At 59.4% G+C, this 56783-nt stretch carries 54 protein-coding genes and 3 pseudogenes; 38 read left to right on the top strand and 19 right to left on the bottom strand.

All coding sequences use genetic code 11. The features are described 5' to 3' along the window. Positions 1–47: 47 nt before the first annotated feature. Positions 48–851, bottom strand: a complete 804-nt coding sequence (locus tag E4U03_RS05585) for an exodeoxyribonuclease III (RefSeq protein ID WP_135012275.1) — start codon at positions 849–851, stop codon at positions 48–50. Between the two features lie 187 nt (positions 852–1038). On the opposite strand from E4U03_RS05585, the pseudogene E4U03_RS05580 reads away from it, so the two are divergent. From E4U03_RS05580 to E4U03_RS05565, 4 genes and pseudogenes are all read left to right on the top strand, one after another. Beyond that, positions 1039–2168, top strand: a pseudogene (locus tag E4U03_RS05580) (ABC transporter ATP-binding protein). Next, positions 2165–2839, top strand: a complete 675-nt coding sequence (locus E4U03_RS05575) for an ABC transporter permease (RefSeq protein WP_135012273.1) — start codon at positions 2165–2167, stop codon at positions 2837–2839. Before E4U03_RS05580 ends, E4U03_RS05575 begins: the two are co-directional and overlap by 4 nt. After that, positions 2836–3492: an ABC transporter permease gene (locus tag E4U03_RS05570; protein WP_135012271.1), complete on the top strand. Its 657-nt coding sequence runs from the start codon at positions 2836–2838 to the stop codon at positions 3490–3492. The genes E4U03_RS05575 and E4U03_RS05570 overlap by 4 nt, the downstream gene beginning before the upstream one ends. Positions 3493–3498: 6 nt before the next feature. Continuing rightward, positions 3499–4425 carry an ABC transporter substrate-binding protein gene (locus E4U03_RS05565; RefSeq protein ID WP_135012269.1) on the top strand — a complete coding sequence of 309 codons (927 nt, stop codon included), beginning with the start codon at positions 3499–3501 and terminating at the stop codon, positions 4423–4425. Positions 4426–4531: 106 nt separating this feature from the next. On the opposite strand, the gene E4U03_RS05560 is transcribed toward E4U03_RS05565, so the two are convergent. Continuing rightward, a complete protein-coding gene (locus tag E4U03_RS05560; RefSeq protein ID WP_135012268.1) occupies positions 4532–5977 on the bottom strand; it encodes a glyceraldehyde-3-phosphate dehydrogenase in 1446 nt (481 codons plus the stop codon). A 221-nt stretch (positions 5978–6198) separates the two neighbouring features. Here E4U03_RS05560 and E4U03_RS05555 point away from each other — a divergent pair, with 221 nt between their 5' ends. From E4U03_RS05555 to E4U03_RS05540, 4 genes are all read left to right on the top strand, one after another. Beyond that, positions 6199–7143 carry a carbohydrate kinase family protein gene (locus tag E4U03_RS05555; RefSeq protein WP_135012267.1) on the top strand — a complete coding sequence of 315 codons (945 nt, stop codon included), beginning with the start codon at positions 6199–6201 and terminating at the stop codon, positions 7141–7143. Between the two features lie 156 nt (positions 7144–7299). Continuing rightward, complete coding sequence (locus E4U03_RS05550) at positions 7300–7824, top strand: YbhB/YbcL family Raf kinase inhibitor-like protein (RefSeq protein WP_135012265.1); 525 nt, start codon at positions 7300–7302, stop codon at positions 7822–7824. 224 nt (positions 7825–8048) lie between these two features. Beyond that, entirely contained in the window at positions 8049–8882 is an 834-nt protein-coding gene (locus tag E4U03_RS05545) for a Cof-type HAD-IIB family hydrolase (RefSeq protein ID WP_135012263.1), read from the top strand. A gap of 28 nt (positions 8883–8910) precedes the next feature. Next, the gene (locus E4U03_RS05540; protein ID WP_135012261.1) at positions 8911–9711 is read left to right on the top strand and encodes a glycerophosphodiester phosphodiesterase family protein; all 801 of its coding nucleotides are present in this window, start codon (positions 8911–8913) and stop codon (positions 9709–9711) included. A 100-nt stretch (positions 9712–9811) separates the two neighbouring features. Here the strand turns inward: E4U03_RS05540 and E4U03_RS05535 are convergent, their stop codons facing one another. From E4U03_RS05535 to E4U03_RS05525, 4 genes are all read right to left on the bottom strand, one after another. After that, positions 9812–11158 (bottom strand): uracil-xanthine permease family protein, encoded by a 1347-nt coding sequence (locus E4U03_RS05535; RefSeq protein ID WP_135012259.1) that lies wholly within the window; start codon positions 11156–11158, stop codon positions 9812–9814. A gap of 159 nt (positions 11159–11317) precedes the next feature. After that, the gene (locus E4U03_RS13545) at positions 11318–11833 is read right to left on the bottom strand and encodes a nucleotidyl transferase AbiEii/AbiGii toxin family protein (protein WP_209304127.1); all 516 of its coding nucleotides are present in this window, start codon (positions 11831–11833) and stop codon (positions 11318–11320) included. Beyond that, on the bottom strand, positions 11830–12219 hold the full coding sequence (locus E4U03_RS13540; protein WP_209304126.1) for a nucleotidyl transferase AbiEii/AbiGii toxin family protein: 390 nt from the start codon (positions 12217–12219) through the stop codon (positions 11830–11832). Before E4U03_RS13540 ends, E4U03_RS13545 begins: the two co-directional genes overlap by 4 nt. A gap of 21 nt (positions 12220–12240) precedes the next feature. Further along, on the bottom strand, positions 12241–13023 hold the full coding sequence (locus E4U03_RS05525; protein ID WP_135012257.1) for a type IV toxin-antitoxin system AbiEi family antitoxin domain-containing protein: 783 nt from the start codon (positions 13021–13023) through the stop codon (positions 12241–12243). 279 nt (positions 13024–13302) lie between these two features. On the opposite strand from E4U03_RS05525, the gene E4U03_RS05520 reads away from it, so the two are divergent. The 6 genes from E4U03_RS05520 to mnhG are packed head-to-tail and all read left to right on the top strand — an operon-like array spanning position 13303 to position 19921. After that, a complete protein-coding gene (locus tag E4U03_RS05520) occupies positions 13303–16422 on the top strand; it encodes a Na+/H+ antiporter subunit A (protein ID WP_135012255.1) in 3120 nt (1039 codons plus the stop codon). Between the two features lie 3 nt (positions 16423–16425). Beyond that, on the top strand, positions 16426–16938 hold the full coding sequence (locus E4U03_RS05515; RefSeq protein ID WP_135012253.1) for a Na(+)/H(+) antiporter subunit C: 513 nt from the start codon (positions 16426–16428) through the stop codon (positions 16936–16938). Positions 16939–16947: 9 nt separating this feature from the next. Further along, positions 16948–18564 carry a Na+/H+ antiporter subunit D gene (locus tag E4U03_RS05510; RefSeq protein ID WP_135012284.1) on the top strand — a complete coding sequence of 539 codons (1617 nt, stop codon included), beginning with the start codon at positions 16948–16950 and terminating at the stop codon, positions 18562–18564. Next, on the top strand, positions 18561–19145 hold the full coding sequence (locus E4U03_RS05505; RefSeq protein WP_135012251.1) for a Na+/H+ antiporter subunit E: 585 nt from the start codon (positions 18561–18563) through the stop codon (positions 19143–19145). The genes E4U03_RS05510 and E4U03_RS05505 overlap by 4 nt, the downstream gene beginning before the upstream one ends. Next, positions 19142–19561, top strand: coding sequence for a monovalent cation/H+ antiporter complex subunit F (locus E4U03_RS13640; protein WP_135012249.1), 420 nt, complete (start codon positions 19142–19144; stop codon positions 19559–19561). Before E4U03_RS05505 ends, E4U03_RS13640 begins: the two co-directional genes overlap by 4 nt. A 3-nt stretch (positions 19562–19564) precedes the next feature. After that, positions 19565–19921, top strand: a complete 357-nt coding sequence (gene mnhG, locus E4U03_RS05495) for a monovalent cation/H(+) antiporter subunit G (RefSeq protein ID WP_135012247.1) — start codon at positions 19565–19567, stop codon at positions 19919–19921. Here mnhG and E4U03_RS05490 read toward each other — a convergent pair. From E4U03_RS05490 to E4U03_RS05470, 5 genes and pseudogenes are all read right to left on the bottom strand, one after another. Beyond that, complete coding sequence (locus E4U03_RS05490; RefSeq protein ID WP_135012245.1) at positions 19918–20472, bottom strand: NifU family protein; 555 nt, start codon at positions 20470–20472, stop codon at positions 19918–19920. The two genes, mnhG and E4U03_RS05490, sit on opposite strands and share 4 nt — an antisense overlap. 2 nt (positions 20473–20474) lie before the next feature. Continuing rightward, entirely contained in the window at positions 20475–22397 is a 1923-nt protein-coding gene (gene feoB, locus E4U03_RS05485) for a ferrous iron transporter B (RefSeq protein WP_135012243.1), read from the bottom strand. A 3-nt stretch (positions 22398–22400) separates the two neighbouring features. Next, on the bottom strand, positions 22401–22673 hold the full coding sequence (locus E4U03_RS05480) for a FeoA family protein (protein ID WP_135012241.1): 273 nt from the start codon (positions 22671–22673) through the stop codon (positions 22401–22403). 291 nt (positions 22674–22964) lie between these two features. After that, positions 22965–24947, bottom strand: a complete 1983-nt coding sequence (locus E4U03_RS05475) for an OPT family oligopeptide transporter (protein ID WP_135012238.1) — start codon at positions 24945–24947, stop codon at positions 22965–22967. A 189-nt stretch (positions 24948–25136) separates the two neighbouring features. Beyond that, a pseudogene (locus E4U03_RS05470) lies at positions 25137–26145 on the bottom strand (peptide MFS transporter). Positions 26146–26324: 179 nt separating this feature from the next. On the opposite strand from E4U03_RS05470, the gene E4U03_RS05465 reads away from it, so the two are divergent. The 7 genes from E4U03_RS05465 to fbaA all read left to right on the top strand — a co-directional run bounded on the left by E4U03_RS05465 (position 26325) and on the right by fbaA (position 34280). Next, a complete protein-coding gene (locus tag E4U03_RS05465; protein WP_135012236.1) occupies positions 26325–26654 on the top strand; it encodes a rhodanese-like domain-containing protein in 330 nt (109 codons plus the stop codon). Positions 26655–26781: 127 nt separating this feature from the next. After that, positions 26782–28203 (top strand): anthranilate synthase component I family protein, encoded by a 1422-nt coding sequence (locus E4U03_RS05460; protein WP_135012234.1) that lies wholly within the window; start codon positions 26782–26784, stop codon positions 28201–28203. A gap of 83 nt (positions 28204–28286) precedes the next feature. Then, on the top strand, positions 28287–28868 hold the full coding sequence (pyrE, locus tag E4U03_RS05455) for an orotate phosphoribosyltransferase (protein ID WP_135012232.1): 582 nt from the start codon (positions 28287–28289) through the stop codon (positions 28866–28868). Beyond that, entirely contained in the window at positions 28869–29525 is a 657-nt protein-coding gene (locus E4U03_RS05450) for a TrmH family RNA methyltransferase (RefSeq protein ID WP_135012230.1), read from the top strand. A 242-nt stretch (positions 29526–29767) separates the two neighbouring features. Next, on the top strand, positions 29768–31228 hold the full coding sequence (locus E4U03_RS05445; protein ID WP_135012228.1) for an MFS transporter: 1461 nt from the start codon (positions 29768–29770) through the stop codon (positions 31226–31228). Between the two features lie 140 nt (positions 31229–31368). After that, the gene (locus tag E4U03_RS05440; protein WP_135012226.1) at positions 31369–32979 is read left to right on the top strand and encodes an SLC13 family permease; all 1611 of its coding nucleotides are present in this window, start codon (positions 31369–31371) and stop codon (positions 32977–32979) included. Positions 32980–33254: 275 nt separating this feature from the next. Then, complete coding sequence (fbaA, locus tag E4U03_RS05435) at positions 33255–34280, top strand: class II fructose-bisphosphate aldolase (protein WP_135012224.1); 1026 nt, start codon at positions 33255–33257, stop codon at positions 34278–34280. A 181-nt stretch (positions 34281–34461) separates the two neighbouring features. Here fbaA and E4U03_RS13130 read toward each other — a convergent pair whose 3' ends face one another. Further along, positions 34462–34644, bottom strand: coding sequence for a sodium/glutamate symporter (locus E4U03_RS13130; RefSeq protein WP_209304125.1), 183 nt, complete (start codon positions 34642–34644; stop codon positions 34462–34464). 13 nt (positions 34645–34657) lie between these two features. Beyond that, complete coding sequence (locus E4U03_RS13125; protein ID WP_209304124.1) at positions 34658–35050, bottom strand: sodium/glutamate symporter; 393 nt, start codon at positions 35048–35050, stop codon at positions 34658–34660. Positions 35051–35130: 80 nt separating this feature from the next. On the opposite strand from E4U03_RS13125, the gene E4U03_RS05425 reads away from it, so the two are divergent. The 3 genes from E4U03_RS05425 (at position 35131) to ald (ending at position 38018) form a co-directional block, all read left to right on the top strand. Then, positions 35131–36342 (top strand): Fic family protein, encoded by a 1212-nt coding sequence (locus E4U03_RS05425; RefSeq protein ID WP_135012222.1) that lies wholly within the window; start codon positions 35131–35133, stop codon positions 36340–36342. Between the two features lie 41 nt (positions 36343–36383). Further along, complete coding sequence (locus E4U03_RS05420) at positions 36384–36800, top strand: DUF3151 domain-containing protein (protein ID WP_135012220.1); 417 nt, start codon at positions 36384–36386, stop codon at positions 36798–36800. Positions 36801–36929: 129 nt separating this feature from the next. Further along, a complete protein-coding gene (gene ald, locus E4U03_RS05415; protein WP_135012218.1) occupies positions 36930–38018 on the top strand; it encodes an alanine dehydrogenase in 1089 nt (362 codons plus the stop codon). A gap of 98 nt (positions 38019–38116) precedes the next feature. On the opposite strand, the gene E4U03_RS13120 is transcribed toward ald, so the two are convergent. The 4 genes from E4U03_RS13120 to E4U03_RS05395 form a co-directional block, all read right to left on the bottom strand. After that, on the bottom strand, positions 38117–38527 hold the full coding sequence (locus E4U03_RS13120) for a hypothetical protein (RefSeq protein WP_135012216.1): 411 nt from the start codon (positions 38525–38527) through the stop codon (positions 38117–38119). Further along, complete coding sequence (locus E4U03_RS05405; RefSeq protein ID WP_135012214.1) at positions 38520–38948, bottom strand: hypothetical protein; 429 nt, start codon at positions 38946–38948, stop codon at positions 38520–38522. The genes E4U03_RS13120 and E4U03_RS05405 overlap by 8 nt, the downstream gene beginning before the upstream one ends. Before the next feature lie 376 nt (positions 38949–39324). After that, positions 39325–40302 (bottom strand): hypothetical protein, encoded by a 978-nt coding sequence (locus E4U03_RS05400; RefSeq protein WP_135012212.1) that lies wholly within the window; start codon positions 40300–40302, stop codon positions 39325–39327. 1 nt (position 40303) lies between these two features. Beyond that, positions 40304–40984: a DUF6318 family protein gene (locus E4U03_RS05395; RefSeq protein ID WP_135012210.1), complete on the bottom strand. Its 681-nt coding sequence runs from the start codon at positions 40982–40984 to the stop codon at positions 40304–40306. Between the two features lie 638 nt (positions 40985–41622). Between E4U03_RS05395 and E4U03_RS05390 the strand changes: the two genes are divergently transcribed. Together E4U03_RS05390 and pheA are read left to right on the top strand one after the other, a co-directional pair. Next, the gene (locus E4U03_RS05390; RefSeq protein ID WP_135012208.1) at positions 41623–44838 is read left to right on the top strand and encodes a DEAD/DEAH box helicase; all 3216 of its coding nucleotides are present in this window, start codon (positions 41623–41625) and stop codon (positions 44836–44838) included. A 147-nt stretch (positions 44839–44985) separates the two neighbouring features. Then, a complete protein-coding gene (gene pheA, locus E4U03_RS05385; RefSeq protein WP_135012282.1) occupies positions 44986–45939 on the top strand; it encodes a prephenate dehydratase in 954 nt (317 codons plus the stop codon). Here the strand turns inward: pheA and E4U03_RS05380 are convergent. Continuing rightward, positions 45936–46925, bottom strand: coding sequence for a diacylglycerol/lipid kinase family protein (locus tag E4U03_RS05380; protein ID WP_167752313.1), 990 nt, complete (start codon positions 46923–46925; stop codon positions 45936–45938). The two genes, pheA and E4U03_RS05380, sit on opposite strands and share 4 nt — an antisense overlap. A 259-nt stretch (positions 46926–47184) precedes the next feature. Between E4U03_RS05380 and serS the strand changes: the two genes are divergently transcribed. The 12 genes and pseudogenes from serS to E4U03_RS13330 all read left to right on the top strand — a co-directional run bounded on the left by serS (position 47185) and on the right by E4U03_RS13330 (position 56571). Beyond that, the gene (gene serS / locus E4U03_RS05375; RefSeq protein ID WP_135012204.1) at positions 47185–48489 is read left to right on the top strand and encodes a serine--tRNA ligase; all 1305 of its coding nucleotides are present in this window, start codon (positions 47185–47187) and stop codon (positions 48487–48489) included. 105 nt (positions 48490–48594) lie between these two features. Beyond that, a complete protein-coding gene (locus E4U03_RS05370) occupies positions 48595–49563 on the top strand; it encodes a metal ABC transporter substrate-binding protein (RefSeq protein WP_135012202.1) in 969 nt (322 codons plus the stop codon). An 11-nt stretch (positions 49564–49574) separates the two neighbouring features. Continuing rightward, positions 49575–50321 (top strand): metal ABC transporter ATP-binding protein, encoded by a 747-nt coding sequence (locus E4U03_RS05365; protein ID WP_167752317.1) that lies wholly within the window; start codon positions 49575–49577, stop codon positions 50319–50321. Then, positions 50321–51184, top strand: coding sequence for a metal ABC transporter permease (locus tag E4U03_RS05360; protein ID WP_135012200.1), 864 nt, complete (start codon positions 50321–50323; stop codon positions 51182–51184). The genes E4U03_RS05365 and E4U03_RS05360 overlap by 1 nt, the downstream gene beginning before the upstream one ends. Positions 51185–51328: 144 nt before the next feature. Beyond that, positions 51329–52573: an ATP-binding protein gene (locus E4U03_RS05355; protein WP_135012198.1), complete on the top strand. Its 1245-nt coding sequence runs from the start codon at positions 51329–51331 to the stop codon at positions 52571–52573. A 121-nt stretch (positions 52574–52694) separates the two neighbouring features. After that, on the top strand, positions 52695–53555 hold the full coding sequence (locus tag E4U03_RS05350) for an HAD family hydrolase (protein WP_228065888.1): 861 nt from the start codon (positions 52695–52697) through the stop codon (positions 53553–53555). Positions 53556–53799: 244 nt separating this feature from the next. Continuing rightward, on the top strand, positions 53800–54069 hold the full coding sequence (locus E4U03_RS13725) for a type II toxin-antitoxin system HicA family toxin (protein ID WP_416220616.1): 270 nt from the start codon (positions 53800–53802) through the stop codon (positions 54067–54069). Further along, on the top strand, positions 54059–54427 hold the full coding sequence (locus E4U03_RS13115; RefSeq protein WP_194210387.1) for an antitoxin HicB: 369 nt from the start codon (positions 54059–54061) through the stop codon (positions 54425–54427). Before E4U03_RS13725 ends, E4U03_RS13115 begins: the two co-directional genes overlap by 11 nt. A 206-nt stretch (positions 54428–54633) precedes the next feature. Beyond that, positions 54634–55071, top strand: coding sequence for a glycosyltransferase family 87 protein (locus E4U03_RS05335; protein ID WP_167752312.1), 438 nt, complete (start codon positions 54634–54636; stop codon positions 55069–55071). Between the two features lie 593 nt (positions 55072–55664). Beyond that, a complete protein-coding gene (locus E4U03_RS05330) occupies positions 55665–56030 on the top strand; it encodes a thiol-disulfide oxidoreductase DCC family protein (protein ID WP_167752310.1) in 366 nt (121 codons plus the stop codon). A 27-nt stretch (positions 56031–56057) separates the two neighbouring features. Further along, positions 56058–56249 (top strand): annotated as a pseudogene (locus E4U03_RS13720) (AEC family transporter); the annotation flags it as partial. A 31-nt stretch (positions 56250–56280) separates the two neighbouring features. Continuing rightward, positions 56281–56571 carry a hypothetical protein gene (locus tag E4U03_RS13330; RefSeq protein WP_228065886.1) on the top strand — a complete coding sequence of 97 codons (291 nt, stop codon included), beginning with the start codon at positions 56281–56283 and terminating at the stop codon, positions 56569–56571. A 10-nt stretch (positions 56572–56581) separates the two neighbouring features. Here the strand turns inward: E4U03_RS13330 and E4U03_RS05320 are convergent. Further along, positions 56582–56783 (bottom strand): Trp family transcriptional regulator (locus E4U03_RS05320; protein ID WP_209304123.1); only part of this gene is annotated, 202 nt, incomplete at its 5' end.

Below are 56783 nucleotides of genomic sequence, written 5' to 3'. Positions count from 1 at the left end.
TAGTAGTCCAACTTATGGGGAGCAGTTCACACAGGCCGGGGCTGTTTTTAGTTAATCTCAACAATCACCGGGGCGTGGTCTGAGGCGCCCTTGCCCTTGCGCTCTTTACGGTCAATTTCGGCGCCCACAACCCGCTGGGCCAGCGCGGGGGAGTAGAGCTGAAAATCAATGCGCATCCCCTCGTTCTTGGGGAAACGTAGCTTGGTGTAGTCCCAGTAGGTGTAGGGCACGGTGATATGCTCACGAGCCACATCAGCCAGCCCCAGAGGCTCTTCAAGAAAAGCCCTAAAGGCCGCCCGCTCAGGCTCGGTCACGTGAGTCATCTGGTTTTCCCTAAAGAAGTCGATATCCCATACGTCCTCATCGAGCGGGGCAATATTAAAGTCCCCCACCAGGGCGAACTGTGCTGCGGGGTCCTGCGCTAGCCAGCTGGCGGCGTCCTTGCGGAGCTCCTCAAGCCAAGCCAGCTTATAGGGCATGTGCGGGTCATTGATACCGCGGCCGTTGGGCACGTAGAGGCTCCAGACCCGAACCCCGCCGCAGGTGGCCCCGATTGCGCGGGCCTCAACGACGGCGTCCTCCCCTGGCTTGCCAAAAGCCGGCTGGTTGGTGAAGGTGCGCTGAATGTCCTCAAGCCCCACGCGGGAGGCCAGAGCCACCCCGTTCCACTGTGACAGCCCAAAATGGGCCACCTCATAGCCCGAGTACTCAAAAATCTCGTAGGGGAAGGTCTCATCGGTGGCCTTGGTTTCTTGGATGGCTAGGACGTCTACGTCGCTGCGCTCTAGCCAGTCTTCCACGCGATCGGCGCGGGCACGGATAGAGTTCACGTTCCAGGTAGCAATTTTCATGTCACTAGCCTAGCAACCCACCTACCCCCCCCCCACCCTTAAAACTGCAAGTGCCTGTCACAGTAAGCAGGGCAGCTGCATTTATGACAGGGTACTTGCTGTTTTGGAAGTCACTGGAATAGGCTGGAGCCCGTGGGCGTTAGGTTGCTAGAGCAAAACCCGCCCCACCTCAAACGAAAGAGCATGTATGGCAGCGCCCCCCGCTATTGAATTCCGGTCTGTCACCAAGAAATACGGTGACACGGTGGTGGTAGACAACCTTAACCTCAGCATTCCTCGGGGGAGCATCACGGTTTTTGTGGGCCCCTCGGGCTGCGGTAAAACGACCTCCCTGCGCATGATTAACCGCATGGTAGAACATACCGGCGGGGAGATTTTGGTGCGGGGAGAAGTCAACACCTCCGGCCCCGCTCACGAGCTGCGCCGCTCTATGGGCTATGTGCTGCAGCAGGCGGGGCTCATGCCCCACCAGAGCGTGCTCGATAACATCACCACCGTGCCCCGTCTCAAAGGGGTGGCCAAGAAGCAGGCCCGTGCAGAGGCCCTAGAACTTCTCGATACCGTGGGCCTAGACCGCGCATCTGCCAGCAAGTACCCGGCCCAGCTATCGGGTGGTCAGGCCCAGCGCGTGGGGGTGGCCCGAGCCCTGGCGGGGCAGTCAGATATTTTGCTCATGGATGAGCCCTTTAGCGCCATTGACCCCGTGGTGCGGGCTGACCTGCAGCAGAGCCTTCTCGACCTGCAGCAGAAGCTCCAGCGCACCATCGTCTTCGTCACCCACGATATCGACGAAGCTGTGCTCCTGGGGGACTACATTGCCGTCTTTGCCCCCGGCGGCACCATCGCCCAGTTCGGCACCCCCGAAGAGATTTTGCGGGCCCCGGCCTGCGACTACGTCGCTTCTTTTGTGGGGCGCGACCGCGGCATGCGCCGCTTGACTTTCGCCGGGGCGGGGAACGTGGCCGTCCGCCCCTGCAAGCCACTGAGGCCGAGGGCTGGCAGCTGAGACTAGCGGACGGACGCCCCGACGGCTGGGTCACCGGCGGCCGGCACCTGCCCGGTGGCTCCCTTTTCGTGCAGGGTGGGACCCTGCGTGATGCTCTGGATTCGGTGCTGTCGTCCCCCTCCGGCTGGGGTGTGGCGGTTGACGAACAGGGTCTGGTCCTGGGCCTGCTGGAGGCCGATAACGTGCTCGAAGCAACCCGGCAGGAGCGCTACCTGCGCTACGGCCTGGAAGCCCCCTGGGCCCGTGCTAATGGGGCCGATACGGGCCGAGAGTCCACCGACGAGACCCCCGGTAGCGGGGCGTCCGCATGAGCTGGTTTCTAGCGAACCTGCCCTACATCGGGCAGCTCACCACGCTGCACCTGGCGCAGTCGGTAATCCCGGTAGTGGTGGGCTTTGCCCTCGCCCTACCCCTGGCCCGCCTGGCTCTGGGGCGACGGGCGGACGGACGTTCCACCGAGGCCTACACCACCGGCGGCCAGGTGCGTAAAGGGGCGGTCGTCAACGGCGCCGCCCTGCTCTACACCGTGCCCTCACTAGCGCTGTTTGTGCTCATGCCCCTGGTGCTGGGCACCTCCATCACCTCCCCGCTCAACGTTTATGTGGCGCTGACTATCTGCGTGGTAGCCATGATGGTGCGCAGCGCCGTGGACGCCTTTGAATCGGTCTCACCCATCACCCTCGAAGCCGCCACAGCCGTGGGCTATACCCCGCTGCGCCGCTTCTGGCAGGTTGAGCTACCCCTGTCGCTACCCGTCATGATCGCAGGTTTACGCGTTGCCCTGGTCTCGAATATTTCTATGGTGTCGGTGGGGGCTGTCATTGGCATCCAGTCCCTCGGCACCCTCTTCGCCGATGGCCTGCGCCGGGACCTACCGGCTGAAATCATCACCGGAATCCTGCTCACCCTCGTCCTTGCTCTCGTGCTCGACCGCCTGCTGGCCCTGGTCGGCGCCGCACTCACCCGTTGGAGGAACCCATGATTTTTCAGGACGTCTGGGCCTGGTTCACCGCCCCCGGCGCCTGGGCGGGCACCGGCGGTATCTGGCAGCGTCTTGGCGAGCACCTGGCCTACTCTGGCCTGGTGCTGCTGGTCGCGACAGCTATCGCCCTGCCGCTCGGTGCCTGGGTGGGGCACACCGGCAAGGGGCAGAACCTGGTTGTAGCTCTCACCGGTGCCCTGCGAGCCCTGCCCACCCTGGGCCTGCTCACCCTCTTTGCTCTCTGGCTGGGACTGGGGCTGACCGCCCCGGCACTTGCCCTCGTCATACTGGCTATCGCCCCGCTCCTGGCGGGCACCTACGCCGGTATTGCGGCTGTGGACCCCGTTATTAAGGACGCCGCCCGCGCCCAGGGCATGACCGGCTGGCAGGTGCTCACCCGGGTAGAAATTCCCGTGGCCCTGCCCCTCATTTTTGGTGGTATCCGTAACGCGGTGCTACAAATCATCGCAACCGTCACCGTGGTTGCCTACATCAACCTTGGCGGGCTAGGGCGCTACCTCATCGATGGGCTGGCAGTGCGCGACTACACCCGCATGGTCGCGGCCGTCCTGCTCGTTGCCGCCCTCGCCCTGATCGTCGATGCTCTACTTGCCCTTGTGCAGAGAGCTCTCACCTACCCCGGACTAAGGTAAACACCCATGACATTACCCCACCTCACCCGACGCTCCCTCTTCACCGGGGCAGGACTCGCCGCCGGGGCTCTAGGCCTTTCCGCCTGCGGTCTTGACGGCTCCACCGCCTTTGGCAGCGGGAGCACCACCGGCACCATTACCGTGGGCTCAGCCGACTTCACCGAATCGCAAATTATCGCCGAAATCTACGCCGCCGCCCTGCGCACCCGCGGCCTAGACGCCACCACCAGCCCCGCTATTGGCGCCCGCGAAGCCTACCTCGGGGCTCTCGGTGAAGGTACCGTCTCGGTGGTACCCGACTACTCCGGCAACCTCCTGCTCTACTTCGACGCAGAGACTACAGCCATCACCGCCGAAGAAATCGTGCAGGCCCTCCCCGCTGCCCTGCCCGAGGAGCTGGGCGTTCTGGCAGCCTCGCAGGCAGAGAACAAGGACTCCCTGGTTGTCACCGCCGCTACCGCCGAAGAGCACGGTCTGACCAGCCTGGACGACCTCACCGCCCTCAGCGGCCAGCTCAGCCTAGGGGCACCCCCGGAATTCGCGGAACGAGCTTACGGCCTGCCCGGCCTAGAGCGCCTCTACAGCTTTACTCCGGCGTCCTTCGAGCCCATCAATGACGGCGGCGGCCCGCTCACCGTCTCAGCCCTGGCCGACGGCACCGTCGACATTGTGGACCTCTTCTCCACCGACCCCGCCATCACCGCCAACAACTTCGTGGTACTTGAGGATCCCAAAAACATGATTCTGGCCCAGCAGGTATTACCCGTCATTAACACCCACCAGGTCTCGGTAGCAGCCGCCCGCGTGCTCGACGAGGTGTCCGCCCTACTCACCACAGAGACCCTGATTGAACTGAACACGCGCGTCTCGGGCACCGAAAAAGCAGCCCCCGCCACCGCCGCGGAGGACTGGGTGAGCGAAAACTTCGCGTAACCCGAGATTCTTGGCGGACGGGCTTACGTTTGCTGCCTCCTAAAAAGCAGGTGCCCCCGGCATAACTAGCCGAGGGCACCAGAACGTGCGGCGGGCGTCCGCGCTCTTAGATTGCTACGGGGAAGCTCTGCAGCTTACCGCCGATCATGGTCTCAAGCACGCGAATTACCTGGCAGGAGTAGCCGAACTCGTTGTCGTACCAGACGTAGAGAATGGCGTTATCGTCACCGGAGGTGATGGTAGCCAGGCCGTCTACTACACCGGCGGCGCGGGAGCCCACGAAGTCGGTTGACACGACCTCGTGTGAGTCGGTGTAGTCAATCTGGCGGCGCAGGTTGGAGCGCAGGGAGCGCTCGCGCAGCAGGTCGTTGAGTTCTTCCTTAGAGCCGACGGGCTTGTTGAGCTGCAGGCTCAGAATAGCCATGGAGACGTCGGGGGTGGGGACGCGAATAGCGTTGCCGGTCAGCTTGCCCTCGAGCTGGGGCAGGGCCTTGGACACAGCCTTGGCGGCGCCGGTCTCGGTAATCACCATGTTCAGGGCAGCGGAGCGGCCGCGGCGGTCACCCTTGTGGAAGTTGTCGATTAGGTTCTGGTCGTTGGTGAAGGAGTGTACGGTCTCAACGTGGCCGCGCTTGACGCCGAAGACCTCGTCCATAACGGCCAGCACGGGGGTGATGGCGTTGGTGGTGCAGGAGGCCGCTGACAGTACGGTGTCGCTATCTTCGATGATGTCGTCGTTGACGCCGCAGACGATGTTCTTCACGCCCTTGCCGGGAGCGGTGAGCAGGACGCGCGCAGCCCCCTTGGCCTGTAGGTGGCGGGAGAGGCCGTCCTTGTCGCGCCAGCGGCCGGTGTTATCGACCACGATAGCGTTTTCAATGCCGTGGGCGGTGTAGTCGACCTCGGCCGGGTCAGAGGCGTAGATGAACTTGATGGGGGTGCCGTTGGCGATGATGGTGGAGTTCTCTTCGTCCACGCGGATAGTGCCCTTGAAAGCGCCGTGGACGGAGTCGCGGCGCAGCAGAGAGGCGCGCTTGTAGAGGTCATTGTCGGTGTTCTTGCGAACCACAACGGCGCGGAGCTTGGGGCCGGAGCCGGTAGAACGCTCCAGCAGAATGCGGGCCAGCAGGCGGCCGATACGGCCGAAACCGTAGAGTACGACGTCCTGCGAGGTAGCCTCAATCTGGCCCTTCTTACCGACGACGGGAGCCAGTTCTTCCTTCAGCCAGGCCTCAAGATCACCGGCGCCAGAAGCCTCAAACTTGCGCTGCAGGCTGGCCAGACCCAGCGAGCAGGCACCCAGGTCGAGGGTGCTCACAATTTCAAGGATCTTCAGGGAATCAGCCGGGTTCAGCTCAACATCATCAATCTGACGGGCAAAACGGTGAGCCTTCAAAATCTGAATAACAGACTTATTGATTAGGCTGTGGCCGTGAATAGAGACAACCACATTGTTCTCTCGATTCAGCTTGCCAATCAAGGGGATCATAGCTTCGGCTTCAGCCTCAGAGGCAAGCCACTGCTCGTGAGCGTTGTCGGCAGAAATAGTCATGGTGTGACCTCTTCCTCGATGAGTAGCGTCATTGAACTCATCGGTTAGCAGCGCGGCGGTGCGCTGGTAGCTGGTGACTGGCGGCCCACACCCCGATTTGTGCACGGGCACGACGGGCTGGTGGGCACTACAGACATAAGTTTATAGTTTGTTCTCTCACATGTGGAGTTTGTGACGCGAGACTTCTCTGAGGCAGGGGCCACAGCCGGTAAAATAAGGGCATGCTCACAGTCATTGGCGAAGCCCTCGTAGATGTTGTCCAGCGCCCCGGCGCCGAATCCCACGCCCACCCCGGCGGTTCCCCCATGAACGTTGCCGTCGGCGTCTCCCGCCTGGGCCACGAGGCCCAGTTCATTGGCCGCTACGGCAAGGACGCCTACGGTGAACTTATCGACGCGCACCTGCGCGCCTCGGGCGTCCTGCTCCCTGTCGGTGCTGACGCCAAAGAGACCTCCGTTGCCCAGGCAACTATTGGCGAAACCGGCGCCGCTGAGTACGAGTTCGATATCGACTGGTCACTCGACGCTGCCCAGGCGGCGCTCGACGAGGTGGGCAAGAATGCCACCGCAGTGCATGTGGGTTCTATTGGCGCCATGTTGGAGCCCGGTGCGTCCGCTGTGCTCAACACCGTCAAGCAGGCAGCCCCCCACGCCCTGATTTCTTACGACCCCAACTGCCGCCCCTCCATCGTGCCCGACGCTGCAGAAGCCCGCGCCTGGGCTGAGAGCATCGTGCGCCACTCGGATGTGGTGAAGGCTTCTGACGAGGACCTGCTGTGGCTCTACCCCAACCGCACCCTGGAAGAATCAGCTCGGGCCTGGCTGGAGCTAGGGGCCTCCCTGGTGGTTGTAACCCGCGGTGAAATGGGCCCCTGGGCTATCACCCGTAAGACCTCGCCCGACGGCATCGCCCTGCCCGCCTACCGGGTAGAGGTCGCCGATACCGTGGGTGCAGGCGACTCCCTCATGTCAGCCCTCATCGCGGCCCTGCTCGATCGCGACATCAAGGGCCAGGGCGCCCGCGCCGCCATTGAGCTGCTGAGCAAGGACGACCTCAAGGAAATCCTGGCTTTCGCAGCGGTTGCTGCCGGCATCACCGTCTCCCGCGAGGGCGCTAACCCGCCCAGCCGCGACGCACTGAACGCTGTGCTCTACCCGCAGGGTTAGTTCCTCCGCTCCCCTCCCCGAGGGGACCGCAAAACTAAAGAAGGACCGCATATTTTGCGGTCCTTCTTTAGTTTTCAGGTCCCTTTTCGTGAGGGGTGGTAGTCAGTAGACTGGTGAGTGCATAGCCAAAGCCCATCAACGACGAGGAGGCCCCCCATGCTCAACCGCGAACCCTACGCAGAGCTGCCTGACCTACCTACCTTTACGCTGGCGTCCGCCGATATCACTGAGGGAGAGACCCTGCCCCGCGCCCAGGTGTCCGGGATGATGGGCGCAGGCGGCGAGGACGTCTCGCCCCAGCTGTCGTGGAGCGGCTTCCCCGCAGAAACCAAGTCCTTTGTGGTGACCTGCTTTGACCCGGACGCCCCCACCCCCTCAGGTTTCTGGCACTGGGCGGTTTCGAATATTCCCGCCTCGGTCACCGAACTGGCCACCGGCGCCGCCGAAAACCTGCCCGAAGGGGCCCTAGGACATCTCAACGACGGCGGTACCCGCGGTTTCATTGGCGCAGCCCCGCCTGCTGGCCACGGCCCCCACCGCTACATCTTCTGCGTCACCGCCGTTGACGTGGAAAAACTCGACATCGACGAAAACGCCAGCCCCGCCGTGGTCAACTTCAACCTCTTCTTCCACGGCATCGCCCGAGCCTTCTTAACGGCGACCTACGAAGAAGAGAACTAGAATCTTCTCTCGCCAGAATCAGCAGGCTCGCGCTTGCTGCCGACCCTCTCGCTGGTTCGCTAGCTGGCTCGCAGGCTCGCCAGATTCGCGCCGAGATTTATTTTCCTCGCGCGCTCGGAATCTCGGTGCTCATCACAAGCGATTCACGCCAGCCGCCGAGCCAGCAGCTTCGCTGCGAGCCTGCTTCACCTGCCCCCTTTGAATAAGCCTCTAGAATGTAAAGCATGATTAAACTGATTGCCAGCGACCTGGACGGCACCCTCATCGGGAGTGATTTCAGGTTCCGCCCCCGCACCCTGCAGGCCCTGCACGCGGCGGCGGATGCTGGCGTCCGTATCGTCTTTGTGACCGGCCGCCCCCTGCGCTGGATGGCTCCCGTGCTGGAACAGCTCGGCGAGGAGTGGAATGGCGAGAACTCTTTTGCTTTCTGCTCTAACGGTGCGGTGACGTTCGATATTGCCCGCTCACAGGTGGTTGCCACCCGCACTATTAGCGGGGCTGAAACTCTGGCTCTGCACGCCGAGCTGGAGCAGGCTTTCCCGGGGGCTCTTTACATCGCGGAGACCTTGGAATATGTCTATGTGCAGGGAACCTATGACCCGCACGTTCAGGAAGACACCAGTAAGGTGGTCGAGGGGCAGCTGGAAGAAATCCTGGCGCCCGACGCTGAGATGGTTAAGTATCTGCTGTTTCGGGATGGTGCGGTACCTGCTGACCTATTGGCCCATGTGCAAGAAATCGTGGGGGAGCGGGCATCGGTAACGCGCTCTGCCCCCTACCAGCCCCTGGTGGAAATTGCGCAGCGGGGGCTGAATAAGGGTCGGGTTCTGGCCGACTTCGCGGCCTCTCTGGGCATTAGCCCAGATGAGGTAGCTGCTTTTGGCGACATGCCCAATGACTACGAAATGCTGGACTGGGCGGGCCACGGCTATGTGATGGCCTCGGGCCTGCCGGAGCTCAAAGACCGGGTGGGGCGTATCTGCCCGGGGTTTGAAGAGGACGGCGTTGCTCAGATTATCGAGCGCATGCTGGCTGAACGCGAGGGGTGGCAGGCCTAAGTTACTGGCCGGTAATATACTGGTTCCCATGCCTTCACACGCATTTTCATCGTCTTCGCCTGACCACACCCAGATTTACGCCCATAGGGGGCTCGCTATAGGCCAGGCTGAAAACACCGAGGGAGCTTTCCGCTGTGCCCTCGATGCCGGGGCCCACTGGCTCGAAACCGACGTGAACACCACCGCTGACGGCCAGGTGCTGATTTTTCATGACCCAACCCTCAACCGCCTTGTGGGCCGCCCCGGCCGGGTAGCTGAGATGACCTGGGATCAGCTGCGTGACTTGAACCTGGTGGACGGTGGTCAGATTTCCCGCCTGCGCGACATGCTCGAGGCCTTCCCAGAGACCCGCTTCAATATTGACCTTAAGGACGCTGGCTCGGCGGCCGAGGTTGCCCGGGTGCTGGTAGCTGCCGGTGCGGTAGAGCGGGTGCGACTGGCGTCCTTTTCGGAGCGCCGCCTGCGGCAGGCGCACCGGGCGGCCCAAGATCTAGGGGTGCAGATTCCCCTGAGTGCCTCGCAACCGGCCTTCACTTTTTTCTATGCCCTATCGCGCATACACCCTAGTCTGTGGAGTTTTCTCAAGCCCTTAACCCGCAGGTTCATGCTTCCCTTCGACGCGGTTCAGGTTCCTGCCTATCATCGGGTCGCTGGCCGCCGTCTGCGCATTGTTGACCGCAAGTTGGTGGCTGCTGCCCGCCGGGCCGGGGTGGAGGTGCACGTGTGGACGATCGACGATGAACGTACCATGCGGGAACTCATCGCCCTGGGGGTCAACGGAATCGTCACTAACCGCACCGACCTGCTCGTGGGCGTCCTCGCCTCCTAACAGCAACAAGGGGACCGCAAAATCAAAAAGGGACCGCATAATATGCGGTCCCTTTTTGGAAATCTGGTCCCCTTGCAAGCGCTCCGGGGCAAGGGAGAGACTAGTGGACGTCTCCCTTAGCCTCGGTCGGAGTCAGCGGCTCCGGGTGGGCCTTCGACGCCTTATTGAGCGCCGCCATCAGGTGGTAGACCACCAGGGTCGCGGCGGTACCCAGGGCAATACCGGCGAACTGTAAATCGCCAATATCCCAGGTGTAGTCAGCAATACCTACAATCAGGGCCACGGACGCGGCGGTCAGGTTGACCTGGTTCGAGAAGTCCACACGGTTCTCAACCCAGATACGCACACCCAGCATACCAATCATGCCGTACAGCACGGTGGCAGCGCCGCCCAGCACACCGGCTGGCACAGACGCCACGGCCGCACCGAAGACCGGGAAGATCGAGAGCAGGACGGCGAAAATCGCAGCAACCCAGTAAGCGGCGGTGGAGTAGACCTTGGTTGCCGCCATAACACCGATATTTTCGGCGTAGGTGGTGGTACCTGAACCGCCGCCGGCACCGGCTAGGGTGGTGGCGAGGCCGTCCGCCATGAGGGCGCGGCCGGAGTACTTGTCGAGATTATCCCCGGTCATGAGGGCAACGGACTTCACGTGACCGATGTTCTCGGCAACCAGCACCAGAATGACAGGAATGAAGAGGCCTGCCAGGTTCCAGTGGAATTCGGGGTGCTGGAAGTGGGGTAGACCAATGAGGCCTTCGGCTTCCCAGGTCTGCTGAATCTTCTCAAACTTCACTTCACTACGCAGCACAGCGGTGATGTAGCCAATGATGACGCCCAGCAGAATCGACAGGCGGCCAATCATGCCCTTGAAGAGCACCGAAATCAGGATGATGGAGCTCAGCGTCACCAGGGCGGTAACGGGTGCTTCCATGAAGTTATTCTTGGCGGACGGCGCCAGGTTGAAGCCAATCAGGGCCACGATGGAGCCGGTGACGACCGGGGGCATGAGTTTGGTTAGCCAGCCGGTTCCGGCGACCTGAACAATCAGGCCAACAATGAACAGGGAGACACCGGCCATGACGATACCGCCCAGGGCGCCGCCGGGGCCGTACTGGTTGGTGGCCGCCGCAAGGGGTGCGATAAAGGCGAAGGACGAACCCAGGTAGGAGGGCACGCGTCCTGCGGTTATCAGCAGGAAGAGCATGGTGCCGATACCCGAGAAGAAAAGGGTGGTGGCCGGTGGGAAACCGGTCAGCAGGGGCACCAGGAAGGTCGCACCGAACATAGCAACGACGTGCTGGGCGCCGATACCGATGGTGCGGCCCCAAGTGAGGCGTTCGAGGGGGCGGACGACCCCGCCCGGGGTGATGTTCTTGCCGTCGCTGTGCAGGGACCAGGCGAAGCCAAGCTGGGAGCCCTTTTCGGGCTGGGAACCGTTAGACATGAGATGCTTTCGCAGTGTGTGGGTAAATCGTCCTTATTTTACGCCGTGGAAGGGGCGCGCGGACGCCCGATAGCGGGGAATGTGGTGTGATTTAGGTAGAGACGCGTGCTTTGGCGCCGTTTTTATTTTCCCCTGGGAAAAATGAGCTTTGGCTGTTCTTTAATACCAGGCTCCGGCTCGCCATATTTTTCCATTAACTTCACCTCGGATAGCAGGATTAATGAGGGCTTTAGCTATGCTTAGTGCCTCATCATAAGACTCGGGTGCTTTTCCCTTCTTTACTTTTCGGTTCGTATATAAAGTCTTCCAGGAGTCAGGGCAGAGTAGCCCTTCGGTATACCGTGTGAGTCCGCGTTCGAGACGCTCGGATTCTAAAGCCGTGTGAAGCTGGGTGCCTTCAATCGTTTCCGTTAACGCTATATGGACGATATCAACCAAATCTTTGACTCTAGTGCTTGGATTCTCTTTGCTCAACTGCTCATAGGTTTGCATCGTGGCAGCTACCTTGTCAGCTAAATAATCCACTATCGGGTAGAGCAAAATCAGTGGAAGCTCTGTTTGTAAAGCATCTTCAAGCGGTTGTGCGCGTCTTTCTTCTAGCTCACCGGTCACCTGGCAACCCACCACTACATCAATTGAAATGGGGTTGGGGACTCTTCGACCAAACTCATTCAAAAGGTGAACCCGAATGCTTGTGCTCTGCGGTTGCCTGAAACCGTTATACGGCCAGGATCGCTTTCACATTCGAAACTGATATCAAACGGCGCAGTTGATATCTCTTTGAGGGCCTCCTTGAACTCTTCAACTGCTTTCTGGATATCTTCCGCACTCTGATTAAAAATATCCAGATCACGAGTAGCTCTTGCATTAGGGTCTCTCCAGACGAGGGCCGTGCCACCCTTCAATACCCATCTCTTATCTGTATTTGCGAAGAAGCGGGCGAGCACAATACTGCGATGATAGTGTTCTACCCGTTCAGCTTTAGAAATCGTTGCAAACTGCACTCTGCCACCATTAGCAGAAGCTCTACCCTGGCGGTAACTTCTCGGCTCATGATTCATCTGTGGTCTCCTGCGGTTCTGCTACTTTTGCGGAAAGCGAGGTCTTGGAGGTGGGTAATTTTCTGTGATGTTGTGAAGCATTAGTTCAAGCTGCTGGCTCCACATCTTTGCTACCTGTTCGCTGACGTCCGGGAAACTTTGTCTAGCGATATCCTGGGCAAAACTTGCTTGCTCCACTTCATTCGAAGCTGCTGAGAATAGGGCTGAGAAAATAGTTGACCCGTTGATCCCATAGACCTTTTCGAAGCGGGCAGATTCCTTGTGCAGTCTCTGCCAATCAACATCAAGGTTCTTTTGAACCGCTCCCAGTAGCAGAGCGCTGACGTGTTCTAGCTCTTCGCCATCGGCTAGTAAATCAAGCACGGTGCGAGTAACTGTAGTTATTCGTATCCCCTGTACTGTTGCAAGATCAGCGGCAGGAATCGTCCGTACCCGGATATGAAGGTCATCCGCCCTTGATTGTTTCCGTTGCGGGGAGAAGAACTCATGTTTGTAGGTCATGAGGTTGCCGACTCCAAACACATGCGCGGCTGATGAGGTTGCGGCCACGGCGCATGCATCGTCAGCCAGGCGTTCTGCTACTGTTTTGGCTGGATCAAGTGAAAGCCAAGCTGCCCGTAAATCTTCGAGGTTGTCGCTCTGAAATGGCTCCGTGGAGTAAACCCCTCTGCGTACCTGACGGATTCTGCCTGCCTGTGCTAGACGATGGACCTTCAAACGTGCCAGGTCCAGATTTTCGGCCTGTGCAGTAGTGAACAGGCCGTACTGCTCAGCTGCAATTTCTCTTACTTCCTCAAAAGCCATGCTTCAATTGTTGCACATAATGAAACATATGCAGACAGTATATGGGTAAAGGTGAAAGAGTGGCATGGCGTATGGTCATGCTTGCGCCGAAGAGTGGGAAATATGTATCAGGGTTTGCACCGTACGGACCGCACAGAAATAAATGAAATATTACAGGCTCTATGAGACCGGGGTCATCGACAGGTAAACTAAGTATGCCTACTCTTTAAAGGAGAGAGTCTTGCCGTCCTTGCCCCGCGGGTGACGGCTCCTACCGCCGCTGACCCTAAGGGCCGATACGTGACCACAGTTCTTGCGCTTTTCCTGCTCGTGTCCATAGTGACCCCCTGGCTTTACCGCCGCATGGGCACCTCAACCTTCTACCTGCTGGCCGCGATTCCAGCTGCCGTGCTCGCCCTGGTGCTGACCAAAACCGGTCAGATTCTCGGCGGCACCCCTTGGAGCGAGAGCTACCAGTGGATTCCCGAGCTGGACATGGCGCTTACCTTCCGCATGGACACCCTCTCGTGGGTCATGAGCCTGCTGGTCCTGGGCGTAGGCTCCTTGGTGCTCTTCTACTGCGCCAGCTACTTCAAGCACTCCACCGGCGATAACGGCCAGTTCGCGGCCTACCTCTTCGGCTTTGCCGGTGCCATGTTCGGTCTGATTACCGCAGATGATTTCATTCTCATGTTCATCTTCTGGGAAATCACCACCATTCTCTCCTACCTGCTCATCGGCTATTCCCGCCACCGCCTCTCAGCCCGCCGTTCCGCCCTGCAGGCCCTCACTGTCACCACCGCAGGTGGCCTGGCCATGCTGGTCGGTATCGTCATGCTGGGCTACAGCCTGGGCACCTACTCCCTGGCTGAACTCGTGGAGCGGGGCCCGAGCGTCCTCGCCGCCGCCCAGGAGGGGCACGGCCCTCTGACCATGGGCATGCTCTCTGCCGCCCTCGTGCTGATTCTCTGCGGTGCCCTCTCCAAATCAGCGATCTTCCCCCTGCACTTCTGGCTACCCGGCGCTATGGCCGCCCCCACCCCGGTCTCTGCCTACCTGCACGCGGCGGCGATGATCAAGGCCGGTATCTACATCCTGCTGCGCCTGGCTCCCGGCTACGGCGAGGTGGCTATCTGGCAGAACGTCCTGATTATCTTCGGCGCCTTCACTATGGTGTTCGGCGGCTGGGCTGCTCTCAAACAGACCGACCTCAAGCTGATTCTGGCCTACGGTACCGTCTCCCAGCTGGGCTTCCTGGCCCTGGTGATCTCGGGGGGAACTCCAGACGCCATCTACGCGGCTATGGCGCTCATGGTGGCTCACTCCCTGTTCAAGGCGACCCTCTTCCTCTCGGTCGGTATTATCGACCACCAGTCCGGCACCCGCGACATCCACAAGCTCTCAGGCATCTACCGCCGCGCCCCTAAGCTGGCTACCGTCGCCACCATCTCAGCCGCCTCAATGGCGGGTATTCCGCCCCTGGCCGGTTTCGTGGCCAAGGAATCGGTGCTCGAAACCTACCTCTCCCACACCACCGGCTGGCAGGGGGCAACCACCCTGATTGCTATCGTCCTGGGCTCCATTCTCACTTTCGCCTACTCAGCCCGCTTTGTTTGGGGTGCCTTCGCCGTCAAGCCCTACGCCTACATGCACAAGGAAGGCGTCAAGTACTGCCGCGTAGAAAAGGGCACTGCCGACTTCGAAGAGGTCGACAACGGTGATATCGATATCAACACCCGGGCCCTTGCCCGCAACCGCCGCGGCCAGAAGCTCAGCCCCGACACGGCCTTCCACCCGGTCTCCTTCACCTTCCTCTTTGCCCCGGCGGTGCTGACCGTCCTGACTATCGTCTACGGCCTCTACCCCGAGCCGGTGCACCTCTTCGTCAAACCCTTCCTCAAGGCCTTCCCCGAGACCGCCACCGAACTTGAACTCCACCTGGCTCTGTGGCACGGCGTCACCCCGGCTCTGCTGACCTCCCTGGTCATCATGGCCATCGGTACCCTGCTCTTTATCTTCCGCAAGCAGATTGAAGAGCTACAGGGTATTCTGCCCTCGGCTCCCAGCGCCTCTATCGTCTACCGCGACGTGATTGACGGGCTCGACCGCCTGGCCGTGTGGGTCACCGGTATGACCCAGCGAGGCTCCCTGGGCTTCTACCTGGGCGTCATTCTGATTACCGCTGTGGTGGTTCCCTTCGCTGCCCTCTTCATCAACGAGACCCCGCCGCTGGCTAACGTTCGCGTTTCTGAGTCTCCGGCCCAGTGGTCGATTGCCATCGTCATGATTGTGGCGGCCCTGGTCGTGGTCTTCGTGCGCAAACGCTTCTTGGCCATCATGATGGTCTCGGTGACCGGCTACGGCATGGCTATTCTCTTCGCCCTGCGTAGCGCCCCCGACCTGGCGACCACCCAGCTGCTGGTTGAAACCATCGTGCTGGTGGCCTTCGTGCTGGCTATGCGCGTGCTGCCCCGCCAGATTCCCCGCATCCGCTCCAAGGACGGTAAGGACGGCGCCCACAAGACCCTGCGCGTCATCATCGCCCTGGGCTTCTCGGCCCTCATGATGGCCCTGGCCATGTTCACCTTCTCCTCCCGTTCCCTGGCCCCCATCTCGCTTGAGATGCCCCGCCTGGCCTACGAAATTGGCCACGGCTACAACGTGGTCAACGTGACCCTGGTCGATATGCGTGGCTGGGACACCTTTGGCGAAATCTCGGTGCTGGCCCTGGCCGCTACCGGCGTTGCCTCCCTGCTCTTTATCGAAGGACGCGCCGACTCGGCGTCCGTGCGCAGGCTCGACACCCAGGCCATGAAGAAAATCGAGAGCTCCTTCGCCAAGCGCACCCAGATTACTGTGGCCCAGCGCGTGGCGGGTCAGTTCTCCTCGGTAGAGCGCGACCCCTTCATCGTGGCTGGCCGTACCCTGCCCCCGGAATCTCGCTCGATTCTGCTGGAGGTCATGACCCGCCTGCTCTTCCACACCCTCATCATCGTCTCCTTCTACATGCTGATTGCCGGCCATAACCTGCCCGGCGGCGGCTTTGTGGGTGGCCTGATGGTAGGTCTGGCCTTCGCCGTGCGCTACCTGGCCGGTGGCGGCGCGGAGCTGCGGGCGGCGTCCCCCTTCTCCGCCGGAACCTTCCTGGGAGCTGGCCTGGGCATCGCCACCCTCTACGCCCTGGCCCCGGCCCTATGGGGCGACCCCATCTTCTCCAGCTACGTGCTGGACTTCTGGCTGCCGGTCTTTGGCGATGTCCACTTCGTCACCGCCACCATCTTCGATATCGGCGTCTACCTGCTGGTCATCGGCCTGGTGCTCGACATCCTGCGCAGCCTGGGTGAACGTATCGACCTCAAGCTGGTGGCCGAGCGCCGTAAAAAAGAAAAGCAGGCCCGCGACAAGGCACGAAAGGCATAAACCATGATTATCGACCTCAGTCTGATCCTGGTCATGGGCGTGCTCTACGCCGTGGGGGTCTACCTCATTCTTGACCGCTCCATGACCCGCGTGCTCCTGGGCCTCATGCTCATGACCAACGCGACCAACATCCTGATTCTGCACGCCGGCGGCCCGGCCGGTCTAGCCCCCTTCTACAGCAAAGACATTGCCGCTGAAGACTACTCCGACCCGCTTCCGCAGGCCCTGATTCTGACCGCTATCGTGATTTCTTGTGCGGTGACCGCCCTGATTCTGGGTATTATCTACCGCTCCTGGCTACTCTCTAAGGCCGATGAAATCACCGACGACGCCGAAGATATTCGCGTGGCTGGGCAGGAGGCCTTCGATAAGGAAGAGGACGCCGCTGCCGAGTTCGATGCCTCGGAGTTCGACGCTGACGAAGCGACCCGCGAAAAAGAATTTATTGAAGCAGAAGAGAAGAAGAAAATTAGCCAGACAAGCGCCCAGCAGACCGTCTCAAAGAAGGGGGACTAGCCCGTGGATATCGCTATCGCCCAGCTCGCCCCTCTCTGCATCATCATTCTCTTCCTGGCCGCCGCTATCACCTTCGTTTCGAAGAAGGACAGCGTGCAGCGCGTCATCGCCTTCGCCGCGGTAGCTATTACCCTGGTGTTCGAGGCCCTGCTGCTGGCCGCAGTGTGGGACGCAACGCCCCAGACCGTGCATATAGCAGGCTGGGAGGCCCCCTTCGGCATCACCATGGTGGTTGACCAGCTCTCAGCTCTCATGCTGGTGGTCTCCTCGACTATCTCGCTGGCGGTGCTGGTCTTTGCTACCGGCCAAAACCTGCAGGACGAGGACGACGAGGTACCCATCTCGGTCTTCTACCCCACCTACCTGCTGCTACTGGCGGGCGTGTCGAACGCCTTCTTGGCGGGTGACCTCTTCAACCTCTACGTGGGCTTCGAGATCCTGCTCATGGCCTCCTACGTGCTGATTACCATGAACGCCAACACCCCGCGTATTCGTGCGGGTGTGACCTACGTGGTGGTTTCGGTTGTCTCGTCCATGCTCTTCCTCACCGCCATCGGCTTTGTCTACGCCTCGGTGGGCACCATCAACATGGCCGACCTGTCGCTCAAGCTGGGCACCCTGCCCGAGGGTACCCAGATGCAGCTGCACCTCATGCTGCTGATTGCTTTCGGTATCAAGGCTGCGGTCTTCCCGCTCTCCCTCTGGCTACCTGACTCCTACCCCACAGCCCCGGCGCCCGTGACCGCCGTGTTCGCGGGCCTGCTCACCAAGGTGGGCGTCTACGCGATTATCCGCACCGAAACCCTCCTCTTCCCCGAAGGACGCCTGGATACGCTTCTGGGGGTCGTGGCAGGTCTGACCCTGCTCGTGGGCATCTTAGGTGCCCTGGCCCAGGGCGATATCAAGCGTCTGCTCTCCTTTATTCTGATTAGCCACATCGGCTACATGATCTGGGGTATCTCGCTGGGTAACGAGCTGGGGCTGACCACCGTGGTCTTCTACATCGCCCACCACATCGTGATTCAGACCGGCCTCTTCATGGTAGTTGGCCTGGTAGAACGCCGAGCTGGCTCGACTAACGTGCGCCGTTTGGGTGGCCTGATGAAAACTGCTCCCGTCCTGGCCCTGCTCTATTTCATCCCCGCCATCAATCTCGGCGGCATCCCGCCCTTCTCCGGCTTCATCGGTAAGATTGGCTTCATTGAGGCGTCCGTAGAGAACGGTAGCGCCCTGGCCTACATCAACGCGGGCGTGGGCGTCCTGGTCTCCCTGCTGACCCTGCTGGCCCTAGCCCGTGTGTGGAACAAGGCCTTCTGGCGCCCCGCCAAGGAGGCCGAAGAGCCCACCCCCGAACTGGTCATGGCCGAGCACTCCGATGACCCTGCCCATTACGAGACCAAGCCGATTCCGGCGTCCATGATGGCCTCCACCGTCTCCCTGGTCGTGGTGGGTGTGCTCATTACCCTCTTCTCAGGCCCCCTCTTCCAGCTGGCAGATAACGCCTCAGATAACCTCTTCAACCCCGACGTCTACATCAGCTCGGTCTTTGGCCCCGACGCCCCCAAACGAGCTGAGTACCTCGAACAGCAAATCGTTGATAACCACTCCCAGGAGGTGAACCAATGAAAAAGCCCACCCTCTCGCGCGAGAGCCTGATTCACGCTATCCCGCCCTTCCTCTGGCTGGTCTTTGTCTGGTGCGCCCTCTGGCAGGATTTTTCCCTGCCCTTTATCGCCTTCGGCGCGGTGCTGGCGGCCCTGACCATGTCGGTCTTCCGGCTACCGACTCTCTACCTGTCGAACCGCTTCAACATTTTCTACGCGGCGCGTTTTGTGGTGGAACTCTTCTGGAATATCGCCAAGGCCTCGATTGTGGTGATGTGGCTGGCCATGACCTTCCGCCCGCCCCTGCGCAACTCGGTGGTTGCCGTGCAGCTGCGCACCCACTCAGACCTGCTACTGACCGCCGTTTCGCACACCATGTCGCTGATTCCCGGCTCCGTGGTGGTTGAAGTGGACCGCTCCCTGTCGGTGCTCTACTTCCACGTGCTCAACACCTCCACTCCCGAGGAAATTGAGCGATTCACCCGCCAGGTGGCCTATTTCGAAGACCTCATCATCAAGGCCGCCGGTAGCCGCGAAGAGTACGAAGCCCTCAAACAGGACGAAGAAGCCGACCGCACCGCCAGCCGAAAGGAGCACGCATGACCTGGGCTATCTGGGCCACCGGCCTGATTCTCACCCTAGCCACCTGGGGCACCGTCTACCGCATCTGGAAGGGCCCCGCCCTGCTGGACCGCGTGCTCGCCAGCGACGTGCTGCTCTCAATTCTCACGGCCGCGCTCTGCGTGCTCATGATTTATACCGACAGCCAGTTCTTCCTGATTCTGCTGGTGGCCCTGGCCATGATCGGCTTCGTGGGGTCGGTGACCGTGGCCCGTTTCGCAGATAACTCCAAGGCGGACGAGAGCACCCCGGTATCCCGTCTGCATGAAAGACGCCCCCGCCGCCGCTCCCGCAAGAAGGGCAGCAAGTACGCCCTCGGGGAACTGGCAGAAGACACCGATAAGCAGGGGCACGATGGCGCCCACCCCGTGCGGGCGAGCAAGGATCTGGGGGAGTAGACCGTGAATCTTGATACCGTTTTCGATGCTCTGACCATCATCTGTATGATTCTGGGTGCCTTCATGTCGCTGGGCGCCGCTATTGGCCTGGTGCGCTTCCCCGACCTGCTCACCCGCCTGCACTCGGGCACTAAACCCCAGGTTTTCGGCATGATTCTCATGCTGCTGGCTGTGGCCTTCCACTTCCGTTCCCTGGCGCTCCTGCCCGTACTGCTGGTTATCCTGCTCCTACAGATGCTCACCATCCCCATCTCGGGGCACATGATGGGCCGCTCCGGCTACCGCAACAAGCACTTCCGCAAGGACGACCTACGCCACGACGACCTGCGTGCCCTGGTCGATGAGGTGGAGGGGAACTAGCGCCTACTGCGGTCCTCGCGCACCTGGGCGCCGGGGAGCTTGCGGGTCAGCTCCCTCTCAAACCGCTGTTGCAGGGTAAAGGCCGCGGCGGGGCACCCCCTGCAGGCCCCATCCAGGTAAACCCACACCGTGTCGTCGGCGACGCGGGTGATGTCAATGGTGCCGCCGTGGGCACCAGCCAGCGGACGCACGTAGCGCTCCAACACTTGGGGAGCCAGCTCCTGTAGGAGCTGCTGGTCGGCAAGAGACACTGCCCCAGCAGAAGTCTCTTCCCGGGCGCCTTGCCGGTCAGCCAAAGCCGGTGCGACGGCGTCCTCAACAGCTCTGCGTACCTTCCCCGCAACGCCCTTCCAAGCCTCGGGGGAGTGAGCCAGCGTTAAGATAGCGCCGGGCTCTCCAGCTACGCTCTTGAGCGTCCCGTCTGCCACCAGCTCCATGAGCGGGGACGCCGGGTGCGAGGCCACCAGCGCCAAATCACCGGGGTAGTCCGGCAACACCCAGCGCACCTCAGCCGGGTGGTCGGTAGCTTCAGGGTGCAAAAGAACTCGCACGCCTAGCCCATCACCCACAGGGTAAGAGCGCGCGCCAGCCAGGCCCCACCCCAAGCCAGTGCAAACATGTAGACCAGGGTAAAGGCCGGCCACTTGAGAGAGTTCGTCTCACGCCGCATCACAGCCAGGGTAGAAACACACTGCATAGCAAAGGCGTAGAAAACGAGCAGGGACACCAGAGTCGGGGGAGTCATCACCTTCTCCCCGGCGTGCTCACCCGATGTGTAGGTCATGGCGGCAAGAGCATCGCCGGGGTTCTCGGTATCTTCTGCCGCAACCACCTGGCCCATGGTTGACACAAAGACCTCACGTGCCGCAAAAGAACCAATAAGGCCCACGTTAATGCGCCACTCAAAACCAAGCGGCTCAAAGACCGGCTCAACAGCCTTACCAATAGACGCAGCGTAGGAATGATCAAGCACATAGGCAGCAGCCTCAGCCTCGCCCATGCCTTCGGGCGCCTCGCCCTGCGACGGGAAGGTCATCAGACCCCACAGCACGGTCGTGGCAATCAAGATGATAGTGCCAGCCTTACGGATAAATATCCACACCGGAGTCCATACAGCCGTCGCAAGCGCCCGAGGTGCAGGTAAACGGTAAGGTGGCATCTCCAGGTAGAAGGGCAAGGTGCCGCGGCGCAAAATCGTTGACTTGAAAAGGGCAGCAACCAGCATTGCAGCCAGCCCGCCTAACAGGTACATGACAAAGAGTACCGCCCCCTGGGTGCTAAAGGGCCCCAGCCGGGCGTCCGATGGTACGAGCAGGCCGATGAGCAGCACATAGATTGGCAGACGAGCCGAACAAGTCATCAGCGGCGCAGAAATAATGGTTGCCAGACGATCACGAGAGGACGGCATGGTACGGGTCGCCATAATCCCGGGCACCGCACAGGCCATCGACGAGAGCATAGCAACAAAGGCCCGCCCATCAAGCCCCGAATAAGCCATGACGCGGTCCGTCAAAAACGCTGCCCGCGACATATACCCCACCGACTCCAAAAGAGAAATCAGCAGGTACAGCAACATAATCTGCGGGGTAAAGACCAGCACACCGCCCATGCCCCCGATAAGGGCCGTATTCACAAAATCAGCCAGCACCGGGTTAGAGATGTTGGCGCTCGCCGCCTCGCCCAAGGCAGCGAAAAGCTGCTCGATGGCGTCCTGCGCCGGAACTGCCACCGTAAAGATGGTCTGGAAGAACAGGAACATGACCGCAAAGAAAACCACTGTGCCCAGAACTGGGTGGAGCAGGTAGCGGTCGATACCTCGGGTGACCTTGTTAGGCGCCGGCGGGCGGTAATCGCTGACCGAGAGCACCGAGTCAATCCAGGAACTTAGCTCTCTAGGGTCTTCTAGCGGGGGCTGCACCAGCAAGGTCGACCAGGAGGTGGCCTGAGCTAGCAGACCACGGACATCCTGAATACCGCGCCCCTTGTGAGCCACAACCTCAACGACCGGAACACCGAGGGCCTGTGAAAAGCGCTGGACGTCTATATCGCCGCCTCCTGCCCGCAGCTCATCAACCATGGTGAGCACCAGGGCGGTTGGCTTGCCGAGAGCTAGGGCCTGCCCGAGCAGGGCAAGGGAGCGGCGCAGGGTGGTGGCGTCCGCAACGAGCAGGAGAGCATCTGGCACAGCTTCGGTCCCTAGCTCGCCGCGCAGGTGGCTGAGGACGACTTCTTCGTCGGGGCTCGCCGGGGTGAGGGCATAGGTGCCGGGCAGGTCGGTGATTGTCACGGGGCCGGACGCCGTGCGGGCGGTTCCGCGGGAGCGGGTGACCGTAACGCCGGGGTAGTTGCCGGTTTTTGCGCTCAAACCGGTGAGGTGGTTGAAGAGGGTGGATTTGCCGCAGTTGGGGGAACCAATCAGGGCAACTTCAGGGACGCCGGTGAGTGTGGTGCTCCCAGTTTCAGCGTGACAGCTCATGGGCTAGCCGACCTTGACGAGGGCAGCCTGCTGTTTACGCAGGCAGATATCGGTGTCGCAGACCCGGAACATGAGCGGGGAACCTAATGGCGCCCGTCGCAGGCACTTAATTTCGCTACCAACCCGGAACCCTAAATCGTGGAGTCTTTGAATAACCGTCGGGTCTGCGCTGTCGCAGAAGCCTTCGACCGTAAAAATCTGCTGGGGGTGGGCGCTAGCGAGTGTGCTGCCGGCAGCATATACGGGGGCGGATTCGCGCTGTGCTAAGAGAGTCATGAGAGCATCCCATCTAGAAAAATAAGGCACCCGTTAGGGGTGAACTTAGGTTATCTTAAGTATCATTTTTCTCTTCTGAAGCACTTTTGTCTATTAGGGCATGAAAGTTTTCTTATCTCTGGTTGGAGCGGGCGGAGACGTCCGGTGAAGCAGGGCGGGGAACCTGCCCACGCATGTCCGTCCGCCCCTACTCCTGCAAGGGGACCAGAAAACCAAAAAAAGGACCGCAAAATATGCGGTCCTTTTTTGGTTCTGCGGTCCCCTTTCAGAAGAAGCGGGAAGGGCAGAAGGTTAGGAGGTTACGGCGTTCTTCTTTGCCTTGCGGTAGAGGGCCCAAATAACCAGGATGAAGACGACCGGGGCCAGGTAATAGCCGCCGCCCTCGACCCACTGGTCACTGAAGACACCTAGGATATCGGGGTTACCCGCTGCTGCGATAATACCGGCGTTGACCACGCCCCACAGCGACTCGCCCACAATCATGCCGGTTGCTACCAGCACGCCCATGCGCTCGGCACCCTCAGCATTGCGCTGCTTGGAGGCCCAACGGTTGTAGAGGAAGCCCAGCAGGGCGCCGACGGGAATGATGAGGGTCAGAGCGATAGGCAGGTACATGCCCATACCGACCGCCAGGGCAGGCAGGGAGTACTTACCCTTGGTGGTAGCGGTCAGAACCTCGTTGATGGCAATAATAACCACACCGATAATGGCACCCAGGCCCAGCAGCTCCCAGTTGAGGGAGTTGCCGAAGATGCCCTGAGCCACGCTGGAGAGCAGGGCAGCCTGAGGAGCCGAAAGGGCCTCCTCGCCAGCGCCGGGGGAGCCTGCGAAACCGAAACCGGTCAGGAGCAGCTGCAGAACAGGCGGGATGATGGCAGAGCCGAAGAGAACACCGACAATCAGGGCAACCTGCTGTTTCCAGGGGGTGGCACCAACGAGCTGACCGGTCTTGAGGTCCTGCAGGTTGTCGTTAGAAATCGTGGCGATACCGAAGACCACAGCGGCGGTGAAGAGGGTGTAGGCGACCAGGGAGGCGGTGTCTGCATCGTTGCCGATAACGGTCTTGATGAGTAGGGCGGCAGACAGGACGACGATGATGCCCACACCTGAAATGGGTGAGTTCGACGCACCGATGAGACCCGCCATGTAGCCACAGATAGAAGCTACAATCAGGCCCACGAGCAGCACGTAGACGATGGAGAGGACGATGAGGGTTCCGGTGTGGTGGGCAATGGCGGTGTCTTTGATGAAGAGCCAGAGCAGCAGGCCAACCGGGATCATGGCGCCGATGGTTACACCGGCGACGGCGGAGAAGGGGATATCGCGCTCGGTGATGTCAACGGTCTGGCCAGCCTGGCGGGCGCGGGAAGCTACTAGGGAGTCCTTGATGCCCTTGATGATGGGGCCGATGATTTTGACGAGGGTCCATATCGCTGCAACTGCCATGGTGCCCGCGCCGATGAAGCGGACGTCCTGGGAGAAGGTTGAGGAGACGACGTCTGAGATATCGCCGGACGCCGGCAGCAGGCCTGAAGTGCGCATGGGCAGCAGCACGCCGTAGGAGATGAGCAGGCCAACGATCATGGAGATACCGACGGCCAGGCCAACCAGGTGGCCAACGCCGATAAGAGCCAGGGAGAAGGAGGTGCTGACCATGGTGCCACCCGCGCCGAGGCGGAAGAACTGGGTGAAGCCGCCTGCTACTGCCTTCAGCGAGGTCAGGATAGCGAAGCCAGCAGATGCCAGTGAACCCCACACAATCATGCGCAGGCCCTTTTGGTTTTCTTCTGCAGAGCCCTGGTCGTTACCGACCTTGAGTACCTCAGCCGCTGCAACACCTTCGGGGAAGGGCAGATCTGAGCCGGTGACCAGCGCACGGCGTAGGGGGATGGAGTAGGTAACACCCAGGACGCCGCCGATAGCGCAGACAAAAGCGGTGGTCCAGTAGGGGAAGCCTGCCCACCAACCAATCATGACCAGGCCGGGCAGCACAAAGATAATTGCAGAGAGGGTACCCGCTGCTGAAGCAATGGTCTGCACAATGTTGTTCTCCATGATGGAGTGGTTCTTGAAGTTGCGCAGAATCGCCATGGAAATCACGGCGGCGGGAATGGACGTTGCGAAGGTGAGGCCAACTTTCAGGCCCAGGTAGACATTTGCGGCGGTGAAGACCAGGGTAATCAGACCACCGAGGATGACGGCGCGAAGGGTAAATTCGCGGACGGGGCTGGAGGACCCAGTGGGGGCTGGTGCCTCTGCTTTGTGTGAGGACAAGATCAACTCGTTTCCGAAAATGTGCCAATGATGGTGCGGTTCAGGTGATGCTGCTTCTGAAGCCAGCCTCAACAATACTCCTGTGGCTTGGCATATTTAAACTTCAGTGTGCATATATGCATGCTTCTGTTGGGTCTGCGCACGGCGGTAGCTCTTTCGCGAAAACGTAAAGGGCAGGGGGGATAGGGCTTAGCGTACGCCTGCCATCTTCTTCACAATCCACTTATTGAGAGCGAAAATGACAATACCCGTTGCAATCGAGATAAGGCCCATAGCAGTGAAGTAGGGAACCTCATTTTCTAGTGAGTAGAACTGGGCCAGCCAGCCTGCCAAAACGGTGCCCATAGATACAGAGCAGAAGTAGAGAGCCATCATCATCACGCGGTGCGCTTCAGGCGCCAGCTTAGAGGCTAAGGAAGTGCCTACAGGTGAAATTGAAAGTTCGCCGAGGGTGCAGAAGAAGAGGATAAGAACTAGCCACATAACGTTAACGTGAGTATTGCCTGCCAGCAGCAAGAAGATGAGGAAGGCGGCTCCAATGAGAATCAGACCGATAGCGAATTTCTTAGGGGTAGTGGGCTGACGATCACCCATCTTGGTCCACATAGCCGTGAAGACGGCACCAAACAGCAGGATAAAAGGAGGTCCAGCCGAGGCCGGTCAGCAGAGGGCCGATGAGGGCGCCCAGGTTAACACCCATGTAGAAGATCGTGAATCCGCCGTCGCGTTTAGGATCTTCGCGGGAGTAGAGAGAGCCTACCAGTACAGAGGCGTTAGTTTTCAGGCAGCCTGACCCGATAGCGACGAGGACCAAACCTACTACTACCCCGGGTACTCCAGGGATGATAGCTAGGGCAACGTGACCTGCCATAATGCCGATTGCGGCGTAGAAAAGGGTACGCTCGGGGCCGAGCACTCGGTCGCCGAGGAAGCCGCCCAAAATAGCAAGCAGGTAGACCATGCCTCCGTAGGCGCCCATTACACCCGCAGCGGCAGTTTCGTTAAGCCCTAGGCCACCTTCAGTTGCACTGTAGTAGAGGTAGTAGAGCATGATGGACTGCATGCCGTAGTAGGAAAAACGCTCCCACATTTCCACCATAAAGAGGTTAGAAAGCATGCGGGGGTGGCCAAAGAATCCCCGGTTTTTGCTTGAGGTGTCTGTTGGGTTCGGCGGTGTTGCCACAGGCAGAGTAGACATATCGATTCGCTTATATAGATAGGAAAACCGTGTGTGCACGGTATCTGTTCGGTAGGTAACGATACTCTTCTCAGCTGGCTTAGTTAAACCCGTCAGTCACTTTCCTTTAGGTTTAGGCTGCGGGCTATTAGAGTTAGTGGCGACAGCACTTAGATATTTTTATCGTGAAGGAGACCCTTATGAACGACGATTTACGCCATGTCACCGTCGACGAAATCCCCGCAGACGCCAAAATCCTTGACGTGCGTGAAGACTACGAATGGGTAGAAGGCCACATTGAAGGTGCCCAACACATTCCCCTGGGCGAGGTGCCCGAACGCTACGGCGAAGTTCCCCTCGACGAGGACGTCTACGTCATCTGCCGCGCAGGCGGTCGCTCCCTGCGCGCTGCCGCCTACCTCACCCAGTACGGCTTTGACGCCATCAACGTCATCGGCGGTATGGGCGCCTGGCAGGACGCCGAAAAGCCCATGGTCTCAGAAAACGGCGAAACCCCGCAGGTTCGCTAACTACCCGCCGGCCTCGCTAGCTCGATGGCGGGTAGCTACGGTTTTACCTGCGTAAGCCACCCTTAACGCCAGCCCCGAGCCAGGCTTGCACAGGTAAAACCTCCGCCTGTCTCGTTACAATAAGTCGGTGACCGCTCTAACCTGTCGTGCCCTGAACTTTCCGGTAGAACCCGCAGCCGCCTTCCCCGTGCTGGCTGGTAGTTCTGCGTATGCTTTTTGGCTGGATTCAGCCCGCGACGAGTCGCCCATGTCCCGCTACTCCTACCTGGGGGCGCCCCTGGGCGGGGGAGTGCTGCGCTACGCGCAGCCGGGGCAGGTTGATGTGCTCGATATAAGCGGACGCCCGCACCAGGTTTATCGCGACAGCATCTGGCAGGTACTCCCCGGCTTCCTGGAATCTGCGCCGCGCCCCGAGCTAGACGAGGGCCAGGACGCTCCGCCCGCCGACGTCCTGCTGGGCGGCTATGTGGGGTTCATGGGCTATGAGGCCCACGCAGACCTAGAAGTCACCACCTTCCACAGCGAACACCCCCAGCGGGTGGCCCGCACCCCCGATGCCCTCTGGATGCCCGCAACCCACTACCTGATGTACGAGCACGATAGCGGGAAAGCGTGGCTGGTTGGCCCCGCTGAATGGGTTGAAGAGACCGCGCAAAAACTGCTTAAAAACAGCTCTTCACCTGAATCTATAGCCGGTCAAGAATATGCTTCGCGGGTAGTTTTGCCTGACTTCCCCCTGCCTGACCGCACGGACTATCTAGCTGCTATTGCCACCGCCCAAGCCGAGATTGCTGAGGGCAACAGCTACGAGGTTTGCCTGACGGCTGAGGCCTCCCAGCAGCTGCCCACCCCGCTGGGCGCCGATGAACTTCTGAGCCTCTATCTGGCCCAGCGGCAGGCCAATGCCGCCCCCTATGCCGCCTTCTTGCGGTGCGATGACTTCACGGTGCTCTCATCCTCGCCCGAGAAGTTCTTGACTGTCACCGCTGAGGGCCGCGCCGAAGCCAAGCCCATTAAGGGCACTGTGCCGCGGGGCGCGTCCGCTCATGAAGATGCCCAGGCCGCCGCCTGGCTCGCACGTGACCCCAAAACCCGGGCCGAAAACCTCATGATTGTGGACCTGCTCCGTAACGATCTTTCCCTGGTCTCCCATCCCGAGAGCGTGCGGGTGCCGGTGCTGATGGGGGTGGAGTCCTACTCGACCGTGCACCAGCTGGTCTCGACCATCGTCTCCCAGCTGCGTTCGGGTATCACCGCCCTGGACGCGGTCGCCGCCTGCTTCCCCGGCGGCTCCATGACGGGGGCGCCCAAGGCCGCCACCATGGCTATTATCGACCGGCTTGAGGGCCGGGCCCGCGGGGTTTACTCCGGTGCCCTGGGCTACCTGGGGGCGGACGGCTCAGCTGCCCTTTCCATCGTCATCAGGACGCTGGTAGCCCACTCGGACGGCCTGGTTACCCTGGCCGCCGGTGGGGCGATTGTCGCTGACTCCGACCCGGCTGCCGAATATGACGAGATGGTCACCAAGCTCAAGGCAGCTACCCCCTAAAAAGTGCAAGTGCCTGTCACTTTTCCCGGGGCACTTGCACTTTTCGCGGGGTAAATATCTGCCGGTCTACTAGACTAAAAAGCATGACTAACCTCTCCACCACCCTCCCCATCGAAGAAGCCCGCGAACGTCTGCGCGAGCTCATCAGCGAACTGGCCGTCGTACGCGGCAAGGTCACTCTGGCCTCCGGTAAAGAAGCCGACTACTACGTCGACCTGCGCCGCATCACCCTGCACCACGAGGCATCCCGCCTGGTTGGCCAGGTTATGCTCTATTTGCTCGACTCAGCCGGAATCGAATTTGACGCCGCCGGCGGCCTGACCATGGGCGCCGACCCCGTCGGCCACGCCATCATGCGCACGGCAGGCGACCAGGGCCGCGCCATCGACACCTTCGTCGTGCGTAAGGCTCAGAAATCCTACGGTATGGGCCGTCAGGTTGAGGGCCCCTCAGTGGAAGGACGCCGCGTGGTAGCTGTCGAGGACACCTCCACCACCGGCGGCTCCGCACTGACCGCCGTTGAAGCCCTGCGCAAGGCTGGCGCTGAGGTTGTAGCCGTTGCTGTTATCGTTGACCGCGCCACCGGCGCCAAGGAGCACATTGAAGAGGTTGCGGGTGTACCCTGCCTCTACGCCTACTCCAAGACCGACCTGGGCCTGGACTAAGTGGCAGACCTCGAAGCAACCGAGCCTGAAACCGAGAGCCCGGAGCGGGAAATCGGCGTCGGCCCCTGGGAAGGCGAATGGCCTGAGGGTGACCATTGGGACCCCGAGCTGCTGCGCGAGGGCGACCGCCGCAACGTCCTTGACCACTACCGCTACTGGACTATGGGCGCCATCATCGCCGATCTCGACACCCGCCGCCACTCCTTCCACGTAGCCATCGAAAACTGGCAGCACGACCTCAACATCGGCACCGTGGTGCGCACCGCTAACGCCTTTTTGGCGAAAGAAGTGCACATTATCGGCAAGAAGCGCTGGAACCGACGCGGGGCTATGGTCACCGACCGCTACCAACACGTGCGCCACCACCCCACCGTCGAAGACTTTGTGACCTGGGCAAAGGGTGAGGGACTTGCCATTATCGGCATCGACATCTTCCCCGACTCCAAGCAGCTGGAAACCTACGACCTGCCCAAGGACTGCGTCCTGGTCTTTGGTCAGGAGGGGCCCGGCCTGTCAGAGGAGATTCACGCGGCCGCCGAGGCAACCCTGTCTATCGAGCAGTACGGCTCCACCCGGTCTATGAACGCAGCAACCGCTGCCGGCATTGCAATGCATGCCTGGATTCGCCGTCACGAGTTCGGTCAGCGCGTCAGCTAGCCCTGGGAACGGACGCGCACCCCGCCGGCGTCCGCCGAACTCGCTAGCTGCGGCGCCCATCGGCGTCCGCTGGCGCTGAGTGTCCATGAAAATCGCGGAGTGCCCACACGTTTCGTGGGCACTCCGCGATTCTCGTAAGCACTTGCATTTCTGCAAAAACTTTCCCTCTTAATTATTTTATTAATGTACTACCGGATTTAGAATGGCACTGTAGGCTAAAGACGAGAGCAAAAAGGTGCAGCATGAACACAAGGCCAGAACCCGGCAGTACCCAAGGAGTACCTGACGCCCAGCTGCCCGCTACCAGCAGCCCCCGCAAGCTCCTCACTGCCCTGCTCACCCCGCTCTTCATGGCTCTCATGGCCATCTCGGTCGTCAACGTCGCTCTCACCCCTATCGGGCACTCCCTCAATGCGGGGTCCAGCCAAACCCAGTGGGTCGTCTCCGGCTACGCCCTGGCTTTTGGCGTGCCCCTGGTTGCCGCCGGGCGAATCGGCGACGCCACCGGCCGCCGCCGCATGTTCATGATTGGGGTTTCCCTCTTCACCCTGGGCTCCCTGCTCAGTGCCGTCGCGCCCACCATTGAAATCCTCATCGCCGCCCGTGTGCTCCAGGGCCTCGGCGCAGGCTTCTTCAACCCCCAAACCACCGGCATCATCCAGGCCAACTTCACCGGCCAGGCCCGCGCCCGCGCCTACGGTATATTCGGTACGGTGGTAGCGCTGGCTGTCATTGTGGGGCCGGTACTCGGCGGCTTCCTCATCCAGATCTTCGGGGGCTCCCTAGGCTGGCGCATGATGTTCCTGGTCAATGTGCCCATCGGTCTTGCCGGGTTGCTACTGGCCCGTCTCTGGGTACCCAACGACCGGCCGTCCGCCCCCGTGCAGCATGCCCGCCTCGACCTCGACCCCGTCGGTATGACCACCCTGGCCCTGGCAATCTTCGCTGTACTCTTCCCCTTCGTCGAGCGCAGCGGCAACCCGCTGGTCTGGGCGGTTCTGCCCGTAGGTCTTGCCCTCATCGCCTTCTTTATCGCCTGGGAAAAGCGCTATAAGAAGGCAGGTCGCCCGCCCATGCTCGATATCGACCTGGTGACCAAGCCTGCCTTCCGCAACGGCATCATGATTGTGACCCTCTACTTCTTGGGTAACACCAGCGTGTGGCTGGTTATCCCCATCTATGTGCAGAACCACCTGGGCCAAAGTGCGCTGACCGCCGCGCTGATTACCATCCCCTCATCCCTGCTGTCTGCGTTTGCAGCTCCCTGGGCAGGACGCCGTGTGCTGGCTATGGGGCGCCGTATGGTGATGCTGGGGTTCGGGTTGTCGCTTACCTCGATTGTGGCCACCATGCTCACCGTGACCCCGGTGGAACAGGGTCTGCTACCGGTATGGGCCCTGGCGGTGCCCCTGATTCTGATTGGAGCAGGCGGTGGTCTGGTGATTTCTCCCAATCAGACCCTGACCCTGGCGTCCGTGCCTCCAGCCATCAGCGGTGTAGCTGGCGGCGTGCTCTCTCTCGGACAGCGTATGGGCACCGCTATCGGTACCGCCATCATTCCCTCAATCCTCTACGGGCTGGTGGAGTCGGGCGCCCACTGGAACGTCGGGCTCATAGCCTCCTTCGGCGCTATCGTGCTGACCCTCTCCCTCGGCCTCGCCTTCACCATCGCCGACCGCCGCCGCGAACTGCGCGAGGGGTAACACTCGCCCGCGCTCGCTTCATAAAAGTGCTTATCAGGTACAGTAAAAACATTCCCTGTACACACATTCCGCCTAGGTTAGCCGTTTCTTTTTCGTAAACAGCGACCTACGGCATCAGCACACAATGGAGTGAGGTTGATATGGGCAAGCCCCACATCACGGGTGACCACCTGCAAAAATACAGTGCAGCTCCCACCCAGGCCATAGACCAGATTCACCGCTCGCGCGGCTCCCAGGCGCCAGAGGTCGAAGCCGACGAACGCAAAAAGCGCCTCATCGGTCTCTTCGGCGGCCTGCTTGCAGCCGCCCTGGTCTACCTCATCATGCCCGGCGACGTACCCGATGCCGCGCGCCTGACCGCAGCCACCGCCGTCCTGATGGGTGCCTGGTGGATGACCGAGGCCCTGCCCATTCCCGCCACCGCCCTGCTGCCGCTGGTGATTTTTCCCGTCTTCAACAGCGAAGTAAAAATCAACGACATCGGCGCTAGCTACGGCAACAACATCATCTTCCTCTTCATGGGCGGTTTCCTGCTGGCCCTGGCCATGCAGCGCTGGAACCTACACCGCCGCATCGCCCTGCTCACCCTCAAGGTCATGGGCACCAAGCCCTCCATGATGGTCGCGGGCTTCATGGTAGCCACAGGTTTTCTCTCCATGTGGGTCTCGAACACCGCCACCGCCGTCATGATGATCCCCATCGGTGTCTCCGTGCTCATGCTGATTGCCCAGGCCAGCGGCACCACCGACATTAAAATTGAGGACGGCGCATCCCCCGACGACCAGGCCGTCAAGGACGCCGTGATTAAGTCCGACTTCGGAACCGCCCTCATGCTGGGTATCGCCTACGCTGCCTCCATCGGCTCCCTCGGCACCCTGATCGGCACCCCGCCCAACACCCTGCTCGCCGGTTACATGGCAGACACCCACGACGTACACATCGGCTTTGGCCAGTGGATGCTAGTGGGCGTACCCCTGTCGGTGATTGTGCTCTTTGTCTGCTGGTTCCTGCTCACCAAGGTGCTCTTCAAACCCGAGATTAAAGAGATTCCCGGCGGTAAGAAACTCATCGCTAACGAATACGCCAAGCTCGGTGCCATGAGCTCGGGCGAACTGCGCGTGCTCATCATCTTTATCGCAGCCGCCCTGGCCTGGATTTTCGTCCCCATCATCTGGTCTAAGTCACCGCCCATCACCGACGCCGGCATCGCCGTCGCCGTTGGCCTGCTGCTCTTTGCTTTACCCGCCGGTGGCACCGCCAACAAGGGCGTGCGCCTCATCGACTGGGAAACCGCAACTAAACTGCCCTGGGGCGTCCTGCTCCTCTTCGGCGGTGGCCTAGCCCTCTCCGGCCAGTTCACCAGCTCCGGCCTCACCCAGTGGATCGGCGACTCCGTCGGCACCCTCGGCACCCTGCCCATCCTCGTCATCGTGCTGCTGGTGACCACCGGCGTCATCTTCCTCACCGAACTCACTAGTAACACCGCCACCGCAGCTACCTTCCTACCCGTCGCCGGCGGCATCGCCATGGGCATGGGCTACGACCCCATGCTGCTTGCCATCCCCGTCGCCCTCGCCGCCACCTGCGCCTTCATGCTCCCCGTAGCGACCCCGCCCAACGCCATCGCCTACGGCTCGGGCTACGTCACCATCGGGCAGATGGTCAAGGGCGGCCTTTGGCTCAACCTTTTCTCCATCGTGGCGATTACCGCAGTGACCATGACCCTGGCCATGTGGATCTTCGCGCTCTAGGCCGGAGCCCCCACTAAACCCATAAAACCCAACACCCTAACACCGGCAAGTAGCAAAAGCCGGTGTTAGGGTGCTTAAGACCCCCAGAAACACATGGTTTTCTGTGGGTTTATGTCCGAAATTAGTGTGGGAAACCTACCCTTTCCCGCCGCGCCCTTGGTAAACTGAAAAGCAGGCAGGCGCTCGCCCCACCGCGTCCTTACACGCACCGGGTGCAGCACCAACTCACACCAGGCCACCAACCGGGTGGCCCCACCGACAACCAAGGAGTCAGCATGCCTATTGCAACCCCTGAAGTCTACGCAGAAATGCTCGAAAACGCCCGCGCCAAGGGCTTTGCGTACCCCGCAGTAAACGTCACCTCTTCACAGACCCTGAACGCTGCTATCCGCGGCTTCGCAGAAGCAGGCTCAGACGGCATCATCCAGGCCTCCACCGGTGGCGCCGCCTACTGGTCAGGCCCCAACAAGAAGAACATGGTTGTCGGCTCCCTCGCCTTCGCTGCCTACGCACGCGAAGTTGCTAAGCAGTACGACGTCAACATTGCCCTGCACACCGACCACTGCCCCCAGGACAAGCTCGATGACTTCGTGCTGCCCCTGCTCGCAGAATCAGAGAAGGCTGTAGCCCGCGGCGAAGACCCCATCTTCAACTCCCACATGTGGGACGGCTCCGCTATCTCCCTTGAAGAGAACCTCAAGATCGCTCAGGAACTGATCGAGCGTACCTCCAAGAACCACCAGGTTCTCGAGGTTGAAATCGGCGCTGTTGGCGGCGAAGAAGACGGCGTTGAAGGCGCTATCGACGACTCCCTCTACACCACCGTTGAGGATGCCATCAAGACCGTTGAGGCCATCGGCCTGGGCGAAAAGGGCACCTATATGGCAGCCCTGACCTTCGGTAACGTCCACGGCGTTTACAAGCCCGGTAACGTTCACCTGCGCCCCGAACTGCTCAAGGAAATCCAGACCGAGGTTGGTGCTAAGTACGGCAAGGGCGAAAAGCCCTTCTTCCTGGTCTTCCACGGTGGCTCAGGCTCCACCGAGCAGGAAATCGCAGACGCAGTTTCCTACGGTGTTATCAAGATGAACATCGACACCGACACCCAGTACGCCTACACCCGCCCCGTTGTGGACCACATGTTCCGCAACTACGATGGCGTGCTCAAGGTTGACGGCGAGGTCGGCAACAAGAAGACCTACGACCCCCGCGTATGGGGTGCAGCTGCTGAAGCTGGTATGGCTGCTCGCGTTGTTGAGGCTGCCCAGCAGCTCGGCTCCGCTGGTACCTCCGGCAAGTAAGCCCTGTAGCTAGGTTCGCTAGCTTAGAACAAAGGCGCCGGACGCTCCCGCTTGTGCGGGTGCGTCCGTCGCCTTTGTGCTGTGGTGGTGAATGTGCCGCGAAGTGCCATAGGTGGGGATAGGTCGGCACCTATGGCACTTCGCGGCACAGTTGCGCGGAGGGGGCGGACGTCCGCCCCGGCTAGACGATGGACGGGAAGGCCATGATGTTCACCAGGTTGGTGAAGTCGATGAACATGCCGCCGACGATGGGCAGGATGAAGAAGGCCAACTTGGAGGCCTTGTACTTGGTGACCAGGGATGCCATGTTGGCGATGCCGTTGGGGGTTGCGCCCATGCCGAAGCCGCAGTGGCCGCCGGTCATGGGGTGGAGCCGGTCATGAGCGCCAGGGCCGGGTCGACGTTGACCACGGGGCGATAAGGACGGCCACGATGTTCTGCGCGATACAGAGATCCGTTGCGACCAGCAGGAAGAGGCCTACCTTTGAGCCGGCTGACTTGAGCACCTTGAGCGAGGCACCGTAGCCGACCGAGGTGAAGAAGATGACCATGAAGAAGCTCTGCAGGGTGGTATCGAACTCGATGGTCAGGGCCCCGGTCTGGTGAAGCACCATGTTGACCAGGGAGAAAAGGAAGCCGCCGATAACGGGCGAGGGGATGGCGAAGCACTGGAAGAAGTAGAAGCGGTTCTTAATCCACATACCGAGCAGGAGCAGAGCATCACTGCAGGCGTGGAAGTAGCTGGCGGGCGGAGCTAGGCTTAAATACAAAAAAGGTGTTTTTGGGAGTTAGGGTGGCATAAGATTACCCGTAACTACCAAAAAGACTAGGTTTTGGGAGATAGGGGAGCATGAAAAAATACCGGAGTCTCAAATCTATCTTTCATCAGTTTGACCGGCAGACTGCTGGAAGGTTCGCGCAAGAACGCCGTGATATGGGGTGCGAAACCAGCTTTGTTCTGGGCGACCACACTCTGTTTTACACAGTGACCCCCCAGCTGCTCCTTCTGCAGGAACAGATTCTGTTGAATGAGAGAACTCTTGAGGAACTTGCCCCTAGTTTTCCCGCGACTGCTCGGGCAAGTTACCTGTATGAGCTCATCACTCAGGAAATTTCAGCGACGAACGAGATTGAGGGGGTGCGGTCAACCAGGCAAGAGATCCAGGAGGCCCTCGACGCTGAACCCTCTGATAACAAGAAGTTTAGAGAGATTGCTCGGCTCTATCTTGAGCTATCACAGGGCAAGGTTGACGTTCCGCACACCCTGGAAGAAGTACGAGCTACCTACGACCGCCTTTTTGGGTCAGAGATCGCTGACGAAGACCGCCCTGATGGCAGGTTTTTTAGGGCTGGTCCTGTCTATGTGCATGATGGGGCAGGCAAAATTATTCATGCTGGTGCTCGCGACGAAGAGGCCCTTGAACAGCAGCTACGGGCTATGTTTGACCATCTTGAGAACACCGAGGTGCCCTTTCTTCTTTCTAGAGCTGTCTCGCACTTTATGTTTGAGGCGGCCCACCCTTTCTATGACGGCAATGGACGTTTCGGGCGTTTTTTCTTAAGCGCCCAGCTGCAGGAGGTGCTCTCTACCTACACGGTGCTTGCCCTCTCGCACCTTATAAAGCAGAAAAAAGAGGAATACCACAGGGCTTTTACCGAAGTTGAGGAGCCGCTTAATTATGGTGAAGTCACACTATTTGCCCATGTAATGCTTGGGTTTATCCGTGACGCACAGCTCGAACTCATTGATGATTTTGAGGCAAAGAAACAGATGATGCAGCTGCTGTATGAGCGCGTCGACAGGCTCAAGTCAGGCGAGTCTGAGCTGTCGGCTGGCGCGCTTGATGTGCTGTTTATTCTGGGTCAGGTTCATCTTTTCAGCGGGGGCCGCGGAATTGAATGGGGCGATTTAGCGCAGATTCTTGGGAAGTCGCGAAATACGGTTCGGGCCTATCTTGTTGATGTGGAACAAGAAAGACTGGTTGAGCGTACCTCGTCCCGCCCGTTGCGCGTGCGGTTGAGTGAGGCAGGTAAGACCCTACTTTTTCCTGGGTACGCGTAGACTTTTTGTAGTTACAAGAATTTGAGTTGAATGGAGTAACCATGTCACTTGCCGGTAAGAACCTGCTAGATGGCCCCGCCCCCACCCTGCTGCCTGAAGAGCCTGAGCTGACGGCTCGCGTCCGCGCCGGTGAAGCTCCTGCCGACCTTGCGCAGGCCTTCCCCAAGTCGTCGCTGGCCTGGGCCCTGCTGGCCGAAGAAACCCTGAGTGCTGGTAGAACCCTTGAAGCCTACGCCTATGCGCGCGTGGGTTATCACCGCGGTCTGGACGCCCTGCGCGGCAATGGCTGGCGCGGGCACGGCCCGATTCCGGTGAGCCATGAGCCGAACCGGGGCTTCCTGAAGGCCCTGCTGATTCTGGGCCAGACTGCCGCAGCAATCGGTGAGACAGACGAGGCTGAGCGTATTGAGAAGTTTCTGAACGACTCCGACCCGGCTGCCGCCGCCGAGCTGGCCTAGCCCCTGCCCGCACCGGATTTTCTTGGAAATATGAAGAAAATTTGGGGCGGTTTGTCTTTGTTCAACAAAAGGGCGTAGGCTGATTAACGCAACATTTTTCAACGACGAAAATGAATGGGAGACCCCCTCATGCGCATTGGCGTACCCCGCGAAATCAAGCCCCAGGAACAGCGCGTTGGCCTCACCCCTGACGGCGTGCTGGCTCTTGTTCAGGCTGGCCACGACGTGCTGATTGAGAAGGACGCCGGGCTCGGCGCAGGCTTTTCCAATGAGGAATACGAGAGGGCCGGGGCTACCCCGGTCAGCCAGGAAGAGGCCTGGACTAAGGCCGAGCTGCTCGTCAAGGTCAAAGAGCCGATTGAGCCCGAGTACAAGTACCTGCGTGAGGACCTAACCCTTTTTACTTACCTGCACCTGGCTGCTGACAAGCCCCTGACCGAGGCTCTGCTGGCTGCGAAGACCCGCGGTATTGCGTACGAGACCGTGCGTAACGGCCGTGCCCTGCCCCTGCTGCTCCCCATGAGTGAGGTTGCGGGCCGTCTGGCTGCTCAGGCTGCGACCCAGTACACCATGGCTACCGAGGGTGGCCAGGGTATTCTGCTGGGTGGCGTGCCCGGTGTTGCCCCTGGCCGCGTTGTGGTTCTGGGTGGCGGTGACGTGGGTACCCACGCCGCTAAGCTGGCTGTTGGTGCTGGCGCTGAGGTTACTATTCTTGAGGGTTACGGCCCCCGTGTGCGTGAACTGTCTGACCTGTTTGGGTCTACTGCGCGCGTGCTGAACTCTACTCCCGCGAATATTGAGCGTGAAATCGCTGAGGCCGATGTGATTATTGGTTCGATTCTGGTTCCTGGCGCTAAGGCTCCTAAGGTTGTGCGCCGTGAGCACCTGAAGACCATGAAGCCCGGCACCTTGCTGATTGACGTCGCGATTGACCAGGGCGGTTGCTTCGAGACTTCCCGCCCCACCACCTATGCTGACCCGATTTTTGAGGTGGACGGCATCCGTCACTACTGCGTTGCTAACATGCCCGGTGCTGTGCCCCGCACCTCGACTATCGCCCTGACCGATGCCACCCTGCCCTATGTGTTGAAGCTGGCTGCTGGTGTGGATGAGGCCCTGGCCAACAACCCTGATCTGGCTCTGGGCCTGAACACCGATGCTGGCAAGATTACGTTCCCCGGCGTTGCTGAGGCATTCCCTGAGCTGCCTGCCGCCTAGGTTTTAGAGGTAGCTTAAGGGTGCGGACGCCCGCCCCACCTTTCTGCCCTGCGGCAGGGGAGTGGGGCGGGCGTCCTTTGTATATTTCCGGTACTGGTTTAGCGGTTGGACGCGTGCTTACCCTCGTAGCTGGGAAGTACCGGCATAGCCCAGCGGAAGAGCACGAAAGCGACCAGCCCGGTGATGGCCTGGTTGGCAACTGCGCCGGGGACGCTCTGTGCGAAGGGCTCGGGGAAGAGAACCTCGTGCACCAGAATGGTGGTGCCGACTAGCAGGGCAATAATGAGGAGCGATGCTCCGAGAGAAATGAGTGCGGGTTTAACCGGTGTGAAGGTTCTGGGTAACGGCATGAGGCTAAGCCCGATATAGACAATGAAAACGTTAGCCACCCTGAGCCAGATACTGTCGATGTGATCTGCCCAGGCTATAAGGCTAAACCCGAAGGCTGCTAGCAAAGACGGCCAAACCGGCGCCCCGAAGACTAGATTCCTGGTGGTGGAATCAGCCATGAGAGGCTTTCTTCTCTTCAATGAGGTGGTAGCCGGGTGTGACGAAGCGGTGGAAGAAGAAGGTGGTGACTGCCAGGAGGGGGAGGCGCCAGGTGGCGCTGGCAGGGTCATCCAGACCAGGAAAGAGCAGGGCAAGGACGGCCACTGCGAAAACCGTCTGGGAGGCTAAACCATAGCTGATAGGCAAGGTTATTTTTGCTGATGCTCGACGACGGCTGATGTAAAAACCGAACGCCACACAGCAGAAGACAAGAACCATATTGAGCAGGTGGGCCTGGAATATGAGACTGGCTGCGAGAGCCGTGAAGAGGGCTGTGATGGTGAGGGTTTGCAACCAGCTGTAGCCGAGCACTCTTCGTAGATAATAGGGCTCGGACGCCTGCTGTACGGGCGGGCGGGACTGGATGGTCTGTTCGGTCATGGGAATCTCCTCCTTGAGATTTCTACCATTGTAGAACTGTGGGCTCTAGTCAGGTTAGAGTTGCCTGTTATTTTTCGTTGGTCTGGAGGATAGAGAAAAGGTCGCAACCTTCTGGTTGCGACCTTTTCTCATACACACACATTTCTTTTGCACCTATCCCTCACGGGAGGAGCTTCAGAGGTTACACACATTTCTCTGAAAGAGGTGACTCATCGCCACGGTGAGATTCTCAGTCTCTTGAGATGGTGAGGTTTTCTCTCCTCGTCCTCATGTCTTTAACTATGGCACCCCAACCTTTGAGCTCAATTCGGGGAACCTGTGCGAAACCTAAGAAAATACTTTTCTGGTGAAGTTTCTGTGCTGGCCGGTGGCGGAACTAGCCCGTGGTGCAGCCCCAGGCGTCCGCACCTGGGGTGCAGTCGTCGGCAACTAACCCAACCTTGGTGCGCCAGACTCGCACAAGTTGCGGGTCGCTGGTGCGGCTGACAGTTCCGTCGATGACCTGCCAGGGGCCGCCGTCTACCGAGTATTCACCGCGGTAGGTGGTGGTCAGGGCGAAATAGTAGTCGCCGGGGTCTGTGTAGCGGTGGGAGGTGTCGGTGAGCTGGTCCCAGACGTCCGCGCCGAGCTGGTAGCCGGGGTAGACGACGGGGCCGAGCGTGGCGCCGTCCCCGTAGTCGAAGGTGTAGGAGATGGGGGTTGCGTGAAGTACGACGTTTTGGCCATTGATGGTGCGCGTGAATTCTTGGGGGTTGGGGTTGGCCCAGAAGTTGGTGTTGTAGTTTTTGAGGGTGTGGGGTGCGCGTTCTTGTTGGGGTGTGGCGGCTGCGATGGGAAAGGTGTCGAAGTCGTGGGTGGTGAGCGTTACACGGATGGTGCGCAGCACGGTTTGCCCGTTTTCTTCGGCGAGTTCTAGGCCGGCGGCTTCGAGCTCGGCTGGGGTGAGGGGGACGCAGCCGATGGTGCCTTGGGGTGTGTTGTAGGGGGTGTCGGAGCCGTCGGCCCAGTCGTCTGGTACAAGGGAGAGGGTGCCTACGTTGCCGTTAGTTGCTAGGCAGTAGGTTCCTGGGGTGGGCGAGCCTCCTACCATCAGGGCAGCGCGGTTGGGGCCTCGGGGCTTATCGAAGTAGATAAGTTTAACTGCCGCCAAGGTATCTGTTAGGTTGCCTTCTACCTTGTGGTCTTCGACTATCGTTTCATCCTGTTCGAAGCCAGTTGAGGTTTCCCAATCATATTCAATACTTACCTTGAACTCATCGCCGTCAGTCTCACCGGAGTCATTAGCTATAGCTGAGTTTAGCGGCGCGAGCAGTCCAAGCGATATCAGGGAGAATGCCAGACAGTATTTTTTCACTTTATTTGACTACCTTCCCATTAGAGACCTTCCACTCCCCATCTTTGAAAGTCGCGATAATCTCATAACCATTGAGATTTGCTTCAGAGTTATCGATGCTCTTGACACTATGTACTTCATTGATAACTCCGTTTTCGACAGTAATATTTGCCCCCAAACTGTATGAGTTATCTCCAAGACTGGTGATTAGCTCTCGATTTGGGTGTAGCTCACGATTGAGACCTATAATCCATCCGCCATTTTTATAAAGTTTGTCAATAGAGTCGATAAACTGTAGGTCAGCTTCGTAGGTGTCTTCATACATATGTATGAGGTCGTGAGTATCTCCAGTTTGGATTGCGTAGTTTCGCATGTCATTCCAGTAGTTGATGAATAGAAGCATGGCCTCGGTACTTTCAACGTTCATGCCTTCTGGAGCAACCGGTTTGGGCACGTTCTGGGCGGGGCCGTGCTCATCAGCAGCACGGTATTCACCTTCGGGTGCTTTCGAGCCGCCTGAATAATTGGTCTCTTCTGCCTTGGCGGTTTCCTCAGTGGCGCTCGCTGTGCTTGAAGCTACTGCGGAAGTCGTGGTGCTTGAATCTGGTTCGGGAACCGAGCCCGTTGCCTGCGCACTGCAACCTGTAAGAGCTAGTAGGGCGATAGCTGTTAGGGCAAGATTGCGGGTGGGAGTGTGTTTCATAAGGGTCTCCTGGTAACATCTTTGTGACTAGGTCTTATGTGTGTTTATAGTGCTGGGTTTGTGCCATGGCAAGAGTTTCGGCCCGATTGCCTGGTTTTTGACAGCAGATTACGCCGAAGACGGCCAGTTATCCACAGGTCTTGCGTCTGACGTGGTCTAATGGGCCTACAGTTTGCTTTGAGAAGTCAATTGTTATGGAGGATCTGCTTTTTATTGCGCTGGCCGATAGATTATTCCAGTAGCTCTAGGAAAATACTTGAGGAGTATCTATGAGCCAAGAGGCGCCTGAATGGAGCACCCATCAACTTATTTTGTATGCCCTTCAGCCGGCCAACAGATGCGAGGTGCACGCAGACCTCGCAGAGTGTGGAGATAGGTTTGCTGACGACTACAGGATTGATAGCGAAACTGGCCAATGCATGACTGAGGGCTGGGTATTTCTAGGCGGTATGTTATATTGTAGACGAGCTCAGAGCAGAAGCTTTATGCCGTTGCCTTTGGGGCTTGGGAATATCAGAGGCTTATCACGATGAGACAGATGACGTCTACTACACAGAGTGGGAAGATCCGACACCCGGGTAGAAGGTTTTTATCTTTAAAAGTCAGGTTCTACTTCAGAAAAACCTTATGCTGCATATATGAGCAATAAACAGGTTCTTCCTCTCGGGCTATACGAAACTCTTAAAACCCGCAGGACACTCTCTCAGGAACTTCCACCTGAAACTGAGTGGGTTGAATCAGAGATTCTAGGTGAGGATGCTGAGCACATTTCTTCTCTTGCTCGTTATGTAGCGCAACAGGTTGCGGCCAAACTTGAGCAGACCGAAGCTAATGAGCGTATAGCTTTGGTTAACATGCTTCTTACACAGCTAGAGGACGAATCAGGACCTGATGAAGTGTTTGAGCTGGAGAACTCAAAAAATACTGGCTCTTTGGTGCAACTTACAGAACTCAAACCCCGCCATCAGAGAAAACCATCAAACCGTCCCAGCACTCCGCTGAGCAGCGTTGCACTCTTAACAAACAACCCCAAAGAGCCCCAGCTTGGTGAAGAAATAAAGAAAGAGCTTGAAAGCGCCGACAGGGTCGACTTGCTCTGTTCCTTTCTTAAACTGACAGGCGTTAACGTCCTTGCGCCTCAACTAGACATTCTTAAAAGGCGAGGCATCCCCTTCCGCGTCATTACTACCACGTATATGGGAGCGACAGACCGTAAAGCGGTCGATAAGCTCGTTCAAGAATATGGTGCAGAAGTCAAAATCAGCTACGAAAAGAACTCAACGCGTCTCCATGCAAAAGCCTGGCTATTTCACCGAAACACAGGCTTCTCTACTGGCTACGTGGGAAGCTCAAATCTCTCACACGCGGCACTGACGGACGGCCTCGAATGGAATGTGAGAATATCCAATACCGTTACGCCTGGCATCCTTGGTCAATTTAACGCTGCATTTGAAAGCTACTGGGAATCGCATCAGTTTGAGAGTTACACAGGGTCAGACAAAGACCGTGAGAAACTCGATAGATCTTTAGAACAGGCAACGATAGGAACGGGAGCTTCAGCCCGCCCAAATCTTCAGATTAACTTTTCATATGTAGATGTTCACCCTTACCCACATCAAGCTATTATGCTGGACGAGCTTCAGGCAGAGCGCCAGAAAGGGCATCACCGCAACCTCGCTGTGGCCGCTACGGGTACAGGCAAGACAATCTTTTCAGCTCTTGACTACAAGAGACTCTGTGAAGAATCCGGAAAAAAATTACGTCTCCTTTTTATCGCCCACCAAGCAGAGATTCTGAACCAGTCTCAGAGCGCTTTTGCGATGGTTATGCGTGATGCTAACTTCGGTGAACAGTACTTTGGGGGAGTAGTCCCTGAACACAATGAACAGGTCTTTGCCACAGTTCAAACCCTCGCAAGCGCGAGCACCGAACGCTTCACGCCTGACCATTTCGATGTAGTTATCGTTGATGAGTTCCACCATGCTTCAGCCCCCACCTACCAGAAAATTCTTAGCTACTTCCAACCTCAAGAACTGCTGGGGCTGACGGCAACCCCTGAACGCACAGACGGCAAAAATGTTGCTGCTGAATATTTTGACGGACGTGTCGCTACCCAACTTCGTCTTTGGGACGCACTTGAAGCCGACCTGTTGGTCCCCTTCCACTACTACGGCATCAACGATGCAACAGACCTCAGCGGGCTCACATTCGAGCGGGGAAGCTATCGTGACAGCGAACTATCACAGTATTACCTCGCCAATAAAAGACGAGTAGCGCTTATCCTGCAACAAATTGAGGAAAAAATAGCTAACCCCCGCAGCATGCGCGCTATTGGTTTTTGCGTCGATAGGGAACACGCGCGCTACATGGCCGAAGAACTTTGCAAGGCTGACATTTCAGCTACTTATCTTTTGGGCGACGATAGCGCAGAACGACGTCGAGAGGTCATTGACCAGCTGAAAGACCCAGAACATGAACTCACCACAGTTTTTACGGTTAACCTCTTCAATGAAGGCGTAGATATCCCTGAGGTCGATACCCTGTTGATGCTCCGTCCTACTCAATCGCCGACTCTCTTCCAACAGCAGCTTGGTCGCGGTTTGCGCAGGTCCCCTGACAAAGCTGTCCTGGTTGTACTGGACTTCGTGGGCAATCAAGCTAAAGGATTCAGATTTGATTTGAAAATGCGTTCACTGACCCGTGCAGGTATTTTGACACCTAGCGAGGTTGAAAATCCTCACCTGCCTCCAGGGTGCAGCATCCAGCTTGATGAAAAAACTCAAGAGCAGGTGCTGAGAAGCATTAAGGAAGCCCTCCACCCCAAGGTAGAAGTGCTGGCCGACAATCTTAAAATATTTGCTGAGGAGCAAAAGAAAAAGAATTTTGAAGTTGTCGTTACTGAGCTGCTAGAACCCTACCTTGATAGGTACGGCCTGGAACTTGCCCATATCTATGGCCGGAAGACTAAGAACGGTAAGGGGCTAACTTTTACTTTCTTACTGGACCAAGCCGGTCAAATACCTAGAATCTCTGGGCTGTATGAAAAGGGTTCGGTAACTGAACATCTTTCGAACCGAATTAAATCTTTGGCTAATGTCAATGATGAAGAGCGAATTGACGTTTATCAAAGATTGCTGACAACCGATATATGGGAAAAAGACCTTAGCATGCGCGAAAAACGCTTTGCGTGGATGCTTCTCTTTTCATTCTGGCCTAAGGGCAAGATACGGAGCGGTGAAGAGAAGTTCACGCTTGACCAGGGGCTGAGTGAGCTCCGCCAGCATCCGTACTTCATTCAAGAGCTCATACAGATTTGGTCCTATCGCCTTGGTACGGATAGGCACGCGCCTCAGAGTCTGTCTACTATATCGCCTGACATCCCGCTCAGCACCCATGCCTATTATTCGCGTGAGGAAATCTTTGCTGCTATAGGTCTTCACGAGAACGAAAAGAAGTCGGTGCCAGCCGGTGCAGTACAAGGGGTCTATGAGTCAAGAACAACAGATACTATTGCTCTGCTAGTTAACCTCAGTAAATCTGAGAAGCACTTTACCCCTGAAACGATGTATAAAGACTATGCAGTGACCGAGAGTGAATTTGCCTGGGACTCCCAGAATTCAACCGCTCCTGATAGTCGTTTGGGAAAGATTTACCAGCATCATGGAGAACTGGGCCAAATGCCCTTACTCTTTGTGCGTTATACCAAAGAGGACGGAATTGGTACCGCACCGTATTTGTTTGTAGGCCCTGTAAACTACCGTTCCCATAGTGGTTCAAAGCCGATGCATATTAAGTGGGAGCTTGAACGGCCTCTGCCCGCCGACCTCTTTGCGCTGGCCCGTTCTACGGCCTAGTTGCCGACCGGCGTCCGCTCCCTCCCTACACTTTGTACCGGGTTCTGCTCACAAAAGGCTCTCTTTATGGGCATCACCCGGTACAAACCTCCACGAACCCTTTGGCAGGGAGCCGGGGTGCCGCGTCCACCCGCTAAACTAGACCCCATGCGTTACACCTACCTTGGCCCGTCGGGCACCTTTACCGAAGCAGCCCTTCTCACCGTGCCTGGCGCGCCTGACGCTGAACGCATCCCCGCGACGTCCGTACCCGCAGCCCTCGACGCCCTGCGTGCCGGCAGCGCCGACGCCGCTATGGTTCCTATCGAAAACTCTGTTGAAGGTGGCGTCACCGCAACGCTGGACGCTATTGCCTCGCTCGAGGGGTCCTTGCGTATCGTGCGGGAAGTGCTGGTGCCCATCACCTTTGTGCTGGTCGCCCGCCCCGGCACCACCTTAGAGAGCGTCAAAACTATCTCAACCCATACGCATGCCTGGGCGCAGGTGCGCTCCTGGGTAGCTGAGAACAAGCCCAGCGTGAACTACCTGCCGGGCTCGTCCACTGCGGGCGCTGCCCTGGGGCTGCTGAACGAGAACCCCAGCTACGAGGCCGCTATCTGCTCGCCCGCTGTGGCCCAGACCCACCCTGAGCTGCAGGTGCTGGCCCACAACATCGGTGATAACAAGAACGCTGTCACCCGTTTCGTGCTGGTTGCCCGCGACGCCGAAACCCCCGCGCCCACCGGTGCAGACAAAACCACCCTGGTGATCCCGCTGCCCCAGGACCGCCCCGGCGCCCTGCTTGACCTGCTCGAACAGTTCTCAACCCGGGGAATTAACCTTTCCCGCATTGAGTCCCGACCCACCGGCGAATTCTTGGGAGCCTACTTCTTCTCCATCGACATCGACGGCCACCTCTACGACGCCCGCGTGCGTGATGCCCTGCGCGGTATCCACCGGGTCTCGCCCAGCGTACTCTACCTGGGGTCCTACCCCCGCGCCGACAAGCGCCTAGCCGCGGTAGACCCCATGCACGACGAGGCTTCTTTCAACGCCGCCCGCGACTGGGTCGAAACCCTCTTCCCCGGCGGACGCCCCGAAAGCCTCAAGCACAATATCTAGAGCCTCAAGAATCTCTGCCACCAGCGGCGCTGCTGCTCGGCGATGTCTTCGCGGGCGTCCATGAGGTCACCAAGCGAACGAATTTGCATGTCGTCAGGGTAAACATTGACGACTACGGCGCCGGGGTGCACCTGGGCGTGCAGGCCGGTGACGTCCCCCAGCACGTCCCCGTCCACCTCTACCGGCAGGTGGGCGTGCGGGAAGACCACGCGGACGTCCATGCCCACAAAGTGCTCAACCACCGGAAAAGGCACGTTGGGGCGACGCAGAATGAACTGCCCCGCCATGCGCACCCAGCTCAACACGTTGCGCGGCGTCAGCACAATCACTTCAAGCTGCCCATCGGACAGCTCCGCCACCGACGCCAGGTTCACCCCGCCCTGAATCTTGCCGCAGTTAGCAACCAGTACCGTGCGAATCTTGCGTTTGATGACCTCACTGCCATCGACCGAAATCTCGGCGGGGCGGCGGCGGGTAAACATGTGCTTCATGCTGGCCTCAACATAGGCCAGCCAGCCGATTTTTGCCTTGAGGTCCTCGCGGGTGTCGGTCATAATCTGGGCGTCAAAGCCCGCCCCGCCCATGACCAGGTAGTTCACCGCTGGCAGGTTCTTTGAGCTGGTCATCGTCATGTGAATCATGTCGACGGCCCGCAGTTCCCCGTGCAGGGCCACGTTGATGCAGGCGTGTAAATCTTCCACGTTCATCTCAAGGTTGCGGGCTAGGAGGTTCCCGGTACCCAGGGGAACCACACCTAGGGGTACCCCGCTTCCGGCCAGGCCGTCCGCCACTGCCCGCACCGTCCCATCACCGCCCACAGCCAGAACAATCTCAGCCCCATCAGTCACGGCCTGCCGGGTCATACCAAAACCGGGGTCGCTCACCTCAGTCTCATAAAAACGCGCCTTCGGCCAGTTCGCAAACCCCAGCTCAGCAGTAATAATGCGGTTCACCGACTCCGCCCGCGCCTTCGAGGGGTTGTACACCACCGCAACCTGGCGCGGCTCACCCGGCTCCACCCGGCGATGAAAAGGACGGTACACCGGGAACAAATCAGGGCGCGCCCGCCGCCCCCGCCGCACCGCAAACACAGCCCCGACACCAGCCAGCGCAGCAGAAACAGCAAGAGAAGATACAACAGTCGACCGCGAAACCATATCACCAGCATACTGAAGAAAACCGCGCGCCACCGCCCGGCGTCCGTCCGCCTGTCATCGCAGCGACAACTACGGTAAATTTAGAGGCATGATTGACATTAACCTCCTGCGTGAAAACCCCGACGCCTTCCGTGCCTCCCAGCGCGCTCGCGGCGCTGACGAAACCGTCATCGACCAGATTCTCGAAGCGGACGCCACCCGCCGCACCTCCATCAACGAGTTCGAGAAGCTGCGCGCCGAACAGAACGTCTTCTCCAAGAAGATTGGCAAGGCCGCCAAGGAAGAAAAGCAAGCCCTGCTTGCTGAGGTTAAGGAACTCTCCCAGAAGGTCTCAGAAGCCAAGGCTACCGCCGACGCCGCTGCCGCCCGCCAGGAAGAACTGGTCGCCGGCGTAGGCAACCTGATTATTGACGGCATTCCTGCCGGTGGCGAGGACGACTACGTGGTCATCAAGCAGGTAGGCGAACCCCGCAACTTCGAAGCAGACGGCTTTGAACCCCGCGACCACCTGGAAATCGGCGAACTGGTTGACGGCATCGACATGGTGCGCGGCGCCAAGGTTTCAGGCTCCCGCTTCTACTTCCTCAAGGGCCACGTAGCCCGCCTGGAGCAGGCCCTCATGTGGATGGCCCTCGACCAGGCCACCGCCAACGGCTTCACCATGCTCACCACCCCCACCCTGGTGCGCCCCGAAACCATGAACGGCACCGGCTTCAACGTCGAACACGACGACGAAATCTACCGCCTCGAGCGCGACGACCTCTACCTGGTCGGCACCTCCGAGGTCGCTATCGCTGGCTACCATGCCGACGAAATCATCGACTTCGAGAAAGGCCCGAAGAAGTACCTGGGCTGGTCGTCCTGCTACCGTCGCGAAGCCGGCTCCGCCGGTAAGGATACCCGCGGCATTATCCGCGTACACCAGTTCAACAAGGCCGAAATGTTCGTCTACTGCCCCGTCGAGCAGGCAGAAGACATGCACGCCAAGATGCTGGCCTGGGAAGAAGAAATGCTGGCCAAGTGCGAGCTCTCCTACCGCGTAATCGACACCGCCGCGGGCGACCTGGGCTCGTCCGCCGCCCGTAAGTTCGACTGCGAAGCCTGGGTGCCCACCCAGGGTGCCTTCCGCGAACTGACCTCAACCTCTAACTGCACCACCTACCAGGCCCGTCGCCTGAACGTGCGTGAGCGCATGCCCGACACCGTCACCGCAGACGGCAAGACCAAGAAGGGCGGTACCCGCACCGTTGCCACCCTGAACGGTACCTTGGCGACCACCCGCTGGTTGGTTGCGATCCTGGAAACCCACCAGCAGGCAGACGGCTCCGTGCGTATCCCCGAGGCCCTGCGCCCCTACATGGGCGGCCTTGAGGTTATCCCCGTAGCAGCCTAACCCCGTAAGATACCATCTACTTCGGAAAAGACCACCTCGTTTGTGGGTATAATCGACGTAGATGGTACCTTCTGCTTTTAATCGTGACCGAGGAAGGGAGCTCCCATGCCCAACCCTACCCGCGCCCTACTGGCCAGCGTGCTGGTGCTGGTGGCGGGCGTCCTTTCCGCCTGCACCCCGGGCGGTACCGGGCAGGACGCCGCCCCGCAGGCGTCCGTGCAAACCACAACTCAGGAAAAACCCCGGGTACTCGCCACCTTCACCGTGCTCGCAGACATGGCTAGCGCCATTGGTGGCGAGCACGTTGAGGTCGAATCTCTCACCAAAGCCGGGGCTGAAATCCACGGCTACGAGCCCACCCCATCGGACGTGCGCAAGGCAGCGGACGCCGACCTGATCCTCGCCAACGGCCTCAACCTCGAAGCCTGGCTTGAGCAATTTTTGCAGGACGCCAACGCCCCTGCTGTTACCGTCACTGAGGGAATCACGCCCCTCAGCATCTCCGAAGGGGAGGGGGAAGGCTACCCCAACCCCCACGCCTGGATGAGCCCGGTCGCCGCACACACCTACGCCGATAACATCGCGGCGGTCCTGGCCGACCTCGACCCGGCCCACGCCGACAGCTACCGGGCTAATGCCGACGCCTACAAGCAACAACTCACCGCCCTGCAGACCGAGCTGGTCGAGTCCCTCTCCCACCTCTCTGACCATCAGCGGCTTCTGGTCACCTGCGAAGGTGCCTTTTCCTACCTGGCAGCCGACGCCAGCCTTGACGAAGCCTACCTCTGGGCCGTCAACTCAGACGGCGAAACCGGTGCCCGCCGCATGATGGAACTCTCCGACCGGGTAGCGGGCAGCGCAGTGCCCGCCGTCTTCTGCGAATCCACCGTGCCCACCCGCACCATGGAACAGATCGCCACCGATACCGGAGCCCACTATGCCGGAGCTCTCTACGTCGACTCCCTCTCTGACGCCGACGGCCCCGTACCCACCTACCTCGACCTGCTCCGCTACGACATCGCCCTCATCGCTGAACACCTGGGCACAAGCACTCACCTGGACGACGAAGGGTAACCGTGAATACCATCCATCCTCTGCTTGAACTCACCGACGTGACCGTCACCTACGGGGCACCCGGCTCCGGAGCCGTGCGCGCCCTGAACCGGGCGTCCCTACACGTTGCCCCGGGGAGCATCTGCGGGCTGGTCGGCATGAACGGCTCTGGCAAGTCCACCCTCTTCAAAGCCATTATGGGCGTGGTGCCAGCATCGGGCAGAATCCGGATTAACGGGCTTGCCCCGCGCGAGGCCCGCAAACAGGGCCTGGTCAGCTACGTACCCCAGAGCGAGGATATCGACTTCACCTTCCCGGTCTCGGTGCGCGACGTGGTCAGCCAGGGGCGCTACAGTAGACGGGGCATCACCCGCCGCCTGGGCGCTACCGACCGGGCCGCCATCGATACCGCCCTGGAACGGGTCGGGCTCACCGACCTGGTCCACCGGCAAATCGGCAACCTCTCTGGCGGTCAGCGCAAACGCGCCTTCGTTGCCCGCGGGCTGGCCCAGGGGGCCCGCCTGCTCCTGCTCGACGAACCCTTTGCCGGCGTCGATAAAAAGAGCGAAGCTATGCTGGTGAGCCTCTTCAAAGAGCTGCGTGCCGACGGCGCTGGCATACTCATCTCAACCCACGACCTAGCCAACCTGGCAGACCTGGCCGACACCGCCATCCTGCTCCGCAACGAAGTGCTGCTCACCGGCGACCCCGCCACCGTGTTGGCCCCCGAAAATATCGTGCGAGCCTTCGGAATGAACCCGCTGACAGGGGAGAACTAATGTACGAACTCTTCATCGAACCGCTCACCTACGGCTTCATGCAGCGCGGCCTGCTGGTTACCGTGCTGGCGGCCCTGGTCTGCGCCCTGCTCTCCTGCTGGCTGGTGCTCATGGGCTGGTCGCTCATGGGTGACGGCATCTCCCACGCCGTGCTTCCCGGTGTGGCCCTGGCCTACATTCTGGGTGCCCCCTTCGCCCTGGGCGCCCTGATTGCTGCCCTGGTAGCGGTCGCCCTCATAGGGTCGGTTGCCGCCCGCGGGCGCGTGCGCGAGGACGCCGCCATCGGCATCGTCTTCACCGTCATGTTCGCCCTGGGGCTGGTGCTCCTCTCGGCCTTCCCCTCCCAGGTTGACCTGCACTCGGTCATCTTCGGCAACGTGCTGGGCGTATCGTGGGCGGATGTCTGGCAGATAGGCCTGCTAGCCGTGCTAGTTGTTGCTGTGCTGCTTCTTAAGCGCCGTGACCTGGTGCTCTACGCCTTCGACCCCGGCTACACCCACGCCATCGGGCTCAACCCCAAACTGCTCTCCGGCCTGCTGCTGGTTGCCTTGGCCTTGACCTCTGTGCTGGCCCTCCAAATCGTGGGTGTTGTGTTGGTTGTAGCCCTGCTGGTGATACCGGGGGCAACCGCCCGCCTACTCACCGACCGCTTCACTACCATGCTGCTCATCTCGGCAGGGGTCTCCCTGACCTCTGCCCTTGCTGGCTTCTTCATGGGCTACCTGCTCGACGTCTCAGCCGGCGGCACCGTGGTGCTGGCCCTCGGCGTCCTCTTTGGCCTGGCCTACCTCTTCGCCCCGCACCACGGCCTGCTGGCGGTTGCGCGGGCTAAGAGGGCGGTTGTAGGGGCTAACAGAAGCTAGACACAAAGCGGATTCGGCCGCCTCCAAGATGCCTAACAGAATCATCACAAAGTGCGGAATGGATTAACCACAAAATGCGGAATAAAATATATCTAAACTGCCCAATATAATTATTACAAAGTGCGGAGCTGGAGGGTTTTAGGCATGTCTGACCAGTATATTCAAAGATTTGCTGACGGAGCTTTGACTCGTGCTCTGAACCGGGCAGGAGCCGTGCTGATTGAGGGCCCCAAAGGCTGCGGTAAGACAGAAACAGCCCTGCAGGTTGCTCAGAGTCAGGTACGTTTGGATGTAGACCCTCAGGTGTCTCAGACTGTTGAGATTGACCCCTCTCTGCTCTTGCTAGGGGAACATCCCCGCCTCCTGGATGAGTGGCAGCTTCACCCGGTGATGTGGGATGTCGTGAGACGCGACGTCGATGACCGTAAACTGACCGGTGGGTATATTCTCACCGGGTCTACCGCACCGGGAGAGACAGCCGCTAGGCATACCGGGGCAGGGCGTTTTGCCCGTCTGCAGATGAACACCATGTCTCTTGCCGAATCGGGAGAATCAACACGACAAGTATCGTTGGGAGAACTGCTAGAGGGCGAGGCCCCACGGGCAGCAGCCCCGGCAGTGAGCATTAGCGACCTCATAGACCGCATGTGTCGGGGTGGCTGGCCAGCCTTTATTCACTTGCCTTTAGACGCGGCCCTAGAGAATCTCAGGGACTATGTATCAACCGTTGCCGACGTGGATATCCGCACACCTGACGGGGTACGCCGTGACCCTGCGCAAGTGCGTCGTTTGCTGAGGTCCCTGGGCAGAGGCATTGGTACTGAACTCAAGTTTTCTACTCTTGCCCAAGACTCAGGAATCAACAGAGATACGGCCGCTGACTATATTGCTGCGCTCTCCCGGATTTTTATTCACGTAGAGCAACCTGCATGGTCTGCCCACCTGAGGTCTAAAGCGACTCTGCGAAACTCTCCTAAACGTCATATGGCTGACCCTGCGCTTGTGGTCGCTGCTTTGGGGGCTACCCCTCAGAAGGTACTGCAGGACCTCGATTTTGCGGGGCAACTCTTTGAGTCGCAGGTCGTACATGACCTTTCCGTTTATATGGGAGATCAGGGCACCGTGTCTCATGCGCGAGATTCTTCGGGCAGGGAGGTAGACGCAGTGCTAGAGCGGCACGATGGCAGATGGGCTCTGGTAGAAATCAAGCTGGGCTCCCGCGAAGAAACAGTAGAGAAGGCGGCTACCTCTTTAAAGAACTTCAGGGATCAGCTGGATCTCAGCCGGTACGAGTACAGCCCTGAGCTTATTGTGCTGACGGGCGGCGGCCTGTCCTACCAGCGTAAGGACGGCGTCAAGGTGGTGGCCTTTACTGCGCTTACCCAATGAGTTCTGCCAGGGGGGCGGTGGCATTCTAGTCCGCCCCGCTAGGCGGCCCTTCACCCCCTGCTCACCTTGCCTTAACCCGGCTTTTGTATAGTCTGGTCTACACGAGAGAAAAGAGACACCGATGATTTCAGAGATCAAAGACATGCAAACCCTGCCGCTGCGCCGCTCTGCCTGGCAGAAAGAAGAAGGTGCCAAGTACCTGGTTGCTATCGACGTTGATGGCACCCTGGTCAACCACGACGGGGCCATGAGTGAGGCTGTCAAAAAGGCCGCGCAGGATGTCGTGGACGCGGGCCACCACGTGGTGATTTCCACCGGACGCTCCCTGGGCGCCACCCTGCCCATCGTTGAGATGATTGGGCTGACGCGCGGCTACGCGGTGAGCTCCAACGGCGCGGTTACCCTCAGCATCGACCCCTCCCTAGAAGCCGGCTACCGCATCATCGACAAGGTTAGCTTCGACCCCTCCAACGCCATTACCCTGCTCAAGGCTAAGCTGCCGCACGCGTCCTTGGCCCTGGAAGCACCCGACGGAACGGTCTATGCCACCGATAACTTTGAGGACTGGTCCTTCGGCGTCAACACCGTGAAAACCACCCGCACCGAGATGGCTGCGATGAAGTCGGCCGTGCGCGTGGTGGTCTGCTCACCCACAGACACTCCCGACGATTTCAAACGCGCTATCTACGATTCGGGCCTGCACGGGGTGAACTACGCGGTGGGCTGGAGCGCCTGGCTGGACGTAGCTGCGCACGGGGTTTCGAAAGCGACCGCCCTGGAACAAATCCGCCGCAAGCTGCGCGTGGACCCCCGCCGCACCATCGCCATCGGCGACGGCCTCAATGACAAAGAAATGATCCACTGGGCAGCCCGCGGTGTTGCCATGGGCCAGGCCCTGCCCGAGGTGGCGGAGCTGGCTACGGACGTCACCGGTTCGGTCTACGAGGACGGCACGGTACCGATCCTTCGCGACCTGCTCTAAAACCATGAGGCTTATTTATAAGGGGGGCGCAGGCTCACGCTCGCGCCTGGTTCGCTAGCTGACTCGCAGGCTCGCCAGATTCGCACCGAGATTTATTTTCCTCGCGCGCTCGGAATCTCGGTGCTCATCACAAGGCGATTCGTGCCCCGCCTAGCGGCGAATTCCGTTCGCTCTTGCGTGCTGTCGCACTCGCTCACTTCATCCGAGCTAGCAGCTTCGCTGTGAGCCTGCTCCACCTACCCTAATGAATAAGTCCCCATATATCCCCTCTATACCTATTGGGTGTAGGGGGGGATATACTATATGTATGGTCAAGCCCATGAAATACAGGGATCTTGTGGCTTTGCTGGTAGCTGCGGGGTTTACTCGAAGTGAAGGAAAAGGGGACCATGAGAAATGGTCTTACCCCGGTATTTCACGACCAGTTATCATCACGCAGACTCGCGAGATTTCGCCCGCCGTTACACGAAACGCTTTAAAAGCTATTAAGGAGAAAGAGCAGAATGAAAACTGATCTTAACGTTCTGGCGCGTCCCTGGATGGGTGGATGGGAACTCATTATCGATGAAGACAATGCTACCCAGGTGCGTAGTCTTACCTCTGCCCGCCAGCAAGTAATTGATTATATGGGCACCCTTAACCCCGACATCGACTTTTCTACTATTCGGGTTCACCTGATTTATGAAAAAGTATCTGAGGAACTTGAGTCAGCTCGCCGAGACCTAAAACTCGCCCAGCAAAAAGAAGAGGAAGCTGCAGCAAAGATTCGAGAAGTTGTGCGGCAACTCAGACAAGATGGGCTTTCGCTAGGTGAGACAGCAGCGATTCTTGAAGTTTCAAAAGCACGCGTTCAGCAGCTCCAGGTTGCCTAGACATGAGCGTCACCCTCGTTGATAACCAGCATCAGGGCTCTCAGGGGGGGCGAACCGTTCCGTCCTTAAGAACTATTGTGCAGGAGCGGTTGCTCTCTGCCTTTTAGCTCTGGCTACCGCCTGGGCACGTTGCTCATTCCTGGACTCAACCCTCATTTTTAATCCGGCTGACTACGGAGTCTACCGTGGAACCGGAGTAGCTGTGCTTGCCGGGGCTGACTTTTATAGTCAGAACATTACCGGGGTGTACACGTACCCCAGGGGCTCCCCTTCGTGTACACGCCCTTTACCACTCTGCTGCTGATTCCTTTAGCCTGGCTGCCGGAGCCGCTAGGACTTGGGTCTGGACCTTCCTCAACTGCCTGGCGCTGGGCATCCTGCTCTTACTCAGTCTCATCTACGTGCGCCCGCACCTCACCGGCGTCCGCCCGGTCGCGACACCCTCCGCCACCTACCTGCTTGCCCTACCCCTGAACGTCGTAGCTCAGCATCTTATCTTTGGGCAGATTAATCTGCTTCTTGTTTCTCTCTGCCTCATCGACATGGTTCGCCCGCAGGCTCGCTATCTGCCTCGCGGAGTGCTGATTGGGCTGGCAGCAGGAATCAAACTGACTCCGGCTCTTTTTATTTTTTCTTCTGGGTAAGCGGATGCCTGCGCCTGGCTTTGACGGCAACGGCGACAGCCTTGGCTACCGTAGTCCTGGGGTTCCTGCTCCTGCCTGAACCTAGTTCAACCTATTTTGGGTCTAATACTCTCTGGCCTGGAAAATGTTGTCGATTTAGGAAGCAACTTCGCTACTTCGGGTAACAGCTCTCTGCAGGGTGTGGCTGAACGCTGGGTAGATACCCATTCTCTGCTCCTGTTAGCACCTTTACTGCTAGCTGTTGTGGCGGTAGCGTTTTCCCAGGCCCACCGAGAGTTAATGTGTGGTGATGGTTTTGCTGCTGCCGCAGTACTCGGTTGTGCTACTTGCCTGCTTTCCCCGGTGTCCTGGTTGCACCATTGGGTCTGGGTTATACCCACTCTTGCAGTGTTGGTTACTCGTGGGCGAGCTGCACGCGCTCTGGCCATTATCTGGATGTTAAGCCTGCCTGGCTCAACTCACAGACCTGGGTGACCTAGCAGCTCATGTCGGCTGGCCCGTTATACCCGTTGAAATAATGCGCTCATCTCTGGTGCTGCTCACCCTGCTTGCTATGGTGGTCTTATACCTGCCCCCGCAGAGAAAGGCTCACCGTGAGTAACTCCCTGCCCGCCACCGGCGTCCTACTCTATGACCCCGACTGCGGCATCTGCCAAAAAGCCGCCCGAGTACTCACCCACCTGGGCCTAGACGCCCGGGTGCAGGCCGGGCACTATGACCGCCTACAAGAGCACGGCGTCGACCTCGAACGCTTCATGCGCCAAATCCCCTTCATCACCCCCACCGGGCAGGTGGCCTACGGGGCGCTCGCCATCGCTCTAGCCCTTTCCGCCAGCCGGTACGCGCCCGTGCGGGTGGTGGCGTCCGCCCTGAAGAACCCCCTGCTGCGCCCGCTGGCTGAGCGGGTCTACCTGCGAATCTCCACCAACCGTTCCACCGTCTGCCAGCTCAAGCCCTAAGGGCTTGACGGCAGAAAGAAGCCCAGTATGCTCGCAGTCCTCGAAGGGTTTACCATCATCGCGGTAGTGGTGGGCGTAGGCTACCTGGTCGCCCGCCTCGATATTCTGCCGCCCAACTCCGGGCTCTCCCTCAACCGCTTTGCCTTCTTCGTAGCCCTGCCCCCGCTCATGTTCGTGACCATGGCCGAGGCTGACCTGCACGTTATCTTCTCCGGCCGTCTTCCCGTGGCTATCTTGAGCTTCGCTACGGTTGCCCTGCTTTTCGCCGTCATCGCCAGGTTCCTGCTCAAAAAAGGACGCCGGCATCGTCACCGTGGGTGCTGCAGCCAGCGGCTACATCAACGCCAACAACATGGGCCTGCCCGTAGCAACCTACATCGTGGGCGACGCTGCCCAGGTAGCCCCTATCCTGCTCTTCCAGCTCCTAATCGCGGCCCCCATCGTGCTTTCAATCCTGGACGCCATCTCCCACGGCTCGGTCTCCATGAAAGCCGTTGCCACCCAACCCATCAAAAACCCGCTGATTAAGCTTCGTAAATGATACCCATGAGCTAGTTCCATCCACGCTTCACGGTAGCGATACCCAGACCCAGCTTTTCGGCAACAGCTTTTTGTGTGTACCCAGCTTCTTTGAGTGCCTGAATCTGCGCCCTACGCCCGATAGCCTGAGCACTCCGCACAGCCCTAGAAGCATTCGCGCCCTTCGCAAGATTGGCGCCCTGGGCTTTCTTCTGGGCTTCGGTCTTTCGGCTC

Origin of the sequence: Rothia nasimurium, from assembly GCF_004569295.1 — a bacterium.
GTDB lineage: Bacteria > Actinomycetota > Actinomycetes > Actinomycetales > Micrococcaceae > Rothia > Rothia nasimurium_B.
The sequence above is the reverse complement of the archived record's forward strand: the minus strand, read 5'-3'. Positions and strand labels throughout refer to the sequence as shown.

Bases quoted from the DNA above. Each gene is read 5' to 3' on its own strand.
- E4U03_RS05570 (WP_135012271.1), top strand. From the start codon at position 2,836: ATGATTTTTCAGGACGTCTGGGCCTGGTTCACCGCCCCCGGCGCCTGG.
- E4U03_RS05560 (WP_135012268.1), bottom strand. From the start codon at position 5,977: ATGACTATTTCTGCCGACAACGCTCACGAGCAGTGGCTTGCCTCTGAG.
- E4U03_RS13725 (WP_416220616.1), top strand. From the start codon at position 53,800: ATGAATAAGTCCCCATATATCCCCTCTATACCTATTGGGTGTAGGGGG.
- E4U03_RS05395 (WP_135012210.1), bottom strand. From the start codon at position 40,984: ATGAAACACACTCCCACCCGCAATCTTGCCCTAACAGCTATCGCCCTA.
- E4U03_RS05505 (WP_135012251.1), top strand. From the start codon at position 18,561: ATGAAAAAGCCCACCCTCTCGCGCGAGAGCCTGATTCACGCTATCCCG.
- E4U03_RS05555 (WP_135012267.1), top strand. From the start codon at position 6,199: ATGCTCACAGTCATTGGCGAAGCCCTCGTAGATGTTGTCCAGCGCCCC.
- E4U03_RS05420 (WP_135012220.1), top strand. From the start codon at position 36,384: ATGTCACTTGCCGGTAAGAACCTGCTAGATGGCCCCGCCCCCACCCTG.
- pheA (WP_135012282.1), top strand. From the start codon at position 44,986: ATGCGTTACACCTACCTTGGCCCGTCGGGCACCTTTACCGAAGCAGCC.
- E4U03_RS05540 (WP_135012261.1), top strand. From the start codon at position 8,911: ATGCCTTCACACGCATTTTCATCGTCTTCGCCTGACCACACCCAGATT.
- E4U03_RS05465 (WP_135012236.1), top strand. From the start codon at position 26,325: ATGAACGACGATTTACGCCATGTCACCGTCGACGAAATCCCCGCAGAC.
- E4U03_RS05480 (WP_135012241.1), bottom strand. From the start codon at position 22,673: ATGACTCTCTTAGCACAGCGCGAATCCGCCCCCGTATATGCTGCCGGC.
- E4U03_RS05370 (WP_135012202.1), top strand. From the start codon at position 48,595: ATGCCCAACCCTACCCGCGCCCTACTGGCCAGCGTGCTGGTGCTGGTG.
- E4U03_RS05405 (WP_135012214.1), bottom strand. From the start codon at position 38,948: ATGACCGAACAGACCATCCAGTCCCGCCCGCCCGTACAGCAGGCGTCC.
- fbaA (WP_135012224.1), top strand. From the start codon at position 33,255: ATGCCTATTGCAACCCCTGAAGTCTACGCAGAAATGCTCGAAAACGCC.
- E4U03_RS05525 (WP_135012257.1), bottom strand. From the start codon at position 13,023: ATGGCTTTTGAGGAAGTAAGAGAAATTGCAGCTGAGCAGTACGGCCTG.
- E4U03_RS05355 (WP_135012198.1), top strand. From the start codon at position 51,329: ATGTCTGACCAGTATATTCAAAGATTTGCTGACGGAGCTTTGACTCGT.
- E4U03_RS05575 (WP_135012273.1), top strand. From the start codon at position 2,165: ATGAGCTGGTTTCTAGCGAACCTGCCCTACATCGGGCAGCTCACCACG.
- E4U03_RS05445 (WP_135012228.1), top strand. From the start codon at position 29,768: ATGAACACAAGGCCAGAACCCGGCAGTACCCAAGGAGTACCTGACGCC.
- serS (WP_135012204.1), top strand. From the start codon at position 47,185: ATGATTGACATTAACCTCCTGCGTGAAAACCCCGACGCCTTCCGTGCC.
- E4U03_RS05360 (WP_135012200.1), top strand. From the start codon at position 50,321: ATGTACGAACTCTTCATCGAACCGCTCACCTACGGCTTCATGCAGCGC.
- E4U03_RS05515 (WP_135012253.1), top strand. From the start codon at position 16,426: ATGATTATCGACCTCAGTCTGATCCTGGTCATGGGCGTGCTCTACGCC.
- E4U03_RS05440 (WP_135012226.1), top strand. From the start codon at position 31,369: ATGGGCAAGCCCCACATCACGGGTGACCACCTGCAAAAATACAGTGCA.
- E4U03_RS05545 (WP_135012263.1), top strand. From the start codon at position 8,049: ATGATTAAACTGATTGCCAGCGACCTGGACGGCACCCTCATCGGGAGT.
- E4U03_RS05425 (WP_135012222.1), top strand. From the start codon at position 35,131: ATGAAAAAATACCGGAGTCTCAAATCTATCTTTCATCAGTTTGACCGG.
- E4U03_RS05390 (WP_135012208.1), top strand. From the start codon at position 41,623: ATGAGCAATAAACAGGTTCTTCCTCTCGGGCTATACGAAACTCTTAAA.
- E4U03_RS13640 (WP_135012249.1), top strand. From the start codon at position 19,142: ATGACCTGGGCTATCTGGGCCACCGGCCTGATTCTCACCCTAGCCACC.
- E4U03_RS05550 (WP_135012265.1), top strand. From the start codon at position 7,300: ATGCTCAACCGCGAACCCTACGCAGAGCTGCCTGACCTACCTACCTTT.
- pyrE (WP_135012232.1), top strand. From the start codon at position 28,287: ATGACTAACCTCTCCACCACCCTCCCCATCGAAGAAGCCCGCGAACGT.
- E4U03_RS13130 (WP_209304125.1), bottom strand. From the start codon at position 34,644: ATGACCGGCGGCCACTGCGGCTTCGGCATGGGCGCAACCCCCAACGGC.
- E4U03_RS05565 (WP_135012269.1), top strand. From the start codon at position 3,499: ATGACATTACCCCACCTCACCCGACGCTCCCTCTTCACCGGGGCAGGA.
- feoB (WP_135012243.1), bottom strand. From the start codon at position 22,397: ATGAGCTGTCACGCTGAAACTGGGAGCACCACACTCACCGGCGTCCCT.
- E4U03_RS05350 (WP_228065888.1), top strand. From the start codon at position 52,695: ATGATTTCAGAGATCAAAGACATGCAAACCCTGCCGCTGCGCCGCTCT.
- E4U03_RS05585 (WP_135012275.1), bottom strand. From the start codon at position 851: ATGAAAATTGCTACCTGGAACGTGAACTCTATCCGTGCCCGCGCCGAT.
- E4U03_RS13115 (WP_194210387.1), top strand. From the start codon at position 54,059: ATGAAAACTGATCTTAACGTTCTGGCGCGTCCCTGGATGGGTGGATGG.
- ald (WP_135012218.1), top strand. From the start codon at position 36,930: ATGCGCATTGGCGTACCCCGCGAAATCAAGCCCCAGGAACAGCGCGTT.
- E4U03_RS05535 (WP_135012259.1), bottom strand. From the start codon at position 11,158: ATGTCTAACGGTTCCCAGCCCGAAAAGGGCTCCCAGCTTGGCTTCGCC.
- E4U03_RS13540 (WP_209304126.1), bottom strand. From the start codon at position 12,219: ATGAATCATGAGCCGAGAAGTTACCGCCAGGGTAGAGCTTCTGCTAAT.
- E4U03_RS13120 (WP_135012216.1), bottom strand. From the start codon at position 38,527: ATGGCTGATTCCACCACCAGGAATCTAGTCTTCGGGGCGCCGGTTTGG.